The 57,671-nt window shown below is 74.6% G+C and carries 43 protein-coding genes, 1 tRNA gene and 1 pseudogene (2 of these 45 cut by a window edge); 29 read left to right on the top strand and 16 right to left on the bottom strand.

What is annotated here, in order from left to right; translation table 11 throughout:
* Nucleotides 1–508: the 5' portion of an ROK family protein gene (locus ACIRS1_RS13910; protein WP_402839196.1), read on the bottom strand. It extends 671 nt beyond the left edge of the window; the window shows 508 of its 1,179 coding nt (coding positions 1–508); the start codon lies at nt 506–508; the stop codon falls past the left edge of the window.
* A 422-nt stretch (nt 509–930) separates the two neighbouring features.
* Nucleotides 931–2,496: a hypothetical protein gene (locus ACIRS1_RS13905; protein WP_402839194.1), complete on the bottom strand. Its 1,566-nt coding sequence runs from the start codon at nt 2,494–2,496 to the stop codon at nt 931–933.
* Between the two features lie 271 nt (nt 2,497–2,767).
* Between ACIRS1_RS13905 and paaK the strand changes: the two genes are divergently transcribed.
* Nucleotides 2,768–4,102, top strand: coding sequence for a phenylacetate--CoA ligase PaaK (gene paaK / locus ACIRS1_RS13900; protein WP_387899627.1), 1,335 nt, complete (start codon nt 2,768–2,770; stop codon nt 4,100–4,102).
* 383 nt (nt 4,103–4,485) lie between these two features.
* On the opposite strand, the gene ACIRS1_RS13895 is transcribed toward paaK, so the two are convergent.
* Nucleotides 4,486–5,151 carry a hypothetical protein gene (locus ACIRS1_RS13895; protein WP_402839192.1) on the bottom strand — a complete coding sequence of 222 codons (666 nt, stop codon included), beginning with the start codon at nt 5,149–5,151 and terminating at the stop codon, nt 4,486–4,488.
* A 177-nt stretch (nt 5,152–5,328) separates the two neighbouring features.
* Here ACIRS1_RS13895 and ACIRS1_RS13890 point away from each other — a divergent pair, with 177 nt between their 5' ends.
* The 8 genes from ACIRS1_RS13890 to ACIRS1_RS13855 all read left to right on the top strand — a co-directional run bounded on the left by ACIRS1_RS13890 (nt 5,329) and on the right by ACIRS1_RS13855 (nt 12,823).
* A complete protein-coding gene (locus ACIRS1_RS13890; RefSeq protein ID WP_360219492.1) occupies nt 5,329–6,006 on the top strand; it encodes a response regulator transcription factor in 678 nt (225 codons plus the stop codon).
* Nucleotides 6,007–6,091: 85 nt separating this feature from the next.
* A complete protein-coding gene (locus ACIRS1_RS13885; protein WP_402839189.1) occupies nt 6,092–7,432 on the top strand; it encodes a sensor histidine kinase in 1,341 nt (446 codons plus the stop codon).
* A gap of 310 nt (nt 7,433–7,742) precedes the next feature.
* Complete coding sequence (locus ACIRS1_RS13880; protein ID WP_402839187.1) at nt 7,743–8,870, top strand: sugar ABC transporter substrate-binding protein; 1,128 nt, start codon at nt 7,743–7,745, stop codon at nt 8,868–8,870.
* A gap of 67 nt (nt 8,871–8,937) precedes the next feature.
* Nucleotides 8,938–9,717 carry an ATP-binding cassette domain-containing protein gene (locus ACIRS1_RS13875; protein ID WP_387899619.1) on the top strand — a complete coding sequence of 260 codons (780 nt, stop codon included), beginning with the start codon at nt 8,938–8,940 and terminating at the stop codon, nt 9,715–9,717.
* Nucleotides 9,718–9,776: 59 nt separating this feature from the next.
* Entirely contained in the window at nt 9,777–11,045 is a 1,269-nt protein-coding gene (locus ACIRS1_RS13870; protein ID WP_360219513.1) for an ABC transporter permease subunit, read from the top strand.
* A 29-nt stretch (nt 11,046–11,074) separates the two neighbouring features.
* Nucleotides 11,075–11,746: a class I SAM-dependent methyltransferase gene (locus ACIRS1_RS13865; protein ID WP_402839184.1), complete on the top strand. Its 672-nt coding sequence runs from the start codon at nt 11,075–11,077 to the stop codon at nt 11,744–11,746.
* Nucleotides 11,747–11,947: 201 nt separating this feature from the next.
* Complete coding sequence (locus ACIRS1_RS13860; protein ID WP_360219477.1) at nt 11,948–12,232, top strand: hypothetical protein; 285 nt, start codon at nt 11,948–11,950, stop codon at nt 12,230–12,232.
* Nucleotides 12,233–12,385: 153 nt separating this feature from the next.
* Nucleotides 12,386–12,823: a GNAT family N-acetyltransferase gene (locus ACIRS1_RS13855; protein ID WP_402839182.1), complete on the top strand. Its 438-nt coding sequence runs from the start codon at nt 12,386–12,388 to the stop codon at nt 12,821–12,823.
* A gap of 75 nt (nt 12,824–12,898) precedes the next feature.
* On the opposite strand, the gene ACIRS1_RS13850 is transcribed toward ACIRS1_RS13855, so the two are convergent.
* Nucleotides 12,899–14,335: an aminopeptidase P family protein gene (locus ACIRS1_RS13850; RefSeq protein WP_402839179.1), complete on the bottom strand. Its 1,437-nt coding sequence runs from the start codon at nt 14,333–14,335 to the stop codon at nt 12,899–12,901.
* Nucleotides 14,336–14,447: 112 nt separating this feature from the next.
* Between ACIRS1_RS13850 and ACIRS1_RS13845 the strand changes: the two genes are divergently transcribed.
* Complete coding sequence (locus ACIRS1_RS13845) at nt 14,448–15,137, top strand: helix-turn-helix domain-containing protein (RefSeq protein ID WP_402839177.1); 690 nt, start codon at nt 14,448–14,450, stop codon at nt 15,135–15,137.
* Between the two features lie 225 nt (nt 15,138–15,362).
* Nucleotides 15,363–16,358: a helix-turn-helix domain-containing protein gene (locus ACIRS1_RS13840; protein ID WP_402839175.1), complete on the top strand. Its 996-nt coding sequence runs from the start codon at nt 15,363–15,365 to the stop codon at nt 16,356–16,358.
* Nucleotides 16,359–16,437: 79 nt separating this feature from the next.
* On the opposite strand, the gene ACIRS1_RS13835 is transcribed toward ACIRS1_RS13840, so the two are convergent.
* The 4 genes from ACIRS1_RS13835 to bioB are packed head-to-tail and all read right to left on the bottom strand — an operon-like array spanning nt 16,438 to nt 20,285.
* Entirely contained in the window at nt 16,438–16,884 is a 447-nt protein-coding gene (locus tag ACIRS1_RS13835; RefSeq protein ID WP_402839173.1) for a hypothetical protein, read from the bottom strand.
* A gap of 53 nt (nt 16,885–16,937) precedes the next feature.
* Entirely contained in the window at nt 16,938–17,726 is a 789-nt protein-coding gene (gene bioD, locus ACIRS1_RS13830; protein WP_402839171.1) for a dethiobiotin synthase, read from the bottom strand.
* Complete coding sequence (locus ACIRS1_RS13825) at nt 17,723–19,027, bottom strand: adenosylmethionine--8-amino-7-oxononanoate transaminase (protein ID WP_402839169.1); 1,305 nt, start codon at nt 19,025–19,027, stop codon at nt 17,723–17,725. Before ACIRS1_RS13825 ends, bioD begins: the two co-directional genes overlap by 4 nt.
* 28 nt (nt 19,028–19,055) lie before the next feature.
* A complete protein-coding gene (gene bioB, locus ACIRS1_RS13820) occupies nt 19,056–20,285 on the bottom strand; it encodes a biotin synthase BioB (protein ID WP_402839167.1) in 1,230 nt (409 codons plus the stop codon).
* 270 nt (nt 20,286–20,555) lie between these two features.
* Between bioB and ACIRS1_RS13815 the strand changes: the two genes are divergently transcribed.
* A complete protein-coding gene (locus ACIRS1_RS13815) occupies nt 20,556–21,464 on the top strand; it encodes a hypothetical protein (RefSeq protein ID WP_402839165.1) in 909 nt (302 codons plus the stop codon).
* A 114-nt stretch (nt 21,465–21,578) separates the two neighbouring features.
* On the opposite strand, the gene ACIRS1_RS13810 is transcribed toward ACIRS1_RS13815, so the two are convergent.
* The gene (locus ACIRS1_RS13810; protein WP_402839289.1) at nt 21,579–24,071 is read right to left on the bottom strand and encodes a DEAD/DEAH box helicase; all 2,493 of its coding nucleotides are present in this window, start codon (nt 24,069–24,071) and stop codon (nt 21,579–21,581) included.
* A 201-nt stretch (nt 24,072–24,272) separates the two neighbouring features.
* Between ACIRS1_RS13810 and ACIRS1_RS13805 the strand changes: the two genes are divergently transcribed.
* Entirely contained in the window at nt 24,273–25,472 is a 1,200-nt protein-coding gene (locus ACIRS1_RS13805; RefSeq protein WP_402839163.1) for an 8-amino-7-oxononanoate synthase, read from the top strand.
* Between the two features lie 82 nt (nt 25,473–25,554).
* On the opposite strand, the gene ACIRS1_RS13800 is transcribed toward ACIRS1_RS13805, so the two are convergent.
* A tRNA-Met gene (locus ACIRS1_RS13800) sits at nt 25,555–25,631 on the bottom strand.
* Between the two features lie 228 nt (nt 25,632–25,859).
* Between ACIRS1_RS13800 and ACIRS1_RS13795 the strand changes: the two genes are divergently transcribed.
* The 3 genes from ACIRS1_RS13795 to ACIRS1_RS13785 all read left to right on the top strand — a co-directional run bounded on the left by ACIRS1_RS13795 (nt 25,860) and on the right by ACIRS1_RS13785 (nt 27,466).
* The gene (locus tag ACIRS1_RS13795; RefSeq protein WP_402839162.1) at nt 25,860–26,345 is read left to right on the top strand and encodes a rhodanese-like domain-containing protein; all 486 of its coding nucleotides are present in this window, start codon (nt 25,860–25,862) and stop codon (nt 26,343–26,345) included.
* A complete protein-coding gene (locus ACIRS1_RS13790) occupies nt 26,339–26,824 on the top strand; it encodes a GNAT family N-acetyltransferase (RefSeq protein WP_402839160.1) in 486 nt (161 codons plus the stop codon). Before ACIRS1_RS13795 ends, ACIRS1_RS13790 begins: the two co-directional genes overlap by 7 nt.
* Nucleotides 26,825–26,944: 120 nt before the next feature.
* Nucleotides 26,945–27,466 carry a hypothetical protein gene (locus ACIRS1_RS13785; protein ID WP_402839157.1) on the top strand — a complete coding sequence of 174 codons (522 nt, stop codon included), beginning with the start codon at nt 26,945–26,947 and terminating at the stop codon, nt 27,464–27,466.
* A gap of 49 nt (nt 27,467–27,515) precedes the next feature.
* Here ACIRS1_RS13785 and ACIRS1_RS13780 read toward each other — a convergent pair.
* A pseudogene (locus ACIRS1_RS13780) lies at nt 27,516–27,977 on the bottom strand (GNAT family N-acetyltransferase); the annotation flags it as partial.
* 60 nt (nt 27,978–28,037) lie between these two features.
* On the bottom strand, nt 28,038–29,045 hold the full coding sequence (gene ligD / locus ACIRS1_RS13775; RefSeq protein WP_402839154.1) for a non-homologous end-joining DNA ligase: 1,008 nt from the start codon (nt 29,043–29,045) through the stop codon (nt 28,038–28,040).
* A 137-nt stretch (nt 29,046–29,182) separates the two neighbouring features.
* On the opposite strand from ligD, the gene ACIRS1_RS13770 reads away from it, so the two are divergent.
* A complete protein-coding gene (locus tag ACIRS1_RS13770) occupies nt 29,183–30,244 on the top strand; it encodes an ATP-dependent DNA ligase (RefSeq protein ID WP_402839152.1) in 1,062 nt (353 codons plus the stop codon).
* Nucleotides 30,245–30,307: 63 nt separating this feature from the next.
* Here the strand turns inward: ACIRS1_RS13770 and ACIRS1_RS13765 are convergent, their stop codons facing one another.
* Nucleotides 30,308–31,696, bottom strand: coding sequence for a serine hydrolase domain-containing protein (locus ACIRS1_RS13765; RefSeq protein WP_402839150.1), 1,389 nt, complete (start codon nt 31,694–31,696; stop codon nt 30,308–30,310).
* Nucleotides 31,697–32,172: 476 nt separating this feature from the next.
* On the opposite strand from ACIRS1_RS13765, the gene tdh reads away from it, so the two are divergent.
* The gene (tdh, locus tag ACIRS1_RS13760) at nt 32,173–33,201 is read left to right on the top strand and encodes an L-threonine 3-dehydrogenase (RefSeq protein WP_360219421.1); all 1,029 of its coding nucleotides are present in this window, start codon (nt 32,173–32,175) and stop codon (nt 33,199–33,201) included.
* 30 nt (nt 33,202–33,231) lie between these two features.
* Nucleotides 33,232–34,425 (top strand): glycine C-acetyltransferase, encoded by a 1,194-nt coding sequence (locus tag ACIRS1_RS13755; protein WP_360219418.1) that lies wholly within the window; start codon nt 33,232–33,234, stop codon nt 34,423–34,425.
* Between the two features lie 233 nt (nt 34,426–34,658).
* On the opposite strand, the gene ACIRS1_RS13750 is transcribed toward ACIRS1_RS13755, so the two are convergent.
* Complete coding sequence (locus ACIRS1_RS13750) at nt 34,659–36,215, bottom strand: TolB family protein (RefSeq protein ID WP_402839147.1); 1,557 nt, start codon at nt 36,213–36,215, stop codon at nt 34,659–34,661.
* Between the two features lie 205 nt (nt 36,216–36,420).
* The gene (locus ACIRS1_RS13745; protein ID WP_402839145.1) at nt 36,421–37,812 is read right to left on the bottom strand and encodes a hypothetical protein; all 1,392 of its coding nucleotides are present in this window, start codon (nt 37,810–37,812) and stop codon (nt 36,421–36,423) included.
* A 220-nt stretch (nt 37,813–38,032) separates the two neighbouring features.
* On the opposite strand from ACIRS1_RS13745, the gene ACIRS1_RS13740 reads away from it, so the two are divergent.
* Nucleotides 38,033–38,944, top strand: a complete 912-nt coding sequence (locus ACIRS1_RS13740) for a LysR family transcriptional regulator (protein WP_360210220.1) — start codon at nt 38,033–38,035, stop codon at nt 38,942–38,944.
* A gap of 49 nt (nt 38,945–38,993) precedes the next feature.
* Here the strand turns inward: ACIRS1_RS13740 and ACIRS1_RS13735 are convergent, their stop codons facing one another.
* Nucleotides 38,994–39,569 (bottom strand): GNAT family N-acetyltransferase, encoded by a 576-nt coding sequence (locus ACIRS1_RS13735; RefSeq protein ID WP_402839142.1) that lies wholly within the window; start codon nt 39,567–39,569, stop codon nt 38,994–38,996.
* Nucleotides 39,570–40,029: 460 nt separating this feature from the next.
* Between ACIRS1_RS13735 and sbnA the strand changes: the two genes are divergently transcribed.
* The 9 genes from sbnA to ACIRS1_RS13690 all read left to right on the top strand — a co-directional run.
* Entirely contained in the window at nt 40,030–41,052 is a 1,023-nt protein-coding gene (sbnA, locus tag ACIRS1_RS13730; protein WP_402839140.1) for a 2,3-diaminopropionate biosynthesis protein SbnA, read from the top strand.
* Between the two features lie 21 nt (nt 41,053–41,073).
* The gene (locus ACIRS1_RS13725) at nt 41,074–44,190 is read left to right on the top strand and encodes an amino acid adenylation domain-containing protein (protein ID WP_402839138.1); all 3,117 of its coding nucleotides are present in this window, start codon (nt 41,074–41,076) and stop codon (nt 44,188–44,190) included.
* 15 nt (nt 44,191–44,205) lie between these two features.
* Complete coding sequence (locus tag ACIRS1_RS13720) at nt 44,206–44,523, top strand: AzlD domain-containing protein (protein WP_360210228.1); 318 nt, start codon at nt 44,206–44,208, stop codon at nt 44,521–44,523.
* A gap of 37 nt (nt 44,524–44,560) precedes the next feature.
* Nucleotides 44,561–45,367, top strand: coding sequence for an AzlC family ABC transporter permease (locus tag ACIRS1_RS13715; protein ID WP_360210230.1), 807 nt, complete (start codon nt 44,561–44,563; stop codon nt 45,365–45,367).
* A gap of 156 nt (nt 45,368–45,523) precedes the next feature.
* Nucleotides 45,524–52,060 (top strand): amino acid adenylation domain-containing protein, encoded by a 6,537-nt coding sequence (locus ACIRS1_RS13710; protein WP_402839136.1) that lies wholly within the window; start codon nt 45,524–45,526, stop codon nt 52,058–52,060.
* Between the two features lie 158 nt (nt 52,061–52,218).
* Nucleotides 52,219–53,754, top strand: coding sequence for an argininosuccinate lyase (locus ACIRS1_RS13705; RefSeq protein WP_402839134.1), 1,536 nt, complete (start codon nt 52,219–52,221; stop codon nt 53,752–53,754).
* A complete protein-coding gene (locus ACIRS1_RS13700; RefSeq protein ID WP_402839132.1) occupies nt 53,751–54,665 on the top strand; it encodes a kinase in 915 nt (304 codons plus the stop codon). Before ACIRS1_RS13705 ends, ACIRS1_RS13700 begins: the two co-directional genes overlap by 4 nt.
* Before the next feature lie 99 nt (nt 54,666–54,764).
* Nucleotides 54,765–57,023: a pyridoxal-phosphate dependent enzyme gene (locus tag ACIRS1_RS13695; protein ID WP_402839129.1), complete on the top strand. Its 2,259-nt coding sequence runs from the start codon at nt 54,765–54,767 to the stop codon at nt 57,021–57,023.
* A gap of 50 nt (nt 57,024–57,073) precedes the next feature.
* Nucleotides 57,074–57,671, top strand: the 5' portion of a protein-coding gene (locus ACIRS1_RS13690) for a hypothetical protein (protein ID WP_402839127.1). It continues 578 nt past the right edge of the window; 598 of the gene's 1,176 nt are visible here — the first part of the coding sequence; it begins with the start codon at nt 57,074–57,076; its stop codon lies beyond the right edge, outside the window.

Genomic DNA, 57,671 nt, shown 5'->3' with positions numbered 1-57,671 from the left:
CGGTGCCGTCGCGGTCGACGATGCCGGGGGTGCCGACGCCGACGGCCCACAGGTTGTCGCGGGAGATGCCGGCCTTGCGCAGCACCTCGGCGACGGCGGTGCGGACGGCGGCGAGGCGGTCCTCGGCCTCCAGGGTCTCGTCCACCGGCTTGAAGTGACTTCCCACCACCTCGCCGGTGAGGTCGGCGAGGACGACCCGGATGTCGTGCACCCCGATCTCGATGCCGAGGATGTGCCCGGCCTCGGCGCGGAACCGGAACCAGCGGGCCGGGCGGCCGCGGCGGCCGGCGCCGTTCTGCCCGTCGTCCTTGGGCTGCTCGACCTCGGCCACCAGGCCGGTCTCCACCAGGCCCTCGATGACGCCCTCGACGGTGGGGCGGGAGAGTCCGGTCTCGCCGACGAGCTGGGTGAGGGTCACGGAGTGGCCGGTCCGCAGCGCCCGAAGCGTGACCGCCGCGTTGATCCGCCGCAGCAGTGAGGAGTCTCCTCCGGTGAGCCGATCCGCCAATGCGATGCCCTTCGCCGTTCGCGCGACTGCCCTGGCGCGCGGTGTCGAGTGCGCGGTGCCCACCGAATGGCCCGCGGGGGTGTGCCGTCCGGTCACGGCGCGCCGGCAGGGGGCCGCCCGCGCCAGGGCCGGAGGACATGCGGGAGCCTACCCGGGGGCGGGCCCGGCGGGCGAGAATCCCCGCAGCTCATCCAGGCTTCGGTATCGAAATGGTACGCATCGGGTGGCGGTGCGTGACCCGGGCTTCACCGCTCGACCACGGACGGCCCGTGCCGGGGCTCCCGGAGCGGCCCGGAGGCGGGTACGGGCGGGGCGGCGCCCCGGCGCCGGGTACGGGCGGGAGCCGCGGTGCCACCGGGAGCTGACCGGGAGCTGCGGGAGCCGCGGTGCCGCCGGGGGCGGTCGGCGGTGGTGCCGCCGGGTCAGGGGGTCACGGCCGCGAACAGCCGCTGCCCGAGCAGGCCCATCGGGTGGCCGTCCTCGGGCAGCACCAGGACGGTCGGGCAGCCGGCGGCGGTGAGCGCGGCCCGCCAGTGCTCCGCGGGGCGGGCGGGGTCGTCCCCGGCCCGGCCGGTGATCAGCAGGTCCAGTTGTTCGTCGGTCGGGGCGAGGAGCAGCAGCAGGCCGCCGGGTACCAGCAGGTCGGTCAGTTCGGCGAGGCCGGGGCCGGCGGGGCCCGCGAGGCCACCGGCCCCGGCCGGGTCGCCGGCGTCGCCGACGGTGGCCACGAGGACGTCGTAGCGGTCGCCGTCGGGCTGCTGGTGGTGGTCGGCGGTGCGCCGGGGGCGGGCGGCGAGGGCCCGGGTGACGGCGGAGTCGGCTCCGTCCGGGCCGAGTTCGAGCACGCGCAGCGGGGCCGGCCCGTCGTGGGCCTCGGCGAGGCCGCGGACGAGTGCGCCGAGGGCGGCGCCGAGGTAGCCGCGGGAGGCGGCCCAGCGGACCGGGGTGGCGGCGGCCCGGGGTTCGTCCTGCCCGGTGATCAGGCGGGGCAGCCGCAGGGCGCCGCGCCGGACCCGGTCCAGGGCGGCGACCGGGCCCAGGCCGTCGGTCCAGGTCTCGACAGCGGGCCGCCAGGACTCCCGGGCCTCGGCCGGGGTGGGGGCGGAGCGGCCGTGCAGGGCGTCGCCGTGGCGGGCTATCAGGCCGTGCCGGTGGAGGGCGTCGAGCCAGCGGGTGACCCGGGGACGTTCGGCGGGGGTGGTGCCGGTGGCGGCGAGGATCTCGTCCTCGGTGTGTCCCCGCGCGGGGTCGGTGAGGACGTCGCTCTGCTGGAGGGTCAGCAGCAGGGCGGTGAGCACGGCGTGGTCGAGCTGGGCGCCGAAGGCCCGGACCTGCTCGGGGGTGATGCCGATGGTGTGCTTCCACGCGGCGGCCGAGGCGGTGGCGACGGCGCCGCGCAGGCGCCGGTCGGCGGCCTCGGCGGGACTGCGCGGGGCCCGGACGTGGGCGAGGACGGCGCCGAGCGCGTCGACGGCGGCGTACACGTCGTCCTGCCGGGGTTCGGGGCCGACGTGCAGGACGAGCCGCAGCGCGCCGAGGTCGTGGCCGGGGAGGCCGGGGTCGCGGCTGAGGCGCCAGAGCAGGGTGGAGGGCAGGCTGAGGTGGGTGGTGGCGCTGTCGGCGAGGGCGGTGAGCTGCTGGTCGGGCTCCTGGTCGAGGTCGCCGCAGTAGACGGTGCCGCCGGCGAGGAGGGTGGCCAGGGCGAGTTCGACGGCGAGGTCGGTGGCGGGGTGGAGGACGGTGTGCCGGATGGGCGGGGCCCCGAGGACGCCGGCCCAGTGCCGCAGCCGTTGTTCGGCGGTGCGGGCGGCGGAGGGGGCCAGCGCGGCGTGGGCGGCGACCCGCTCGGCGAGGGCCCGGGGCAGGCCGCCGGGCGGGGAGACTCCGAGCAGCAGGCCGATGCCGCTGATCGCGCGCCCGCCGGCGACGACGGCGGGCCGGTCGCCGAGTTCGCGCAGCGCGCTGACCAGGGCAGGGGTCGGGGGCACGGTGATCACTCCGGGGTGTGGGGGGAAGCCGCACTACTGAACCATGCGGCCGGGTCGGGCGCTGCCGTGCACGGGTCAAGATTCCGTAATGATTTTCATATCGGCCAGCCAAAGTGGTCGGACGATCTCCGCCCGAAGCGGATGGAACTCCGCATTCCGGAAGGGTGATCGACTCCTTGACAGGCGCTCCGGGCACTGGGTTACTTGGCCGTGGGAGCCTGACCGAACGATCGGTAGGCACCCGGATCGGCCGACCCGTGGAGGAGCGACGATGACCGGCACCCCGCCCGACCCGCACCGACGGCTCGGGGAGCCGATCCCGCCCGCCCTGCTGGACGACGGCGAACGGCTGGGCCTCGACGAACTGCGCGCCCTCCAGCTCGAGCGGCTCCGGGCCACCCTGCGCCACGCGTACGGGGAGGTCGAACTGTACCGCCGGAAGTTCGACGCGGCCGGCGTCCGCCCCGAGGACTGCCGCACCCTGGCCGACCTCGCCCGCTTCCCCTTCACCACCAAGGCCGACCTGCGCGAGGGCTACCCGTTCGGGATGTTCGCCGTCCCGATGGAGCGGGTCCGCCGGATCCACGCCTCCAGCGGCACGACCGGGCGCCCGACCGTCGTGGGCTACACCGAGGCCGACCTGTCGATGTGGGCCGACGTCGTCGCCCGCTCGATCCGCGCCGCCGGCGGCAGGCCCGGTCACAAGGTCCACATCGCCTACGGCTACGGGCTGTTCACCGGCGGCCTGGGCGCGCACTACGGCGCCGAGCGGGCCGGCTGCACCGTCATCCCGGCCTCCGGCGGCATGACGGCCCGGCAGGTGCAGATCATCCAGGACTTCCGCCCCGAGATCATCATGGTCACCCCCTCCTACCTGCTGACGCTCCTCGACGAGTTCGAGCGGCAGGGCGTCGACCCGCGCGACACCTCGCTGCGCATCGGCATCTTCGGGGCCGAGCCGTGGACCGAGGAGATGCGCCGGGAGATCGAGGACCGGCTCGACCTGCACGCCGTCGACATCTACGGCCTCTCCGAGGTGGTCGGTCCGGGCATCGCGCAGGAGTGCGTGGAGACCAAGGACGGGCTGCACATCTGGGAGGACCACTTCTACCCGGAGGTCGTCGACCCGTTCACCGACCGGGTGCTGCCCGGGGGCGAGGGCGGCGAGCTGGTCTTCACGTCGCTTACCAAGGAGGCGCTGCCCGTCGTCCGCTACCGCACCCGCGACCTCAGCCGGCTGCTGCCCGGCACCGCGCGGCCGGCCTTCCGGCGGATGGAGAAGGTGACCGGGCGCAGCGACGACATGATCATCCTGCGCGGGGTGAACCTCTTCCCGACCCAGGTCGAGGAGATCCTGCTCCGCACCCCGGGCGTCGCGCCGCACTTCCAGCTGCGGCTCTCCCGGCAGGGGCGGCTGGACGCGATGACCGTCCGGGTCGAGGCGCGCCCGGACGCGCCGGCCGAACGACGGGCGGCCGCGCGGGAGGAGATCGCCCGGGCGGTGAAGGACGGGGTGGGCGTCACCGTCGAGGTCGAGGTGGTGGACCCGTACACGCTGGAGCGGTCGGTGGGGAAGATCAAGCGGGTGGTCGACGAGCGCGGCTGACGGTGCGGGGCCGGGGCGCCGTTCGCGCCGCTCGCGGCGGTGCGGTGCGGTGCGGCGTGGTGTCGGCGCACGGCGCACGGCGCACGGTGCGCGGTGTGCGCGAGGAGGTCGGAGGCGCACGGCTGTCCGGGGGGTGATGCCGTACGCCTCCGACGTCTACAGAAATGTAGACGGCTGGTCCGGGTGCCGTCCAGCCACCGCGCGCCGTTCGTCCGCCGCGCGTCCGCTGCCACCGCGCGCCGGCAGGGGGCTCACCGGTCCCGTCCGTCCCGAAGCCGGGCCGTCCCGCAGCCGGTCCCGTTCCGGAGCCGGTCCCGGCTCACTCTCCCCGGGCACCCCGACCGTCCCCTCCCCGGCCGGGGCGTCCGGCGTGCCGGGTCGCCTCAGCGCCCGGAGCCGTCGACGACGGTGTTCCCGGTCAGCTCGCCGCTGGTGCCGTCCACCGTTACCCGGTGGCGCACCCCGTCCGGGCCCACGACCACGACGGCCCAGGCCGCCGAGCCGCCCTGCGCGGTGACCCGGTTCAGCGACTCGGCCCGCCCGCCGGGCACGGCGGCCTGCGCCTTGTCCAGCGCGGCGGAGGCGGCCAGCGAGGGCAACGGCGCCGGGGCCGGGCGGCCGGCGTCGGCACCCGGCCGGTCGCCGCGCCCCTCGCCCTGCCCGCCGCCGTGGTGCCGGCCGGCACCGGCCCGGTGCTCGTCGCCGCCCCGGTCGCCGTGGTCGTGCGAGCCGCCCTCGTCGCCCCGGCGGTTCTCGCCCCGGCCGTTCCCGCCCTGGCCGCCGTGCGACCAGGGGCCCTTCCCGACCGGACCGTCCCCGGCCCGGTCGAGCGCGCCGTGGTGCCCGCGCGCCATCCCCTCGTGCGCGACGGAGACCACCACCGCGCCCGCGCCGACCAGCGCGACCGCGGCGACCCCGGCGGCTATCCGCTTCTCCTGGCCGCTCGCCCAGCCGCGCAGCCGGGCCGCCCGGGAGCGCTTCGGCGCCGGTTCGGGCTGCCACTCCGGCCCCTCGGGCAGCGGGGTGGTGGAGGACGTGGCGTCGCTCATCGGGCGTTCTCCTTGCCTGGGCTGTTCATCGCGCCCGGAACCCCCGGGTCGCGCCCGGCGATCATGGCGGACCCTTCCTGAACCCCCGCTTAAGACCGGCCCGCCCCCCGCGGGACCCGCCCCCCGCGGGACCCGCCCGGCGGCGGGGCGCGCGGGGCCACCTGGCACCCTGAGCGGATGCACATACTCGTCGTCGAGGACGAACACCGGATGGCCACGGCGCTGCGCCGGGGCCTGGAGGCGGACGGCCACACCGTCGACACCGCCGCCAACGGGCCCGACGGCCTCGTCCTCGCCGGCCGCCACCCCTACGACGTGATCGTCCTCGACATCATGCTGCCCGGTCTGGACGGCTACCGGGTCTGCGCCAGGCTGCGCGCCGACGGCTGCCGGGCCGGGATCCTGATGCTCACCGCCAAGGACGGCGAGTGGGACGAGGCGGAGGCGCTGGACACCGGCGCCGACGACTACCTCTCCAAGCCGTTCTCCTTCGTCGTGCTGCTCGCCCGCCTGCGCGCCCTGCACCGCCGGGTCGACCTGCGGCGCCCGCGCCTGCACACCCTCGGCGACCTCGTCCTGGACGCCAACGCCCTCACCTGCACCCGGGCCGGCACGCCCGTCCACCTGACCGCCCGGGAGTTCGCGATCCTGGAGTGCCTGGCGGCGCGCGCCGGGACGGTGGTCTCCAAGCGGGAGATCCTCGACCAGGTCTGGGACGCCGACCACGACGCCGACCCGAGCGTCGTCGAGGTCCACGTCCACGCGCTGCGCCGTAAGATCGACGCCCCGTTCGGCCGGACCGCGCTGCAGACCATGCGCGGCGCCGGCTACCGGCTCGCCCCGGACGGCGGCTGAGGTGCACCCGCGCGTCCCCCGGCTCCCGAGCGCCCTCCGTGCCCCGCGGCTCCCGCGCCGGCTGCACCGGTTCGTCCCCCGGTCGGTGCGAGCCCGGGCCACCGCCGCCGCCGGGACGGTGCTCGCCGCGGCCCTCGCCCTGGCCGGCGCCGGACTGCTCGCCACCGTGCGCGCGGACCTGGTCGCCTCCGCCGCCTCGGCGACCCGCCAGCAGGCCGAGACCGTCGCCCAACTCGCCGTCCAGGGGCGGCTCACACCCGTGCTGCACGCCGGACACGGCACCGACTTCCTGCAGGCCGTCGACGCGCACGGCACCGTCCTCGCCGCCAGCCCGGACCTGAGCGGCCGGCCGGCCCTCACCGCCGCCCGCCGGGCCGGCTCGCACACCACCCACGACGTCGATCCGCTGCACGACCACCACCGCCAGCGGCTCACCGCCGTCACCACCGACACCCCGGACGGGCCGGTCACCGTCTACGCGGGCACCTCGCTGCGGGCGGCCGACGAGGCGCTCGACACCACCCGGGCCGCGCTCGCCGTCGGCTGCCCGCTGCTGCTGCTCACCGGGGTCGTCGTGACCTGGCGGGTGACCGGGCACGCGCTGCGGCCGGTGGAGGCGATCCGGGCCGAGGTCGACGCGATCACCGGGCAGGACCTGCACCGCCGGGTGCCCGAACCCGGCACCGCCGACGAGATCGCCCGGCTCGCCGCCACCATGAACGCCATGCTCGACCGGCTGGAGGACACCGGACGGCGCCAGCGCCGGTTCATCGCCGACGCCTCGCACGAACTGCGGAGCCCGCTGGCGGTGCTGCGCACGCAGCTGGAGGTCGCCGACACCCACCCCGACCCGGCGGTGCGGGCCGAGCTGGTGCACGGCGCGCTCCAGGACACCGACCGGCTGCAGGGCCTCGCCACCGACCTGCTGCTGCTCGCCCGGCTCGACGCGGGCGGCGGGGCCGAGGATCGGCCCCGGCAGCGGACCGACCTCACCGGGCTGGTCGCCGCGACCGTGCTGGGCCGCCCGGCCGGGGCGCACCGGCGCAGCACCGACCTCGCCCCGGGGGTGGCCGTCGACGGCGTCCCGCTCTGGCTCGGGCGGCTGCTCACCAACCTGCTCGACAACGCCGACCGGCACGCGGCCGGCGCCGTCCACGTGCGGTTGGCCGCCGACCCCGGCCGGGGCGTGGCCGTCCTGGACGTGGAGGACGACGGCCCGGGCATCCCGCCGGCCGACCACGAGCGGGTCTTCGAACGCTTCACCAGGCTGGACGACGCCCGTAGCCGGGACGAGGGCGGCAGCGGACTCGGCCTCTCGATCGCCCGGGACATCGCCCGCCACCACGGCGGCACCCTGGCCGTCGTACCGGCGCCGTCCGGCACCCGGCTGAGGGCGGAGCTCCCCATGGCGGCCCCGCACCGGTGACCGCGGGACGGTGACCGGGGGACCGGTGACCGCAGGACGGCGATCGCGGGACGGTGACCGCGGCGCGGTGAGCGCGGAGCGGGTGCTGACGGTCGGACACCGGACGCGCCGCCGGCGCCGACCGGCACGCGCCCGGCATCGTCGACGGCCGTCGACGGCCCTCGGCGGGCGCCGACGGGTGCGCCGCTCCCTCCGACGGCCGAGCCCGGACGCTCCCGGTGACCCGTTCGGCCCAGCCGGGATCGTGGTGACGGCCGGAGGTTCCCAGACTCGGAGGAGCGGGGGCGAACTCAACCGGAGAGGCTTCCTCATGAGCATCGGGCTTCGCCGCGTCCTCGCGGTGACCGCAGTGGTTTCCCTCGGCCTGGGCGCGGCGTCCTGCGGCAGTGCCAAGCAGTCCACCACCAGCAGTGGCGGCTCCTCGGGCAGCGCGGGCGGCGCGAGTGTGAGCGGCAGGGGAGCCGTGCGGATCGGCCTGCTGCTGCCGGAGAGCAAGACCACCCGCTACGAGCAGTTCGACCGGCCGCTGATCGAGCAGAAGATCAAGGAACTGGCCCCGGACGCGCAGATCGACTACTACAACGCCAACCAGGACGCGACGCTCCAGCAGACCCAGGTGGACACCGCCCTGACCAAGGGCGACCAGGTGCTGATCCTGGACGCGGTGGACTCCAAGTCGATCCAGTCCTCCGTCCAGAAGGCCCACGACGCGGGCGTGAAGGTGGTCGCCTACGACCGCCTCGCCCAGGGACCGGCGGACGCCTACGTGTCCTTCGACAACCACAAGGTCGGCCAACTGCAGGGCCAGGCCCTGGTGGCGGCGGTCGGGGACAAGGCGAACAGCGGCCAGATCATCATGATCAACGGCTCGCCCACCGACCCCAACGCGGCCGACTTCAAGGCCGGCGCGCACAGCGCCATCGACGGCAAGCTGAAGATCGGCAAGGAGTACGACACCCCGCAGTGGGACCCGAACACGGCCAACCAGGAGGCCGCCGCCGGCATCACCGCGATCGGCCCGAACAACGTGGTCGGCATCTACTCCGCCAACGACGGCATGGCCGCCGGTATCGCCACCGCGCAGAAGGCCGCCGGGATCAACACCCCGCTCACCGGGCAGGACGCCCAGCTCGACGCCATCCAGCGGATCCTGGTCGGCACCCAGACCATGACGATCTACAAGCCGTTCAAGCCGGAGACCGACGCCGCCGCGCAGATGGCCGTCACGCTGGCCCAGGGCCAGTCGCTGCCCTCCACCGTGGTGCCCACCTCGTCGACCAGCGGCAGCGGCAACAAGGTGCCGTCCAACCTCATCACGCCGATCGTGGTCAACAAGGACAACGTCAAGACCACCGTGGTCCAGGACGGCCTGTACACCGTCGCCCAGATCTGCACCCCGGAGTACGCCGCCGCCTGCACCGCGGCCGGCCTCCAGTAGTCCGCGGCGTCCCGTAACGAGCAGGCCCCGCCTCCACACCGGAGGCGGGGCAAGGGAGTTGGTCACTGTGGCAGGTGAGACCGTACTGGCCCTGCGCGGGGTCTCCAAACGGTTCGGCGCCGTCCAGGCGCTCACCGACATCGAACTGGAGGTGCACGCCGGAGAGGTGCTGGCCCTGGTCGGTGACAACGGCGCCGGCAAGTCCACCCTGGTGAAGTCGATCGCCGGCGTGCACCAGCCGGACGACGGGTCGATCGAGTGGCAGGGCCGCCGGGTGTCCATCCACCGGCCGCAGGACGCCCAGCACCTGGGCATCGCGACGGTCTACCAGGACCTCGCGCTCTGCGACAACCTCGACGTGGTCGGGAACCTCTTCCTCGGCCGCGAGATCCGGCGCTTCAGCATCCTCGACGAGGTCGCGATGGAGAAGCGCTCCCGGACGCTGCTGGACACCCTCTCCATCCGCATCCCGAGCGTGCGCATCCCCGTCGCCTCGCTCTCCGGCGGCCAGCGCCAGGTGGTCGCGATCGCCCGCGCGCTGATCGGCTCGCCCAAGGTCGTCATGCTGGACGAACCCACCGCCGCCCTCGGCGTCGAGCAGACCGCTCAGGTGCTCGACCTGGTCGAGCGGCTGCGCGAGCAGGGCCTCGGGGTGATCCTGATCAGCCACAACATGGCGGACGTGATGGCCGTCGCGGACACCGTCGCGGTGCTGCGCCTCGGCCGCAACAACGGCGTCTTCGACAAGCGCTACACCAACCAGGAACAGATCATCTCGGCCATCACCGGCGCCACGGACAACGCCGTGACCCGCCGGCAGGCCCGCGGCACGGAGGGCTCCCAGTGACCGAGAACTTCCCCGGGGGCGAGCCCGAGCGCCAGCACGTCCCGCTGCCCGAGGACAGCATGCCCAAGGGCGGCGTCAACGCGCCCGTCCCGGTCGCCCCCGAGGCGACCCCGGCCGTCGACCCGCGGCTGATCGTCCGCCAGGAGGGCGTCAAGGGCTACGTCGGCGAGTTCCGCCGCCGCCTCAGCAGCGGCGAACTCGGCTCGCTGCCGGTGGTGCTGGCCCTGATCGTGATCTGGGCCGTGTTCGGCAGCCTGAACAGCAGCTTCCTGTCCGCGCAGAACCTCTCCAACCTGTCCCAGCAGATCGTCGGGACCGGCATGATCGCGATCGGCGTGGTCTTCGTGCTGCTGCTCGGCGAGATCGACCTCTCGGTCGGCTCGGTCAGCGGCCTGTGCGCGGCGATCTACGCCGTCCTGCTGGTCACCCACGGCGTCAACCAGTGGGTGGCGCTGCTGGTCGCCCTCGCGGGCGGTGCCGTCGTCGGCCTCATCCAGGGCGTCTTCTTCGCCAAGGTCGGCGTCCCGGCGTTCGTCGTCACCCTCGCCGGCAACCTGGGCTGGAACGGCCTGATGCTCCAGGTGCTCGGTGCGACCGGCACCGTCAACCTCCCCGGCACCGACATCGTCTCCCGGCTCTACAGCACCATCTACGGGCAGCAGGCCGCCGCCTACGGGGCGGCGGTGGTGGGCGTCGCGCTGTTCGTCCTCGCCTCGCTGCTGGACGCCCGGCGGCGCCGCGCCGCCGGGGTGCCGTACCGGCCGGTGGCCGACGTCGTGCTGCGCACCGTCCTGTTGGCGATCATCGCCTTCCTGGCCGCCTACACGCTCAACCAGTACAAGGGGTTGCCGCTGGCCCTGCTGATCTTCCTGGTCTTCATCGTGGTGCTGGACTTCGTGCTGCGCCGCACCGCCTACGGCCGCCAGGTGTTCGCGCTCGGCGGCAACATCGAGGGCGCCCGCCGGGCCGGCATCAACGTGTCCTGGATCCGGATCAGCGTCTTCACCATCTGCTCCACCATGGCGGCGGTCGGCGGTCTCTTCCTCGCCGCGCAGATCCAGTCCGCCAGCCAGACCTCCGGCGGCGGGAACCTGCTGATGAACGCCATCGCGGCGGCCGTCATCGGCGGCACCAGCCTGTTCGGCGGCCGCGGCAAGACCTGGTCGGCGCTGCTCGGCGCCCTGGTGATCGGCTCGATCCAGTCCGGCATGAACATCCAGGGCCTGAGCAACGCCATCCAGTTCATGATCACCGGTCTGGTGCTGCTGGCCGCCGTCGTGGTCGACTCGCTGGCCCGGCGCACCCAGAAGGCGGCCGGCCGGGCGTGAGCACCCGGCGCGGGCCCTATGCTGCCGACATGCCGAGTGAGCTGCGCACTCTTCAGCCGGAGCCCGACCTCGCCTTCGTGCGGAGCGCGACCGAGCTGAAGCCCGTCCCGTTCGTCCCCGAGGTCCGGCTGCACATGGCCGAGGACGCCATCGCCCTGTGGGAGACCACCGAGCGGGCCCGCGGCGAGGTGGGGCTGCCGCCGCCGTTCTGGGCCTTCGCCTGGGCCGGCGGGGTGGCCGTCAGCCGCCACCTGCTGGACCACCCCGAGCTCGTCGCCGGGCGGACGGTGCTCGACGTGGCGGCCGGGTCCGGGGTGGTCGGGGTCGCCGCCGCCCTGTGCGGGGCGCGGTCGGTGTACGCCGCCGAGATCGACGCCTACGCGGTGGCCGCGATCGGTCTGAACGCTCGGGCCAACGGCGTGCGGGTGGAGGCCGCCCTGGTGGACCTGGTCGACGGCGACGGCGCCCCGGCTGACGTGGTGCTCGCGGGGGACGTCTTCTACGAGCGGGAGATGGCCGCCCGCTTCCTGCCCTTCCTGGAGCGGGCCGCCGCCCGCGGCGCGACCGTCGTCGTCGGCGACCCCGGGCGGGCCTACCTGCCCCGGGACCGGTTCACCGCGCTCGCCGACTACCGGGTGCCGGTGGTCGCCGACCTGGAGGACACCGCCGTCAAGACCACCACGGTGTGGCGGCTCGGCTGACGGGTGCTCACCCGGTGCCGGAGCGACGGGCTTTCGGTGCGAGGGGTTTCGGAGCGATGGGGTTTCGGTGCGGGTGTGGTGCGGGTGTGGTGCCCGGGCACCGGTGGTGCCATCGGTGACGCACGGTCATGCCACCATGGTTACCGGCCGGTAATCAGATGGTTTCCGGCCCGTGAAACCGCACCACCGTAAGGAGTCACCATGCGTCGACGCATCTCGGCCCTCGTTCTGACCGCAGCCCTGGCCGGGGGCGCCCTGGCGACGGTCGCCCAGGTCGCCGCCGCCCAGCCCGCGGCGGCCGCCTCCGTCACCGTTGACCTCAACAAGATGCGCCAGCAGGTCCAGGACCTCCGCCAGAAGGCCAACCGCCTGGACCACGAGGGCGAGCGGGACGCCGCCCGCAAGGCCCGCGCCCAGGCCGACCAGCTGCAGCGCCGGATCGACCAGATCGAGAAGTCCGAGCGGGAGTCCGGCCGCCACTTCTGACGGCCGCCACTTCTGACGGTCGTCGCGTTCGCGCCGCCGCCCGCCCCGCCCGTCGACCGGGCCGGGGCGGGCGGCGCCGTCGTCCCCGCCGAAGGCCGTCCGCGGAGCGGAATTCCCGGCGGCGGCCCGGGGCCCGCTGCTAGACAGGCCCGCATGACCGAACAGATCGCCCTGCGCACCGCCACCCCCGACGAGATCCCCGCCCTGCTGGCCCTCTGGGCCAGGGCGGCCAAGGGCGCCAGCATCACGGACGACCCGGCGGGCGTGGCCGCGCTGCTCGCCCGTGACCCCGAGTGCCTGATCGTCGCCACCCGGGCCGGCGACCCGGCGACCGTCCTCGGCACCGTCATCGCCGGGTGGGACGGCTGGCGCTGCCACCTCTACCGGCTCGCCGTCGACCCCGACCACCGTCGGTGCGGCATCGGCGCCGCCCTGCTGGCCGCCGCGGAGCGGCGCTTCGCCGCGCTGGGCGGCCGCCGTGCCGACGCCATGGTGCTCGACGACAACGCCCTGGGCCACCGCACCTGGCAGGCCGCCGGGTACCGGCCGGAGCCGCAGTGGAGCCGCTGGGTCAAGCCGCTGCCGGCCTGATCCGCCCCCGGCCCGGTCCGCCCCGGCCGCCGCCCGCCCCGCCCGTCGACCGGGCCGGGGCGGGCGGCGCCTCCGTCAGCCGCGCAGGGCGGCCAGCCAGGCCTCGACCTCGTCGGAGCGGCGGGGGAGGGCTGCGGAGAGGTTCTCGTTGCCGTCCTCGGTGACCAGGATGTCGTCCTCGATCCGGACGCCGATGCCTCGGTACTCGGCCGGCACCGTCAGGTCGTCCTGCTGGAAGTAGATCCCCGGCTCCACGGTGAGCACCATGCCCGGGCGCAGCGGGCCGTCGACGTGGATCTCGGTGCGGGAGTGGGCGCAGTCGTGGACGTCGATGCCGAGCATGTGGCCGGTGCCGGCCAGGGTGAACCGGCGGTGCAGGCCCAGCTCGTAGACCTTGTCGGCGGTGAGGTCGCCGAACAGGCCCCAGGAGGTGAGGTGTTCGGCGAGCTCGCGCTGCGCGGCGCGGTGGAAGTCGCGGAAGTCGGCGCCGGGCCGCACCGCGGCGATGCCCGCCTCCTGCGCCGCGTACACGGCGTCGTAGACCTTGCGCTGGAGGTCGCTGAACCGGCCGTCGACGGGCAGCGTGCGGGTGATGTCGGCGGTGTAGAGGTGGTGCGTCTCCACGCCTGCGTCGAGCAGCAGCAGCTCGCCCGGCTTCGCGCGGCCGTCGTTGCGGACCCAGTGCATGGTGGTGGCGTGCGCGCCGGCCGCCGCGATCGTGCCGTAGCCGACGTCGTTGCCCTCGACCCGGGCGCGGACGAAGAAGGTGCCCTCGATCAGCCGCTCCGCCGTCTCGGTGTCGGCGCCGAGCACCCGCACGACGTCCTCGAAGCCGCGGGCGGTGGCCTCGCAGGCGAAGCGCAGCTCGGCGATCTCGAACGCGTCCTTGACCAGGCGCTGGCCGGACAGGAAGACCCGGAACTCCTCGTCCCGCTCGGCGGTGGCCCGCTCGTGCAGGGTCTCGTCGACGCCCGCGTCGTGGCCGCGCAGCACCCGCACCGGCGCGGTGGCGGCCCGCAGGTCCGCCCGGACGCCGCGGACGTCCCGGCAGGGCAGGCCGAGCAGGCGCTCGTTCTCGGTCAGGCTGTTGCGGCGGCCGTCCCACAGCTCGCCGTGGGTGTCGAGCCAGAACTCGCCGTTCTCCCGGTCGGAGCGGTTGCGCAGGTAGACGGCGGCGCGGTGGCCGGTGTCGCCGGTGGGCTCCAGGACCAGCACCGCGTCCTCGGAGCGGTCGCCGGTGAGGTAGGCGTAGTCGGAGGTCGGGCGGAACGGGTAGTCGGTGTCGTTGGCCCGTACCTTGGGGTTGCCGGCCGGGACCACCAGGAGCTCGCCGGGGAAGGCGGCGGACAGCTCGGCGCGGCGGCGGGCGGTGTGCCCGGCCTGCGGGAGCGGCGCGAGGTCCGACCGTTCGGTGTCGGCCCAGCCGTGCTTCATGCTCTCGGCGAGCTCTTCGGTCACCCCGCGGGTCAGGCCGTTCTTCCGGTACGTGATGGTGTCGGCGGACTCGGTCACTGCGGTCTCCTGGTGAGGGTGGTGGACGTGGGGTGTCTCGCTACGCTGACCCGTCCGTCGGCATGCGTCCCGTACGGTATATCGAACAGAGTCCGAAGAGAAGAGGTCGAGCGTGAGCGACTCCGAGGGATCCGTCCGGGGCGTCCTCGCCGCCAACCTGAAGCGTGTCCGGGCCCAGCAGGGGCTGTCGCTCTCCGAGGTGTCCCGGCGGGCCGGGATCGGCAAGGCGACCCTCTCCCAGCTGGAGTCCGGCACCGGCAACCCGACCCTGGAGACGGTGTTCGGGCTCTCCCGGGTGCTCGGCGTGCCGATCTCCGACCTGGTGGAGGGGCGGCCCGCCGAGGAGGTCACGGTGGTGCGGGCGGCCGACGCCGAGGTGCTGAGCGGGCGCGGCGTCGACCTGCGCCCGCTGCGCCGGATCGAGGCGGAGGGCGTGGTGTTCGAGGTCTACGACCAGCAGGTTCGCACCGACGGCACGCAGATCTCCGCCGGCCACACCGGCACCGAGCACACCGTCGTGCAGTCCGGCCGACTGCGGGTCAGGGCGGGCCGCCGCGAGTTGGAGCTCGGCCCCGGTGACTACGTCGGCTTCGACGCCTCGCTGCCGCACTCCTACACCGCCGTCGGCGGCGAGCCGGTCCGTTCGGTGCTGCTGCTGCAGTACCGGGCGGAGCAGCGGCTGCACCTCGCGGACGGCGGAGCGGGGCCGGGCGGGGCGGCGGCGGACGGGGCGGCGGGGAGGGCGGCGCTGGAGCCCGCGGCCCGACCGGCCCTGGGGCCGTCGCCAGGGGGCGCGCACTGACCGGTGCGGTTCGCCAGGGCCGCCGTTCGTTCGCTGAACCGAACGGGCGGCCGGGGATGCTCCGGCCCCCACTCCCCTCGCGGTGGGGGCCGGAGCGGGTCCCCGTCGCGCCGACGGGACGAGCATGCCAAGGGCGGCCGCCGGACGGCCATGCATTAGCCTCTGGGCCTAATAGTCAAGATCGCGCCAGGTCAGGGGTGGCTGCGGGGAGCCGGAGGAAGGTTCGTGATCGCACTGAGGTTCGGGGTCGCGGACCTCGCGAGGACCCGCTTCGTCATATCGCCGCTCGACCACCTGATGGCCGGCTCGGCCCGGCAGGGCGTGCACCAGGGCACCGGCTCGCGCAGCGAACGCTGGTGGCGGGACGCCCGCCGCCACGTGCCCGACCGGGCCAGGCGCTTCCTCGACGTGGTCAACGCCAGTGCGATCGGCGTCCCCGACTTCATGGTGGCGGACCTCGACGCCGTCCGCCGGCAGCTGGACGACGAACTCGACGCCCTCCTCGCCGTCCCCCAACAGGCCGTCGAGGAGGGCGTCGCGATGTTCGGCAGCGGGGCCGGCCTCCCGACCGCCCTCGCCCGGCTGCGCGACGACGGCGCCCGGGGCCTGCGCGAGGTCGGCGACGGCGCCTGGGCGCTGTTCCGTTCCTGCCTCGCCCCGGACTGGCCCGACATCCGCCGCGCCCTGGAGGCCGACATCGCGGTGCGGGCCAGCACCGCAGCCCGCTCCGGGATCGGCGCGATGCTCGACTCGCTCCACCCCAACGCGGTCTGGCGGGACGAGGGCGTGCTGGAGTGCACCCTCGGCGAGCTGGAGGGCTCCTTCGACCTGGCCGGCCGGGGCCTGGAGCTGCGGCCCAACTACTTCGTCCAGCAGAGCATCGGCCTCCTGGCCGGACCGGACCGCCAGAGCCTGCTGCTGCACCCGCTCGGCGCCCCGGCCGCCGAGCCCGCGCCCCGGCCGCAGGCCGCCGACGGACTCGCCGCCGCCCTCGGCCCCGCCCGGGCCCGGGTCCTGCGCGCCGTCGCCGGGGGCTGCTCCACCACCGAACTCGCCCGGCGCCTCGGCGTCACCCCGCCCTCGGCCTCCGCCCACGCCGCCGCGCTGCGCGCGGCCGGCCTGATCGGCACCCGGCGCGAGGGCAAGCAGGTCCGCCACACCGTCACCGAGGTCGGCCACGACCTCCTGCGCGACAACCCGCCGCCCCGGGTGCCGGCCTGACCGCAGGACAGGGCAGGCAGGACAGGCGGGGCAGGGCAGGCCTGTGGCGAGGCCCGTGGCCGACCCACCTGGCCGGTGCTCAGGGGTTGGCGAGGGCGTAGCTGCGGAAGGTGGCGAGCAGCGGCAGGACCTCGGTCCGGCTCGGGTCCTCCGTGACGGCGCGCATGGCGTCGATCACGGCGTGGGCGATGGCCCTGGTCGCCGTGAGGTCGTCCCGGTCGGCGAGCTCGCCCCAGGTCTTGAGGGCCCGGGTGAGCAGGGTGCTCATCCGGGCGCCGACGGTGGAGCCGACGGCGTCGGAGAGCTCCGCGATCTCCTCGTCGCTCATGCTGGAGCGCAACCCGAACGCCAGCGCCATCAGGGTGTCCATCGCGTGCTCGCCGTACGCGGCGACCAGCGCCGGGAGCGCGCGCTCGTCGGCGCCGCCCGCGGCCAGGGCGGCCAGCGCCTCGTCGTCGTCCTTCCACGCCGCCTCCAGGGCGGCCAGCGCCCGCAGCGACTCGTCCACCGTCATCCCGTCCGTCATGCGAGCACGGTAGTGAGCCGCCGCCCGTCCGGTCCCCGGTTCGGGGCGGGGCGTCACCCCTTCGAGCGAAGCGGCGGCGGTTCGGGCCGGTGGGCGTCGGCGAACTGCTGGGCGTCCCAGGTGCCGCCCAGTCCGGGGGCCAGCGAGGTGAGCGCGAGGGCCGGGAAGTCGCTGGCGGCGCCGGCCCGTTCGGGCAGTGCGCCGAGCAGCGGGGCGCCGGCCGAGCGCGGCAGGTCGGCGAGGTTGCACCGCTCGGCGAGGCCCGGCCGCTCCGGCCAGGAGCCGACCAGGACGCCCGCGAGCGGGAGCCGGCGGGCGGCCAGGGCCTCGGCCGTGAGCGAGACGATGTTCAGCGTGCCCAGCGCGGCGGCGGCCACCAGCAGCACCTCGGCCGCCAGCCCGGCGTCCAGGACGGCCCGGGCCTGGTCGGCGAGGGTGCGGCCGTCGTCGTCGTAGCGGACCAGCAGCCCGCCGGCACCCTCGACCAGGACCAGGTCGTGGGTGGCGGCCAGCTCGGCGACGGCCCCGGCCACGTCGGCGGGGGAGAGGAAGGGCAGCCCGGCCCGCCGGGCGGCGGTGTCCGGCGCCAACGGCTCCGGGTAGCGGGCCAGTTCGGTGGTGGTCAGCGCACCGGTCGCCAGCTCGCCGGTCGCCGGTGCGCCGGCGAGCCGCCGGACCTCGGCGGCGTCGCCGGGCTCGTCCGGGGTGACGCCGGTCTGCCCGGGCTTGAGGACGGCGACCCGCAGGCCGCCCTGCAGCGCCGCCGAGGCGACGGCGGCGGTCGCGACGGTCTTGCCGACGTCCGTGTTGGTGCCCGTGACGAACAGGACGCGCGAGCTCACCCCGCCACCGCCGCGGCGGTCACGGCGGCCGCGATGCGGGCCACGTCCTCGTCCTGCGACACGTAGGGGGGCATGGTGTAGATCAGGTCCCGGAAGGGGCGCAGCCACACGCCCTCGCGGGCGGCGGCCCCGGTGGCGGCGGCGACGTCCACCGGGTGGTCCAGCTGCACCACGCCGATGGCCCCGCGGACCCGCACGTCCCGCACGCCCGGCAGTCCGGCCGCCCCGGCGAGGCCGGCCCGCAGCCCGGTCTCGATCCGCTTCACCTCGACGGCCCAGTCCTGGCCGAGCAGGAGGTCCAGCGAGGCGTTGGCGGCCGCGCAGGCCAGCGGGTTGCCCATGAACGTCGGGCCGTGCGCGAGCACCGGCACCTCGCCGCGGCTGATGCCGTCGGCGATCTCGCCGGTGCACAGGGTGGCGGCCAGCGTCAGGTACCCGCCGGTGAGCGCCTTGCCCAGGCACATCACGTCCGGGGAGACGCCCGCGTGGTCGGCGGCGAACAGCGCGCCGCTGCGGCCGAAACCGGTGGCGATCTCGTCGAAGACGAGCAGCACCCCGTAGCGGTCGCAGAGTTCGCGCAGCATCCGCAGGTAGGCGGGGGAGTGGAACTGCATCCCGCCGGCGCCCTGGACGACCGGCTCGACGATCACGGCGGCCAGCTCGTCCGCGTGGCGCGCCATCAGCTCCTCGAAGGACGCGGCGTACCCGGCGTCGAACGGCGCGTCGAAGCCGGCCGGCGGCTGCGGCGCGAAGAGCTGCCCGGGCAGCACCCCGCCCCACAGGTGGTGCATGCCGCCGTCCGGGTCGCAGACGGACATCGGGTGGAAGGTGTCGCCGTGGTAGCCGCCGCGCCAGGTGAGCAGCCGGTGCTTCTGCGGACGCCCGGTGGACCGCCAGTACTGCAGGCACATCTTCATCGCGACCTCGACGGACACCGAGCCCGAGTCGGCGAGGAAGACGTGCTGCAGCGGCTCCGGGGTGATCTCGACGAGCCTCGCCGCGAGCCGCACGGCGGGCTCGTGGGTGAGCCCGCCGAACATCACGTGGCTCATCCGCCCCAGCTGCTCGCGCACGGCCTCGTCCAGCACCGGGTGCCGGTAGCCGTGGATGGCCGCCCACCAGGACGACATCCCGTCGACCAGCTCGCGGTGCCCGCCCGGGACCGGCTCGGCCAGGCGCAGCCGGACGCCGGACGCGGACTCGACCACGTACGGGGTGGCGGTGCCGGGCATCGGTCCGTACGGGTGCCAGACGTGGGCGCGGTCGAGGGCGAGCAGCGAGTCCGCGGGGAGCGGGGGCATGGTGGGCGACTCCAGGGTGGTGGAACGGTCAGGAGTTGGGCGCGAGTTCGGTGCCGGCGCCGCGACGGCGGACCTTGACGAGGTCGTCGCGCAGCTCGTCGACCGGCTCCGAGGCCGGGGCGTCCGCGGCCGGCTCGGCGTGGCCGTGGCCGCCGCACGGCCCGCAGCCGCCGCCGCTGCCGCAGGCGGACGCGGCGGTGCCGCAGGGGGAGGAGGCGGTCGTCCCGCAGCCGGAGGCCGCCGCCGCGACGTCGGCGCGGTGGCGCGGCAGGGTGGCCTCGCCGGCGCCCTCGACCTCGAAGCCGGCGTCCTTGATCATGTCGAGGTCGGCCTGCCCGGCCTGGCCCTCGCTGGTCAGGTAGTCGCCGAGGAAGATCGAGTTGGCGACGTGCAGGCCGAGCGGCTGCATCGAGCGCAGGTGCACCTCGCGCCCGCCGGCGATCCGCACCTCGGTGTCCGGGTTGACGAAGCGGACCATCGCCAGGATGCGCAGGCAGCGCTGCGGGGTGAGGTTCCATTCCTTGGCGAGCGGGGTGCCCTCGAAGGGGATGAGGAAGTTGACGGGGACGGAGTCCGAGCCGAGCTCGCGCAGCGCGAACACCACGTCGACCAGGTCCTCGTCGCTCTCGCCCATGCCCGCGATCAGGCCGGAGCAGGCCGACAGGCCCGCGCCGTGCGCCTTCTGCACGGTGTCCACCCGGTCCGCGTAGGTGTGGGTGGTGGTGATGTCGCCGTAGGTGGCCTCGGAGGTGTTGAGGTTGTGGTTGTAGGCGTCCGCGCCGGCCGCCTTCAGCCGCTCCGCCTGGTTGTCGGAGAGCAGGCCCAGGCAGACGCAGATCTCGACCGCCGGGTCAGCCTCCTTGATGGCGGCCATGGTGTCGGTGACCCGGTCGATGTCACGGTCCGTCGGGCCGCGGCCGCTGGCGACCAGGCAGACCCGCTTGGCGCCGCCGGCCACACCGGCGCGGGCGGCGTCGGCGGCCTGGTCCGGCTTGAGCCAGGTGTACTTGAGGATCTCGGCCTTGGAGCCCAGCCGCTGCGAGCAGTAGTTGCAGTCCTCCGGGCAGAGCCCGCTCTTCAGGTTCACCAGGTAGTTGAGCTTGACGCGGCGGCCGAACCAGCGGCGGCGCACCTTGCCGGCCGCGGCGACCACGTCCAGCAGCTCGTCGTCGGTGGTGGCGAGGACGGCCAGCGCCTCCTCGCGGGTCGGGACTTCGCCGCGCAGGCCCTTGGCGGTGAGGGTATCGAGCAGATCCATGGGGCGATCCTGCCTGGTGCCGCTCGAATGACGCCAGAGGAAACCCGCCAGAAGATCCGTGGAAGGATGTGCCACTTGCCACAGTGTCGAAGCTCACGGCGTCGCCCCTGGTCACGCGCTTGACGCCGGCGCGGAGCCGGGGCTACCGGCGGGTAGTCCGCGCGGGCCGGCAGTGACGGCGGGCGGCCCGGCCCGGGGCTCCGCGGACGATGATCGACAACCGCCCACCCCGTGACCTGGGCCACCCGGCGGTTGCTTAGAATCTGCGCCATGACCACGCAGGGGGAGCGCACCCCGACTCCGGGAGAGGGCCTGAACGGCCAGGCAGGGCGGCGGACCGGCGGGGCCGCCGGCGCGGGCGCGGAGCTTGCGGGCGGGGATGCCGCCGGCACGGAGCAGGACCTCACCGGCGGCCGGTCACCCGGCCGGACCGGCGGCCGCAACCGGCGCCTGACGGCCCGCCGGGCGGTCGGCTGGGTCGTGGTGGTCGGCGTGGTCGCCGCCGGCGGATGGATCATCACCCGCCCGATGCCCGGCGACTACATACCGGGGCTCGGCCCCTCCAGCAAGGACGCGTCCAGGACCCCGCCGGTGGTCGGCGCCCCGCCGCCGCGCACCGACCCGGAGGGCCTCGTCGCGGACGCCTACTTCCCGCCCCAGCGCCCGATCGAGGCGGGCGCGTACAAGGCCCGGCGCAACGGCATCCGGCAGGGCGAGAACTGCACCGAGGTGCTGCAGGACCGCACCCAGGAGCTGCTCAGGGACAGCGGCTGCCAGGCCTACCTGACCCTCAGCTTCACCGGCCAGGACCGCCCGGTGCTCAGCAGCGTGACCGTGCTGCGCTTCGGCGACCAGGCCGCCGCCGTCAAGGCGGCGGAGACCCTGCGGGGCAAGCCCGGGGCGCTCGCCTTCATCCTCCCCGACGCCTCCGCCGCGCCCGTGGCGCCGTCCGGTGCGCCCAAGGCGGCCGTGGAGCCGCGGGTCGCGGCCGTCGGGCACTACGTGACGGTGACCAACTCGCGGCTGAGCGACGCCCGGACGCCCGGCGCCGGCGCCTCGCCCGTCCCGAGCGCTCCGGTCGCGGTGCCGTCGGGGCCGGCGCCCAGCAACGAGCAGATCCTGGACGAGGCCAACCGGGCGCTCTCCTACGCCGCGGGCGCGCCGTTCGTCTGGATGTGACGGCGGGCCGGGCGGGACGAGAGCCCGCACGTGACGAACGGCCGGGGCCCGGAGGGGACGCACCCCCTCCGGGCCCCGGCCGTTCCACGAGCGGTCGGCCGGGGCGGCGGCCGGTCAGCCGCCGAGCCGGTCCACCGCGGTGACCCGCAGCACCGCGCGGCCCTCCTCGTCCGAGCCGAACAGGTCGACCTCGGCGCTGATGCCCCAGTCGTGGTCGCCCTCCGGGTCGTCGAAGATCTGCCGGACCCGCCAGGCGGAGTCCTCCTCCTCGATGAGCAGCATCTTCGGGCCGCGCGCGTCCGGGCCGGTGCCCAGGTCGTCGTACTCGTCCCAGTAGCCGTCCATGGCGTCCGCCCAGCGGTCCGCGTCCCAGCCGTAGGAGCCGTCCAGCTCGGCGAGCTCCTCGTAGTGCTCCAGCGCGCACAGCTCCACGCGGCGGAACATCTCGTTGCGCACCAGCACCCGGAACGCCCGCGCGTTGGCGGTGACCGGCGCCGGCCGGTCGTCCAGGGCCACCTCGGGGGCCTGCGGGTCGGTCGGGTTGGCCAGCTGCTCCCACTCGTCCAGCAGGCTGGAGTCGACCTGGCGGACCAGCTCGCCGAGCCAGGCGATGACGTCCTTCAGGTCGTCGGTCTTCACGTCCTCGGGGACGGTCTGCTCCAGCGCCTTGTAGGCGCCCGCCAGGTAGCGGAGCACGATGCCCTCGGTGCGCGCCAGCTCGTAGAAGCCGACGTAGTCCGAGAAGGTCATCGCCCGCTCGTACAGGTCGCGGACCACGGACTTGGGCGCCAGCTGGTGGTCGCCGATCCACGGGTGCGCCCGGCGGTACACCTCGTAGGCGTGGGTGAGCAGTTCCTCCAGCGGCTTCGGGTAGGTGATCTCCTGCAGCCGCTCCATCCGCTCCTCGTACTCGACGCCGTCACGCTTCATCTCGCCGACGGCCTCGCCGCGGGCCTTGTTCTGCTGCGAGGCGAGGATCTGCCGCGGGTCGTCGAGGGTGGCCTCGACCACCGAGACGACGTCCATCGCGTACGAGGGCGAGGTCGGGTCGAGGAGCTCGAAGGAGGCCAGCGCGAAGGTGGAGAGCGGCTGGTTGAGCGCGAAGTTCTCCTGCAGGTCCAGGGTGAGGCGGACGATCCGGCCCTCGGAGTCCGGCTCCGGCAGCCGCTCGACCACGCCGCCGACCAGCAGGGAGCGGTAGATCGCGATCGCGGTGCGGATGTGCCGGCGCTGCGCCGGCCGGTCCTCGTGGTTGTCGGTGAGGAGCTTGCGCATCGCCTCGAAGGCGTTGCCCGGGCGGCCGATCACCGACAGCAGCATCGCGTGGCTCACCTTGAACCGGGAGACCAGCGGCTCCGGGTCGGCCGCGATGAGCCGGTCGAAGGTCTCCTCCGTCCAGCCGACGAAGCCCTCCGGGGCCTTCTTCCGCACCACCTTGCGCTTCTTCTTCGGGTCGTCGCCGGCCTTCGCGATCGCCTTGTCGTTCTCGATCACGTGCTCCGGCGCCTGCGCCACCACCTGGCCGACGGTGTCGAAGCCGGCCCGGCCGGCCCGGCCGGCGATCTGGTGGAACTCGCGGGCGCGCAGGATCCGCACCCGGTTGCCGTCGTACTTGGACAGCGCCGTGAACAGCACCGTGCGGATCGGCACGTTCACGCCGACGCCCAGGGTGTCCGTCCCGCAGATCACCTTCAGCAGGCCGGCCTGGGCGAGGCGCTCGACCAGCCGGCGGTACTTCGGCAGCATGCCCGCGTGGTGCACGCCGATGCCGTGCCGCACGTAACGGGACAGGTTGCGGCCGAACTTGGTGGTGAAGCGGAAGTTGCCGATCAGGTCGGCGATGGCCTCCTTCTCCGCCTTCGAGCACATGTTGATGCTCATCAGCGACTGCGCCCGCTCCACCGCCTCCTTCTGCGTGAAGTGCACGACGTAGACCGGCGCCTGGCCGGTCTGCAGCAGCTCCTCCAGGGTGTCGTGCAGGGTGGTGCGGCGGTACTCGTAGAACAGCGGCACCGGACGGGTCGCGTTGCGCACCACCGTCGTCGGCCGGCCGGTGCGGCGCGTCAGGTCCTCCTCGAACCGGCGGACGTCGCCCAGCGTCGCGGACATCAGCAGGAACTGCGCCTGCGGCAGCTCCAGCAGCGGGATCTGCCAGGCCCAGCCGCGGTCCGGCTCGGCATAGAAGTGGAACTCGTCCATCACGACCTGGCCGATGTCCGCCCGGGAGCCGTCCCGCAGCGCGATCTGCGCCAGCACCTCGGCCGTGCAGCAGATGATCGGCGCGGTCGGGTTCACGCTCGCGTCGCCGGTCATCATGCCGACCTGCTCGGTGCCGAAGATCTTGACCAGGTCGAAGAACTTCTCCGACACCAGCGCCTTGATCGGCGCCGTGTAGAAGGTCCGCTGGCCCTCCGCCAGGGCCGCGAAGTGCGCCCCCGCCGCCACCAGGCTCTTCCCCGACCCGGTCGGCGTGGCCAGGATGACGTTGTTCCCCGACACCAGCTCGATCAGCGCCTCCTCCTGCGCCGGGTAGAGCGTGATCCCGCGCTCCTCCGTCCACGCGGCGAACGTCTCGTACAGCGCATCGGGCGTGGCGGGCTTCGGCATCAGATCAAGGAGGGTCACCCGGCTATCTTGCCTGCTGGCCGCCACCGCGGGCAAAGCCCGGCCCGGGCACGACCGGGGCACGACCGGGGCGCGACCGGGCCGCGGGCCGGGGCGGGCGCCGCGCGGCCCCGGACGGGCGGTGCGCGGGCTGTGCGGAGGCGCACATTGATCGGGGGTGCCGGGCGTGCCAGAGTGCCGGGCATGGTCCACCCGCTCGCGTCCCCGACGCACACCACTGACCTGGCCCCGGAGGCCGTGTTCGACTGGCTGGACGAGGCCGCCGGGCTGCGCGCCGACGCCGGGCTGACGCGCACCCTGCGCAGCCGGTCGGCCGAGGACGCGGTGCTCGACCTGGCGGGCAACGACTACCTGGGGCTGACCCGGCACCCGGCGGTCACGGCCGCGGCGGCCGCTGCGGCCCTGCGCTGGGGCGGCGGGTCGACCGGATCGCGGCTGGTGACCGGCACGACGGCCCTGCACACCGAACTGGAGCAGGAGCTGGCGGACTTCTACGGGGTGGAGGCCGCGCTGGTGTTCTCCTCCGGGTACACCGCCAACCTCGCCGCGCTGACCGCGCTCACCGACCCGGACACCCTGATCGTGTCGGACGCCTACAACCACGCCTCGCTGATCGACGGCTGCCGGCTCGCCCGCGCGGACGTCCACCGGGCCCCGCACAGCGACCCGGACGCCGTCCGGGAGGTGCTCGCCGGCCGCACCCGGCGGCGGGCGCTGGTGGTCAGCGACTCGGTGTTCTCGGTGGACGGCGACGCCGCGCCGCTGGCCGGGCTGTCCGCCGCGGTCCGCGCGCACGGCGCGGCGCTGCTGGTCGACGACGCGCACGGCCTGGGCGTCCTCGGCCCCGGCGGCAGCGGGGCCCTGGCGGCCGCCGGGCTCGCCGGGCAGCCGGACACCGTCGCCACCGTCACCCTCTCCAAGTCGCTCGGCTCGCAGGGCGGCGCCGTGCTCGGGCCGCACCGGGTGATCCGCCACCTCACCGAGACCGCCCGCACCTTCATCTTCGACACCGGCCTCGCCCCGGCCGCCGCCGGCGCCGCGCTCGCCGCGCTGCGCCTGCTGCGCGCCGAGCCGCACCGGGCCGAGCGCACCCGCGAAGTGGCGCGCGCCCTGGCCGCCCGGCTCACCGCCGCCGGGCTGCGGGCCTGCGAGCCGGACGCGGCCGTGGTGTCGGTCCGGGCCCCGGGGCCGGAGGCCGCCGTGGCCTGGGCCGCCGACTGCCGCCGGGCCGGCCTGGCCGTGGGCTGCTTCCGCCCGCCGTCCGTCCCGGACGGGGTGTCCCGGCTGCGGCTGACGGCGCGCGGCGACCTGACGGACGCCCAGGTCGCCGACGCGGTGCGGATCATCGCGGAGCTGGCCCCGGCGGGCGCCCGGGAGCACTGACCGGGGCGGCCCCGGCGCCCCGCGGGGCGCCGGAACGCCGAAGGGGCGGACACGCAACGCGTGTCCGCCCCTTCGGGCTACGTGGTAGCGGGGACAGGATTTGAACCTGCGACCTCTGGGTTATGAGCCCAGCGAGCTACCGAGCTGCTCCACCCCGCGTCGGTGAGACCGACTGTACGGCACCGGGCGGAGATCACCAACCCGGTTCCCGGCCGGCGCCCCCGGCGGCACGCCGGGCCCGGGGCTGGCGGGATCTTCACGACCTCAGGCGTTCACGCCACTCGTGGGGGCGGGGCCCGGGGTCGGAGGATGGAGCCGTCGCCGACCGGGAAACCCGGAACGGCCCGGCGAAACCCGCCCTGACCAGCGAGAACACGAGGTGCCCGGATGTCTTCGACCGCTTCCGCCGAGATCGCCAGTGCCGTCATGAGCGTGCCCGCCGCCGCCCCGGCCGAGGCCGCCGCCCACTATGCCGCCCGGCTCGCCTTCGAGGCCGACGTCTCCGACGTGCACGCCGACCTGCTGGCCGGCGTTCCCGGGGTTGTGGTGGTCGACACCCGCAGCGAGGCCGGCTGGAACCAGGGCCGCATCCCCGGCTCCCTGCACATCCCCACCGCCCGGATCGCCGAACTCGCGCCGCAGCTGATCGACCCGGCCCGGACCGTGGTCACCTACTGCTGGGGCCCCGGCTGCAACGGCGCGACCCGCGCGGCGCTGGCCTTCGCCCGCCTCGGCTACCAGGTCAAGGAGATGCTCGGGGGCTTCGAGTACTGGGTGCGCGAGGGCTTCGCCTACGACAGTGCCACCGGGACGGAGCGGCGCCCCGTGGACGACCTGACCGCCCCGCGCTCGGGCATCTCCTGCGCATGCTGACGGACACCGCGCGGCCGGGCGGTGTGATCCGCCCGGCCACCGCCGCCGACCTGCCCGCCCTGGCCCGCCTGTGCGCCGCCCACGCCGCCCACGAGCAGGCCGGACCGGTGCCCGCCGACCTCGCCGCCCGCCTGGCGCCCGCCCTGTTCGCGGCGCGCCCGAGAGCCTGGTGCCTCGTCGTCGACCACGGCGGCGAACCGGTCGGCTACGCCACCTGGTCCCTGGAGTTCTCCACCTGGCAGGCGGCCGACCACGCCCACCTGGACTGCCTGTTCGTCACCGAGCCGCACCGGGGAGCGGGCTGGGGCCGCGCCCTGCTCGACGCCGTGCGGGACGCGGCGGCCGCCCGCGGCGCGGGGGAGCTGCAGTGGCAGACACCCGACTGGAACGCCGACGCCATCCGCTTCTACCGCCGCGCGGGGGCCCTGGCCCGGCCCAAGGTCAGGTTCTCGCTGCCCGTCCGCCCGGCGGGCGGCTGATCCCGACGCCTGCGGGCGGTCACCCCGTCGGCTCGGCGGTGCCGTTCCCGCCCGGCCGGTGCAACCGTCCGGGCGTCCGCGGCGTCACACGCACGGGGTGGGCGGACCGGGGGGTGGCGGATGGCGGTGACGGCTCGGCGCTGGGGGCCGGTGGTGGCCGGGGTGGCGCTGGTGTGGCTGGCCGTGTGGCTCGCGGGCGGCCCGGTGCGCCAGTTCGAGCAGGCGGCCGGCTGGGTCGGCGCGCCCGGGGTGTTCCGGGCGGAGCGGTGCCTGATCCCGGCCTACGAGGACGGGCCGCCGCCCTCGGACTGCCGGGGGGTGTTCCACCCGGACGACGGCGGACCGGCGCTGGAGCAGGCACGGGTGTTCGCCGGGGCGACGGTCGGCTCGGACGTCCGGGTGGGCTGCCGGGGCGACGACTGCCACGTGGTCTCGGACGCCGAGGTGGCCCGCACGCTGACGCTGCTGGCGCTGGCCCTGGTGCCCGCCGTGGCCGGGGTGCTCGCCGCCGGCGCCGGGCTGTACGCGTGGCCGGTCGGGCGGGGGCTGGTGCTGTCCGGGGTGGTGGCGGGCGTCCTGCTGGCGACCCTGGTGGCGCTGGGGGGCGTCTTCTGGTTCGCGCTGACCATGACCGGTCAGTGAGGCCCGCCGGGCCGGGCCGGGGCGGCGCCGGGGTCGGCGGCCGGGTGCGTCACGGGTCCACCACCAGCAGCGTCTCGGCGCCGACGGGCCGGTCGCCGGCGGCCTGGAAGGCCCGGACGCTGGTGGCGTTGCCGGGCGCCTGCTGCGCCCAGACGACGTCGCCCTCGGGCAGCAGGTGCCGGGCGCCGGTGGCCAGGGCCCGGCCGAGGCCGCGCCCGCGCGCCTGCGGGTCGCTCGACCGCGCATTCCCAGCGTCCGGCGACGCCGCGGCCCAGGACCAGCACGCCGCCGTCGGCGGTGTACACCCGGACGTCGTCGCGGTAGCGCAGCGCCCGGACGACGCGCGGGTGCTCCCGGTCCTCGGCCGGGGTCAGCGGCGGCGGGCCGGGCAGCCGGGGGGCCACGGTCAGCAGGTCGATGTGTTGTTGACGATCCGGCCGGTGCGCCGGGCGAGGGCGGTGAGGAAGGGCGGGCAGAGCGGCGCCGCCAGTCGGTCGCCGGGGGTGGCCGCCCGGCCGTCCCCCCCCCGGGGCGGCGTCAGCCTAGCCGATCACTCGGTGGCCGCGGCCGGTCACTGCTTCCTGGCACGGCTGGGCTGGACCCTGGTCGGTTCGCCGGCGGCCTTGGGGTGGTCGGGCGGGTAGGGCAGCTCACCGAGGCCCTCGTCGTGGAGCTGCTTGTCGTAGAGCTCCAGCAGACCCTCCAGCCGGAACGCCTGGCCGTCCATCTCCGCGTTCAGGTCGCCGAGTTCGGCGAAGCGGGCGGGGACGGTGCGCAGGTCGAAGTCCTCGGGGGAGGCGTCGTCGAGCTCCTCCCAGCGCAGCGGGGTGGAGGCGGTGGCCCGGGGGCGGGCGCGCAGCGAGTAGGCGGAGGCGATGGTGCGGTCGCGGGCCATCTGGTTGTAGTCGACGAAGATCCGCTCGCCGCGCTCCTCCTTCCACCAGGCGGTGGTGACCCGGCCGGGCATTCGCTGTTCCAGGACGCGGCCGAGCGCGATCACGGCGTGCCGCCCATCGGTGAAGGTCCATTCGGGTGCGAGCGGCACGTAGACGTGCAGGCCGCGGCCGCCGGACGACTTGGGCCAGCCGCGCAGTCCGAACTCGCCGAGCAGGGAACGCAGTTCGTGGGCTGCGCGGACGGCGTCACGGAAGTCGGTGCCGGGCTGCGGGTCGAGGTCGACGCGAAGTTCGTCGATGTGCTCGGTGTCGGTGCGGCGGACCGGCCAGGGGTGGAAGGTGAGGCAGCCGAGGTTGGCGGCCCACAGGACGGCGGCCGGTTCGGTCGGGCAGATCTCGTCGGCGGAGCGGCCGCTGGGGAAGCTGATCCGGGCGGTGGGCAGCCACTCCGGCAGGCCCTTGGGGGCGCGCTTCTGGTAGAAGAACTCGCCCTCCACGCCGTCCGGGAAGCGCTGCAGCGTGGTGGGCCGGTCGCGCAGCCCGCGCAGGACCCCGTCGGCGACGGCCAGGTAGTACTGCGCGACGTCCAGCTTGGTGAAGCCGCGCTCCGGGTAGTACACCTTGTCCGGGTTCGACAGCCGGACGGTGCGCCCGGCGGCATCCAGTTCGACGGCTGAGCCCATGCCTCTCACGCTAAGGGCGCCGCGCCCGGCGCGCGCCTTTTCGCCCACCGCCCGCAGCCCGCCGCCGCCAGGTGCCCACCGCCCGCCGCCTGCCGCCCGGCGCGCGGCTTCGCACCGGGCGCGCGAGGATCGGAGCCATGGACCTGCCCGTGATGCCGCCGGTGGCACCCATGCTCGCCAAGTCGGTGGCCAGGATCCCGCCCGGGATGCAGTACGAGGCCAAGTGGGACGGCTTCCGCACGATCGTGTTCCGCGACGGCGACGAGGTGGAGCTCGGCAGCCGCACCGGCAAGCCGTTGACCAGGTACTTCCCCGAACTGGTCGACGCGCTGAAGCGCGAGCTGCCGCCCCGCTGCGTGCTGGACGGCGAGGTGGTGATCGCCCGGGACGGCCGGCTGCGCTTCGAGGAGCTGCTGGAGCGGATCCACCCGGCGGCGAGCCGGGTGCGGCTGCTGGCGGAGCGGACACCGGCCTCCTTCGTCGCCTTCGACCTGCTCGCGCTCGGGGACGTCCCGTTCCTGGACGAGCCGCTGTCGGTGCGCCGGGAGGCGCTGGAGGCGTCGCTCGGCGGGGCGGCGGACCCGGTGTTCACCGCCCCGGCCTCCACCGACCGCGACGTGGCGCAGACCTGGTTCGCCGAGTACGAGGGCGCCGGGCTGGACGGCGTGGTGGCCAAGCCGCTGGACCAGCCCTACCGGCCGGGCGAGCGGACCATGTTCAAGATCAAGCACGAGCGCACCGCCGACTGCGTGGTGGCCGGCTACCGCGAGCACAAGAGCGGCCCGGTGGTCGGCTCGCTGCTGCTCGGCATCAACGACGCCGAGGGGCGGCTGCAGCACGTCGGCGTCTGCGCGGCCTTCTCGATGGCCCGGCGCCGCGAACTGGCCGAGGAGCTGGCCCCGTTGCGGATGGCCGAGCTCTCCGGGCACCCCTGGGGGGCCTGGGCGGACGAGGCCGCCCACGCCGAGGGGCGGCTGCCCGGCGCGGTCAGCCGGTGGACCGGCGGCAAGGACCTCTCGTGGATCGCGCTGCGCCCCGAGCGGGTGGTCGAGGTGGCCTACGACCACCTGGAGGGCACCCGCTTCCGGCACACCGCGCAGTTCCGCCGCTGGCGGCCGGACCGCACGCCGGAGAGCTGCACCTACGCGCAGCTGGAGGAGCCGGTCTCGTACGACCTGGCGCGCGTGCTGGGGATCTGACGCCGCGGCGCCCGGCCCCTCCACCGGGAGGGGCCGGGCGCCGCGCCGACTGCCGCCGGGCCGTCAGGTCCGCACGGTGGAGGGGGATCCGGTGCCGGTCGGCGTGCCGGAGCCCGAGCCGGTGCCCGAACCCGAACCCGACCCGGAGGCCGGCGGGGACGGGGCGGCGGTCGCCGGCGGGATCGAGTAGGGGTTCCTCGGCGAGATGATCTTCGTGATCTCGTTCGCGAACAGCGAGGACGGCTCCGAACCCTGGTACAGCACGTCGGTGTTGAGCAGGATCGTCAGCGTGCTCTGCGCCTGCGGCAGGTAGACCGCCACGCTCTCGTAGCCGGGCAGCGAGCCGTTGTGCCCGATCCACCCGTTGTTGTCGAAGATCCCGAAGCCGTAGCCGACCCCGGGGTCGCCGGTCGGCAGGGTCTTCAACCGTTCGGCCTGGGTGGCCGGCTTGAGGAGGGTCCCGGTGGCCGCGGTCTTGGCCCAGCTCTGCAGGTCGGCGAGGGTGGAGATGATCGCCCCGGCGGTCCAGGCCCAGGACGGGTCCCAGTCGGTGGCGTCCTGGATCGACCCGTCGGGCGTCTGGTCGGTGTAGCCGTGGGCGTGCGGGTCGGGGAACTCCGCGCCCACCGGGAAGAGCGTCTGGCCGAGCCCGGCGGGCGTGATCACCTGGTCCTTGATGAACGGCCCGGCCGCCTGCCCGCCGACCTTCTCCAGCAGCTTGCCGAGGATGATGTAGTTGCTGTTGTTGTACTGGAACTGCTCGCCCGGCGAGAACAGGGCCTGGTGGTTGTACCCGTACTTGAGCAGCTGGTCCGGTGTGAACACCCGGTTCGGGTCGCTGATCAGGGTGTTCACGAAGTCCGGGTCGGAGGAGTACGGGAACAGCCCGCTGCGCATCTCGCCGAGCTGGCGCACGGTGATGCCGTCGCCGCCGGGCACGTCGTCCACGTACTTGGAGATCGGGTCGTCCAGGCGGACCTTGCCCTGGTCCACCAGCCGTAGGACGGCCGTCGCCGTGAAGGTCTTGGTCTCGCTGCCGATCCGCATCCGCAGCCCCGGGTCCATCGGCGTCTCGGAGACCTTGTCGGCGACGCCGAAGGACTTCACGTAGGTGCCGGTGGGGGTGGTGATCCCGACGCTGACGCCGGGGACGGCGGCCTGGCTCATCACCCGGGTGATCGCGGCGTCCAACTGCTTGGCGACGTCGGCCGTCAGCGGCACCACGGCGCCGGAGGAGCCCGCGGCGGACGGGGCCGGCGAGCCGGGGGTGCCGGCGGACGGGCTGACCGCGACGGGCTCGGCGGTCACGGCCGGCTCGCCGGACTGCCGGGCGGTGGTCGACCCGCCGGAGCAGGCCGCGGCGGCGAGCAGCCCGGTCAGGGCCAGCGCGGCGGCGCTCACGCGGCCGGTGGTGCGGGGTGCGGCCGGACGCGGCCGTCGGGTGTCGGTCATCTGCGCGGGCGCCTCTCTGCGGCCGGGAGCCCCGGAGCGCTGCGCCACGGGGCCGTGGGGGAGCCCCGCCACGGTAAGCACCGCCGGCGGGCGCCCGCGCGCCGGCGGCGGCGGCGCTGGCCCGAACGGCTGCCCCGGTCAGCCGGGTGTCCCAACCGGACGGCGGCCCGGCACCCGGCCGGGCCGCCGTCCGGGTGCAGGGCACCGGGCCCGCCGGGCGGTCGGTGTCGCGGGTGGCGCCCCGCGCTCGGCCGGACGGGTGAGCACCGGCACGCCGCACCGGCCCCCGTCCCCAGCTCGGGCACGATCGTTTAGCCCAGCTGTGGCCGCCCTTAAGAATTCCTCGATGGACCGCACCCCCTCCCACCAGGCAGATTGCTGCCTGCCCGGAGGACGTCCGCGAGGACGGCCGCACCGGCGCCCTCCGGCCTGCCCACCCCGAAGGCCGTCCACTCGCACGTCAGGAGCCGTCGCCCGTGAAGGCACTCGTCAAGCAGCAGGCCGAGCCCGGCCTCTGGCTGGTGGACGTCCCGAAGCCCGAGATCGGTCCCGGCGAGGTGCTGATCAAGGTGCTGCGGACCGGCATCTGCGGCACCGACCTGCACATCCGCAAGTGGGACGGCTGGGCGCAGCAGACCATCAGGACCCCGCTCGTCCTCGGCCACGAGTTCGTCGGCGAGGTCGCCGAGCTCGGCGCCGGCGTCGCGGACATCTCGGTCGGCGACCTGGTCAGCGGCGAGGGCCACCTGGTCTGCGGCAAGTGCCGCAACTGCCTGGCCGGCCGCCGCCACCTGTGCCGCAACACGGTCGGTCTGGGCGTCAACCGCGACGGCGCCTTCGCCGAGTACGTGGCGCTGCCCGCGTCCAACGTCTGGGTGCACCGGGTGCCGGTCGACCTGGACGTCGCCGCGATCTTCGACCCCTTCGGCAACGCCGTGCACACCGCGCTGTCCTTTCCGCTGGTCGGCGAGGACGTGCTGGTGACCGGCGCCGGTCCGATCGGCATCATGGCCGCCGCCGTCGCCAAGCACGCCGGCGCCCGCAACGTGATGATCACCGACGTCTCCCCGTACCGCCTGGACCTGGCCCGCGAGGTCGGCGTCACGCTGGCGCTGAACGTCGCGGAGCACACCATCGAGGAGGGCCAGCAGAAGCTCGGCCTGCGCGAGGGCTTCGACGTCGGTCTGGAGATGTCCGGCCGCCCCGAGGCGATGCAGTCGATGATCGCCAACATGACGCACGGCGGCAAGATCGCCATGCTGGGCCTGCCCGCCGAGCAGTTCCCGGTCGACTGGGCCTCGATCGTCACCTCGATGATCACCATCAAGGGCATCTACGGCCGCGAGATGTTCGAGACCTGGTACGCGATGTCGGTGCTGCTGGAGGGCGGCCTGGACCTCAGCCCGGTGATCACCGGCCGGTACGCCGCCACCGACTTCGAGGCCGCGTTCGACGACGCCGCCAGTGGCAACTGCGGCAAGATCATCCTCGACTGGACCGCCTGAGCCACCCCGCCGACTTGTGAGGAGTCCGCAGTGTTCGACAACGTGCGCGCCGACATCGCCACCACCATCGACGAGATCCGCGAGGCGGGCCTGTTCAAGCCCGAGCGCGTCATCGGCACCCCGCAGAGCGCCGCGGTCACCGTCACCGGCGGCGGCCGCCCCGGCGAGGTGCTGAACTTCTGCGCCAACAACTACCTCGGCCTGGCCGACCACCCCGAGGTGCTGGCCGCGGCCAAGGACGCGCTGGACCGCTGGGGCTACGGCATGGCCTCGGTGCGCTTCATCTGCGGCACCCAGGACGTCCACAAGGAGCTCGAGGACCGCCTGTCGGCCTTCCTCGGCCAGGAGGACACCATCCTGTACTCCTCCTGCTTCGACGCCAACGGCGGCGTCTTCGAGACCCTGCTCGACGACCGCGACGCCGTCATCTCCGACGCGCTCAACCACGCCAGCATCATCGACGGCATCCGCCTCAGCAAGGCCCGCCGCCACCGCTACGCCAACCGCGACATGGCCGACCTGGAGAAGCAGCTCCAGGACAGCCAGGACGCCCGCCGCCGCCTGATCGTCACCGACGGCGTCTTCTCGATGGACGGCTACGTCGCCCCGCTGCAGGAGATCTGCGACCTCGCCGACCGCTACGACGCGATGGTCATGGTCGACGACTCGCACGCCGTCGGCTTCGTCGGCGCGGGCGGCCGCGGCACCCCCGAACTGCACGGCGTGATGGACCGCGTGGACATCATCACCGGCACCCTCGGCAAGGCGCTCGGCGGCGCCTCCGGCGGCTACGTGGCCGCCCGCAGGGAGATCGTCGCCCTGCTGCGCCAGCGCTCCCGCCCGTACCTGTTCTCCAACTCGCTCGCCCCGGTGATCGCGGCGGCCTCGCTGAAGGTGCTCGACCTGGTCGAGAACTCCAACGAGCTGCGCGAGCGGCTGGCGGCCAACACCGCGCTGTTCCGCTCGAAGATGACCGAGGCCGGCTTCGAGATCCTTCCGGGCGACCACCCGATCGCCCCGGTGATGATCGGCGACGCGGCCCGCGCCGGCCGGCTCGCCGAACTGCTCCTGGAGCGCGGGGTGTACGTGATCGGGTTCTCCTACCCGGTCGTCCCGCACGGCCAGGCCCGGATCCGGGTGCAGCTGTCCGCCGCGCACTCCACCGAGGACGTCGAGCGCGCCGTCGCCGCCTTCGTGGACGCGCGCGCCGCACTGGGCGAGTAACGCCCCACCGGGCCCGGCAGGGGCCCGCACGGACGCCCGCGGGCCGGTCCGCTCGGAACCGGACCGGCCCGCGGGCCCACCACCACGAACCACCTGCCCCACCCTCCCGCCGCGGGGGCGGGACGCCGGCCCGGCCGACGTCCCGCCCCCGTCGCGGTTCCCCGGGAGCCGTTCCCCGGGGCCGTCCTTCCGGCGCGGTCCGCGCGGAGGGCGCCGCCGCGGGGCGGGGCCGGTCAGTCGTCCTCGTCCTGGCCCTGGTCGTCGCCGTCGCCGTGCTGCCCGGCGGTGCGGGCGAAGACCTGGTAGCCGGTGCTCACCGGGCCGCCCGCGCCGGCGGTCAGGTTCCCGCTGGTCGAGCCGAAGACCACGGTGTCCCCGTCGGCGTCCACGAAGGGGTCGACCGAGGAGCCGTTGCCCAGGGAGCCGTCCGGGGCGGTGGAGACCCGCTCGGTGCGGCCGGTGCGCAGGTCGTGGCGGTACACGTCCCACCCCGCGTGCTGCGGGCCGGCCACCAGGTTGTCGGCGGCGGAGGAGAAGTACACCCAGCGGTTGTCGGCGGTGATCCGGCCGTGGTCGGAGGTGCCGACCGAGCTGGTGCCGGGCAGCCCGCCGCTGACCTTCGTCACGGTGCCCGTCCTGAGGTCCCGGACGTACAGCACGAGGTGGTACCGGTGGCCGTTGGTCGACCCGCCGGGCTCGGGGAGGGCGTAGACCGCGCGCCGCCCGTCCGGGCTGATCGTCGCGTCGAAGCTCGCGAAGCCGAGCTTGCCGTCCTGGTCGAGGCTGGCGGCGGAGATCCGGCCGGAGGCCACGTCGTAGGTGTAGTAGGCGCCGGTCGTCGGCCGGGCGAGGTTCGGCCGCGCCACGCCCTCGCGGGCGCCGCGGGGCAGGGCGGGGGCGGTGCCCGGGGCCGGCTCGACGTCGGCGGCGCCGCCGGCCGCGGCGCTCGCGGCGGCCGGGGCGGCGAGGGCCGGGGTCTGCCCGGCCGGCAGCAGGTTGCCAGCGAACGAGGTGAAGCCGACGGTGCGGCCGTCCGCGCTGATCGTCGGGTTGAGGGACATGCCGTCGCCCGGCTTGCCGTCCGTGCCGAGGGTGACCAGGCGGGTCCGCCCCGTCCAGCGGTCGGTGACGTAGACGTTGTAGTCCCAGGTGTACGGCCGGGCGAGCGAGGGGTCGCCGCCCCCGGGCTCGGGCACGAGGTCGGTCCGGCTGGACACGAAGGCCACGTAGCGGCCGTTCGCGCTGATCGACGGCGCGTACGAGGCGTGGAACCTGTCGCCGTCGGTGCTGGTGAGCCCGCCGCTGACCAGCTCGGTGCGGCCGGTCCTGCGGTCGCGGACGTACACCTCGGAGCGGCCCTGCAGCTGCATGCCGGGCAGGACGTTCTGGGCGTCGCTCGCGAAGGCGACGTAGCGGCCGTCGGCGTTGATCGCGACGTAGTCGGTGAAGCCGTCCAGCGCCGAGCCGTCGTCGGCCAGGTTGACCCGCTCGGTGCGGCCGGTGCGAAGGTCCCGGACGTAGGCGTCCCGCCCGCTCTTGGCCGGCTGGGACACCAGGTTCTTGGCCCAGGAGGTGAACAGGGCGTAGTGGCCGTCGGCGCTGACGCCCTGGCCCCACGACTGGTCGTCGGGCGCGGTGCCGTTCACGCCGACACTGACCTGGACGGTGCCGCGCGGCGCCGGGGCGGCCTGGGCGGGGGCGGCGGTCGCGGCGAGCACGGCGACGGCCGCCAGGACGCTTCCGCCGCCGGCCAGCCACCGGTTGCGGGTGGTACGGGTGCTGCGTGCCATGTGGTCGGTCCTCCCCTTCGATCGCCCGGCCGGGCTCCCTCCCGGCGGCGGGCTCGGGGAGAGCCAATCGCCGGGAGGCGCGGGTGGTCAACGGCTATCGGTGATCCCGGCGGAAAATACGTCAACAAACGTATTCCGCCGGGGAGTCGGGCCGGGGACCGGGCCGGGGCGGGGCGGGGCGGGGCGGGGCGGGTCGGCCGGGCAATCAGAGGAGGCGCCGGAAGATGTCCGTGACGTTGTTGGTGTCGCCCGGGACGAGGTCGCCGTCGGTGGCGTCGAAGACCACGGTGTCGCCCAGCGCGTCCACGTACGGGGTGAACGACGAGGCGGTGCTCTGCGCGCCGTCCCGGGTGAGGCTCACCCGCTCGGTGCGGCCGGTCCACAGGTCGCGGCGGAAGACGTCCGACTGCTGGTTGGTGTCGTCGGGCACGAGCGTCTCGACGTCGGAGGTGAAGTACACCCAGCGGCTGTCCAGGGTCATGACGCCCTCGTAGGAGGACAGGTCGGTGCTGGTGCCGGGCAGCGGGGTGCTGACCTGGGTGACCTTGCCGGTCGCCAGCTCGCGGGCGTAGACGACCAGGTGGATCCCGTGCGAGCCGGGCCGCCCGCCTGGCTGCGGGACGCTGTAGACCGCGAAGCGGCCGTCGGGGCTGATCCGGCCGTCCTGGCCGGTGGCCCGGAACGCCCCGGTCTCGTCGTAGCTGGCGCCGCTGATCCTTCCGGTGCCGGCGTTCCAGACGTAGAACGGGTAGAACCGGGGCACCGCCAGCCGGGGTCCGGCGCCCGGGGCGGGGTCGGCCGGAGCAGGGTCGGCGGGGGTCTCCTCGGGCGGGCGCAGGTTGCTCGCCCGCGAGGTGAAGCCGACGGTGCGGCCGTCCGCGCTCAGGGTCGGTTCGAAGGAGTTCTGGTCGGCCGGCGAGCCGTCGGCGCCCACCGTGACCAGCCGGGTGGTGCCGGTCCAGCGGTCGGTGACGTACACGTTCTGCCGGCCGCGCCGGACGTTCCCCCCGAGGTCGGTGCGGTCGGAGGCGAAGGCGACGTAGCGGCCGTCCCAGCTCAGGCTCGGGTTGACGGCCATCCGGATGCTCTGGTCGTCGGTCGTCGCGCCGGTACCGGCGGAGACCAGCTCGGTGCGCCCGGTCCACAGGTCGCGGACGAAGACGTCGTAGGCGTGCTTCTGCTGCCCGGGCAGCACGTTGGTGGCGGCGGTGCTGAACGCGACGTAGTGGCCGTCGGCGCTGATCGTGGCGTCGTAGACGTCAGCGTTCAGCCGGGACCCGTCGCCGGCCAGGCCGACCTCGGCGACGTGGCCGTTGCGGAGGTCCTTGACGTAGAGGCCCTCGCTGCCGTCGGCGTGGCTGGGGGCGAGGCCGGTCGCCGTGGAGCGGAACAGCACCGTGCGGCCGTCCGCGGTCACCCCGAGCGGGTACGAGTCGCCGTTCAGCTGCTCGCCCTTCGGGCCCTCGCTCACCCGGGCGGTGTCGCCCTTGGGCGGGCGGGCCTGGGCCGCGGGCAGCGCGGCGCCGGCCGCGACGGCGGCCGTGACCAGGACGCAGGCGGTGCGCGCCAGCCGGCGGCGGGAACGTGCGGTGGTCATGGATCATCCTCCCCTGATGACGGCGCCGGGCCGCCGGATCCCCCGGGCCCGGCTCGGGAACGAGCCAATCGCCGCCCGGCCGGAGCGGTCAACCGGGCGAAGGGATCTCGTCCGGAAATACGCCAGGGGTCGTACCGCCGGTGGCGTCCGGGCACCACCCGGGCCGCCGCCCGCGCCCGCACCCGCCCGGACGGCCCCCGCACGCTGGCAGAATTGGCCTGTGATCGACGCAAGACGGCTGCGGACCCTGCGGGCCGTGGCGGACCACCGCACCGTGACCGCCGCGGCGGCCGCCCTCTACCTGACCCCGTCCGCGGTCTCCCAGCAGCTGGCCGCCCTGGAACAGGAGACCGGCCACCACCTGCTCGCCCGCGAGGGCCGAGGGGTGCGGCTGACCGCTGCCGGGGAGATCCTGCTCGGCCACGCCGACGTGGTGCTCGCCCAGCTGGAGCGCGCCGAGGCCGACCTCGCCGCCTACAGCGCGGGCGTCTCCGGAGAGGTCACCGTGGCCTCCTTCGCCACCGGCATCGCGCTCGTCCTCGCCCCGGCGATCGGCCTGCTGGCCGGGCGGGCGCCCGGCGTCCGGCTCAAGGTGCTGGACGCGGAGGGCGACGCCAGCCTGCCGATGGTCCTGGACGGCCGGGCCGACCTCGCCGTGGCCGTCGAGTACCGGGGCGCCCCGCGGGCCGACGACGCCCGACTCACCCGCGTCCCGCTGTACGCCGAGCCGTTCGAGGCGGTGCTGCCGCTCGGCCACCCGCTGGCGGCCGAGGAGGGCGCGCTCGCCGTCGCCGCCCTCGCCGACGAACCGTGGATCGGGCCCTACCCGGGCAACCCGTGCCACGACGTGGTGCTGCTGGCCTGCGAGCACGCCGGGTTCCAGCCGCGCCTGGTGCACTCCTCCGACGACTTCCGGGCCGTGGTCGCCCTCGCCTCGGCCGGTGCCGGGGTCGCCCTGGTGCCGAGCTCGGCGCTGCGAGGCGTCGAGCTCGGGCAGGTCGCCGTCCGGCGGGTGGACAGCGAGCTCGCCACCCGCCGGGTGTTCGCGGCCGTCCGGGCCGGGGCCGACGGGCACCCGCTGATCCGGCCGGTGCTGGACGCGCTCGCCGAGGCCGCGGTGGCGGAGGCCTGACGGCGCCCCGCCCGGGGCGGGGCGAGGGGCGGCGCCGCCTGGCGGGCGGTCAACTCCGGCGCAGGTCCAGCATGGCGAACACCTTGTCGTAGCGGCGTTCGCCGACGGCGACGTAGTCCGGCAGCCGCCCGTACTCGGTGAAGCCGAGGGAGGCGTAGAGGCGCAGGGCGTCGGCGTTGTCGCCGCGGGCGTCCAGGGTGAGCACCTCGATGCCGGCCACCCGTGCGTCCGCGATCAGCGCCGCGGTGAGCGCCCGCCCGATGCCGCGCCCCTGGGCGGCGGAGGAGACCGCGAGCTTCTCCAGGTCCGCGTGCGGGCGGTGGGTCGGGCGCCGGTGGCGCAGCCAGTAGCCGAATCCGGCCGGCCGCCCGCCCAGGTAGGCCGCCCGCAGGGCGCCGTCCCCGGCCCGGGAGCGGGTCAGCACCTCCTCGACCAGGTCCGCGACCTCCGCCGCCGACGGCGGCTCCAGCCACCCCAGCGCGGCGCCCGCCGCCACCAGCTCCGCCAGGATCCGGTGCGCTCCGGCCGCGAACTCGCCGTCCGCCCCGGCCCGTTCGGCCACCTCCGCGGTGTCGAGGATGACGAGGTCCGCCGAGGTCGCCGCAGGCGTCGTGTTCCGGGTCATGCCCGGCAGCCTAACGGCGCGGGCCCCGCCCGCCGGCCGGGTCCGCGCGTGGGCGGTGTGCCGGGGCGTGGCGTGCCGCGTGGCTGGGGGCGGAGTGGATCCCGGAGTTCTAAATTCCGGTCGGCCGGTTTTCCGTGGCACTCTGTCCGAATCGATTCGGTGCGTCGTGAAACGCCTGGTCGGGGATTTGGTCAACAATTCGTTGAGCCGCCCGCCGGCCATCTCAAATTCAGCTGTGATGCCCGTCACTCTACGCGAGTCGCGACAGTTTGCATGTACGGATCAGTCGGCATGTACGGTGCAAACCGGACAAAGCTCACCTTGATCAACCGTCATCACATGCGGAAGGATGCGTTCAGGCGTTGCGCCGGTATTCCAACAGGAAACACATTCTGCGACCCATCACGGGACCACCGTCCACGGATGTCGCGGCGGCCGATTTTGGGGAGGAATTAGCCGCATGGCTTCGCATGGGCCTAGTGAAACGATCAGGGTCGGGGCGCCGCACGACGTCGTCTTCGACCAGGTCTTCGTCGACCTCTCTCCGATGCTCGGGCAGGCCCTCTCGCTGAAGTGCGAGGGCTTCAACTTCGCCGGATCCGTCAAGGTCAAGGCCGCCGCCGGAATGGTGCGGGCGGCCGAGGAGGCGGGGCGCCTCCACCCGGGGTCGACGATCATCGAGTCGTCGTCGGGGAGCCTCGGGATCGCCCTGGCGTCGATCGCCGCGCACAGCGGCTACCGGTTCGTGTGCGTCACGGACGTGCGCTGCAACGAGCGGAACATCCTCCTCATGGAGTCCCTGGGCGCCGAGGTGGTGGTCATCTCGGAGCCCGACGAGAACGGCGGGTTCCTCGGGAGCCGGATCCGCCACGTCAAGGAGGCGTGCGCGGCCGACCCGTCGCTGCTCTGGCTGAACCAGTACGCCAACGAGGGCAACTGGCGGGCCCACTACCAGGCCACCGCGCCGTCGATCGTCCGGAGCTTCCCCGATCTCGAATTCCTCTTCGTCGGCGCCGGGACGACCGGCACGCTGACCGGCTGCGGGCGATTCCTGAAGGAGATCGGCCACCCGGCCAAGGTGGTGGCCGTGGACGCCGTCGGATCCATCACCTTCGGCGGCCCGTCCGGCCGGCGGCTCATTCCCGGGCTCGGGTCCAGCCACCGCCCGGACATCGTCGACGAAAGCGTGGTCGACGAGGTCGTGCTGGTCGAGGAAATCGACACCATTCGTACGTGCAGATATCTCGCCGGGCGTGGATTCCTTTTCGGCGGATCGACCGGCACGGTGGTTTCCGGGGCTTTCCGGAGATTGCGCGAGGAGCGCCCCGGGGCCTGTGCCGTGGCGATTTCCCCGGATTTCGGGGAGCGTTATCTCGACACCGTCTACAGTGACCACTGGGTCCGGGAGCACTTCGGCGACATCGGCCGGTTCGACCCGTTCGAGGAGCCGATCACCCCGGCCGTCGAGCTCGCCCGCGGATAAGAAGCTGATCAGGAAGCGACCATGTCCCACACCCAGCCCACCACCGCCCGGCTCGACGACCTCTTCGCGGCCCAGGCCCGGCGCACGCCGGACGCCCTCGCCCTGGTGCACGGGGACGAGCGCCTGACCTACCGTCAGCTGCACGAGCGCGCCGCCGCCGTCGCCGAGCGGCTCACCGCGCTCGGCGCGCGCGACGAAACGCTCGTCACGCTGGCGTTCCACCGCTCCGCCGAGGCCGTCGTCGCCATCCTCGGTACGGTGCTCGCCGGCGCCGCCTACCTGCCGGTCAGCCCCGCCTACCCGGCCGAACGCATCGCCGGCATCCTGGACGACTCGCGCTCGCCGCTGGTGCTGTGCGGAAGCGGACTGAAGGACGCCGTCGCCGACGCCGTGCCGGCCGGCGTCGAGCTGCTCGAACTCGGTGCCCTGCTCGCCGCGGAGCCGCACCTGCCGCCGCGCCCGGCCCTGGCCGCGGGGCCGGCCGACGAGGCCCCCGCCTCGCCGCTGGCGTACGTGATGTACACCTCCGGCAGCACCGGCCGCCCCAAGGGCGTGATGGTCGAGCACGCGGGCGTGGTCCGACTCGTCCGGGACGCCGACTACTTCGACTTCTCGGCCGACGAGCGCTTCCTGCAGACCGGCGCCCTGGAGTTCGACGCCGCGACCTTCGAGATCTGGGGGGCGCTGCTCAACGGCGCCACCCTGCACCTCGTCGACCAGGAGACGCTGCTCACCCCGGCCCTGCTGAAGCGGGCGCTGCACACCGCCGACGTCACCGTGCTCTGGCTGACCTCGCCGCTGTTCAACCAGCTGGCCGACGAGGACGTCAGCCTCTTCGCGGGGCTGCGCACCCTCATCGTCGGTGGGGACGTGCTGTCCTGCCGGCACGTCAACACCGTCCGCGAGGCCTGCCCCGGCCTGCGGGTGCTCAACGGCTACGGCCCGACCGAGAACACCACCTTCACCACGATCTTCCCGATCGAGCGGCGCCACGAGTCCGCCGTCCCGATCGGCCGGCCGATCCGCGGCACCTCCGTCGCGGTGCTCGACGCCGAGCAGCGGCCCGTCCCGGTCGGCGGGATCGGCGAGCTGTACACCAGCGGGGCGGGCCTGGCCCGCGGCTACCTGAACAACCCGGCCCTGACGGCCGAGAAGTTCGTCCTGGTCGACGGCGTGCGCCACTACCGGACGGGCGACCTGGTCAGCAGCGACGCGGACGGGCTGCTCGCCTTCCACGGCCGGGCCGACAACCAGGTGAAGATCCGCGGTCACCGGATCGAGCTCGGCGAGATCGACAACGCCCTGCTGGAGATCCCCGGCACGGTCGACAGCCACACCCACGCGCGCGGCGGGCCCGGCGGCGTCAAGCAGCTGGTCACCCACGCGGTGCTCGGAGCGGGCCTGACCGTCGAGGACGTCCTGGCGGAGCTCCGGCGCCGGCTGCCCGCCTACATGTGCCCCGACGTGCTGGTCCCGGTGGACCGGCTGCCGCTGAACGCCAACGGCAAGGTGGACCGGGCCCGGCTGCCCGAGCCCGCCCCGCGCCGCGGCGCCGGCGGGGCGCCGGCCACCCCGGCGGAGCTGCGGCTGGCCGCCCTGTGGGCCGACGTCCTGCACGTGGACGCCGAGGGCCTGGGGCTGGACGACGACTTCTTCCTGCTCGGCGGCAGCTCCATCACCGCCGGGGTGCTGATCGGCCGGCTCGCCCGCGACGCCGGCGCCGCCCTCGGGTTCGGCGAGCTCTTCGCGGCGCGCACCCTCGGCGCGATGGCCAAGGCCGTCGAGACCGCGCCGACCGCCCCGCTGGCACCCGTCCCGGAGCCCACCGGCAGCGGTGTCCTGCACCCGCAGCAGCGGGCGCTGTTCGCGCTCTGGCAGATGGACCCGAACAGCCTGGTCTACAACATCCCGGTGCGTCTGGAGGTGAGCGGCCCCCTCGACCCGGAGCGGCTGCGCGCGGCCCTCGCGGCGATGACCGCCCGGCACGACGCGCTGCGGACGCGCTTCGTCACCGCGGACGGCGAGGTGCGCCGGGTGGTCGACCGGGTGGCGTCCGTCGAGCTGCGGGTGCTGGAGGCCGACGACGGACCGCGGGACGGGCGCCCGCTCGCCCTCGCCCCGTTCGACCTGGCGGCGGCGCCGCTGATGCGCGCCGTGCTGGTCCGCCGGGGGCCCGGCGGGGACGTCCTGCACCTGGACTTCCACCACATCGTCTTCGACGGCATCTCGCTGCGCGTCTTCGTCGACGAGCTGTTCGAGTACTACGCGGGTCAGGAGCCCCGGACGGCGCCGGTCGGCTACGCGGCCGCCGCCGAGTGGGCGGACGGCCGGCTGACGGGTGCGGAGCAGGAGCGCTCCGAGCGGTACTGGCTGGCGAAGTTCGCCGAGCCCGCGCCCGCCCTCGCCCTGCCCACCGACCGGCCGCGGCCGGCCCTGCGGGGCACGGCCGGCGACGTCGCGGTCCGCGAGCTGTCCCCGGCGGACGCCGAGCTGGTCCGGGTGATCGCGGACCGGGAGGGCTCGACCCCCTTCGTGGTGCTGCTGACCGCCTGGACGGCGACGCTGGCCCGGCTCTGCGGCCAGTCGGACGTCACCGTCGGCAGCCCGATGGGCGGCCGCCCGCACCCCGACCTCGAGGCCGTGGTGGGGATGTTCGTCAACACCGTGGTGCTGCGGGCCCGGCTGCGGCCGGAGGCGGACCTCGGGGAGCTGCTGGTGGCGCTCGGCGCGGAGCACCGCGACGCCCTCGACCACCAGGAGTACCCGTTCGCCTCGCTGGTCCAGCGGCTCGACGTGCCCCGGGACCTGAGCCGCAACGCGCTGTTCGACGCCTTCTTCGCCCTGCAGGACATCGACTTCCACAGCTTCCGCAAGGACGGCCGGCGGATCACCCTGACGCTCCCGCACGCGGGCACCTGCCGGTTCGACCTCAACCTGCAGGCCTTCCGGAAGCCGTCCGGGTACGCGCTGGAGCTGGAGTACTCGACCGCGCTGTTCGAGCGGGCCTCCGCGGACTTCCTGCTGGACCGCGTCGTCGAGACCCTGCACGAGCTGGACCGCGCTCCGGGGGGCAGGGTCCTGCCGGAGCCCGAGGACGAGCCCGGCGGGCCCGTCGAGGCCGCCGACTTCTCCTTCTGACCTGGGACGGGACCGATGACCACACTGACGATCATCCTGTGCGGGGCGGTGACCTTCGCGGTCCGCTACGCGCTGTTCGGGCCGATCGGGCCGGAGCACCTGCCCGCGCGGATCCGCAGCACCCTGCCGTACGTCATGCCCGCGGTGCTGATGGCGATCATCGTGCCCTCGGTGCTGCTGCCCGGTGACGGCGGCGGCGACCTGCGGACCCTCGCGCCGTACGTGGGCGGGGCCGTGTGCGGCTTCGCGATGGGTGCCGTCAAGCGGGACGCCTTCTTCCTCGTGTTCCTGGTCGCCATGGCCGGATACGTGCTCACCAAGTTCGCGCTCTGAGCGCCGCCCGCCCCTGCCCAGGAAAGAGGTTGGATTGATGTTGCCCCGACACAGCCGTGGCGCGGAGGCCGCGCAGGGTGTCCTGTCGGTCGTCCCGGTCGTGCTCGGCGCGGTGCCGTTCGGGCTGCTGTTCGGCGCGCTCGCCCAGGAGCGCGGCCTCGGGCTCGGCAAGGCCATGCTGATGAGTCTGCTGATCAACGCGGGCTCCGCCCAGATCGTCAGCCTCGGCATGATCACCGCCGGGGCGGCCTGGCCGCTGACCGTGGTGACCGTGCTGCTCATCAACCTGCGGCACGTCTTCTACTCGGCCGCGCTGGCGCCGTACGTCCGGCCGATGGGCTTCTGGTGGCGGTTCGGGATCGCCTGGGGGATGACCGACGCCGTGTACGCGCTGGCCGCCAAGCGCTTCGGCGAGCCGGCGCCCGAGGAGGACAACCGGCGCTGGTACGTCCTGAGCGGTTCGGCCGTGATCTACGCCGCCTGGGCGCTCAGCACGCTCTGCGGCTGGGTCTTCGGGGCCAGCCTGTCGGGGCTGGGCGAGTGGGGGCTCGACTTCGCCGTCTACGCCACCTACATCGGACTGGTCGTCTCCACCTTCACCTCGCGGCGCGCCCTGGCCGTCGGCCTGGTCGCCGGCGTGGGGGCCCTGCTGCTGCACCACCTGCCCTACCAGAGCGGCCTGTTCGTGGGCACGCTGGCGGGCACCGCGCTGGCCGCGTTCCTGGAGAGCCGCGAACGCGTGGCCGCCACGCCCGTGCCGGCGGAGGGGGAGGCCGCCGCGGCGGTCCCGGAGCGGCGCGCCGCGCCCGACCCGGCCGAGGCCCCGGCCGACACCGCCTCCTAGGCAGGCCCACGCCTCCCAGGCAGGCCCACGGCGGCCGGGCCCACCCCGGCCGCCGTCCACACGCACACACCGGACCCGCCGGTCCGCCCAGGGGGCGGCCGCCGGCCGATCGGTCCGTCCACGATCCGACTCACACGCACCGGGGGTGGCCTCGCCATGTCTCAAACCGCTAGCGGAACCTCGACGATCAGCACGCTCCAGCTCCAGCAAGCCCTCAACGCCCATCCGGCGCAGGCGCAGTTCTGGGACACCCGCAAGCCCTACTGGGCCGAGCCCACGGTGGTCACCCGCGACCACGTCCGCCAGCAGGAGCCCGCCGCCCGGGTCAGCGCGGCGCTGGCCGCGGGGACCGCCCCGGCCGTCCGCCGGATCTCCAACGGCGACTCCTTCCTGACCACCGTCGTCGGCGCGACGGCGCTCGCCCTGCTGGCGGCGCGCGCCGCCGACCTGGCCGCCGTCACCCTCTTCGTCCCCGCGCCGCGCGGCACCGACCGGGCCGTCCCGGTCACCGTCGAGCTCACCGGGCAGGAGTCCGGCCGCGAGCTGCTGACCGCCGTCCGGGCCGCCTGCCTGGAGGTCTCGGCCCACCTGGACGTGCCGGTCCGCGCCCTGCTCGACCGGCTCGGCGTCCGGCCCGGCGACCTGATGCTCTCCGTGGACGGCGCGCTGAGCGCCGAGGACGCCCGGGCCGCCGGGTGCCCCCTCCTGTTCGACCTGCACCTCGCGGGCGACGACGACACCAGGATCGAACTGGAGTACGACGCCGGCCTGTTCACCGCCGCCACCGCAGAGCGGCTGACGACCACCCTCGCCCGGCTGCTGGACACCCTGGTCGCGGACCCGGCGGCGGCCCTCGCCCCGCTGCTCGGCCCCGACGACGAGGAGGCGGCCCTGCTCACCGGCGCCTTCAACGACACGGCGGCGCCCTTCCCGCAGGAGCGCCTGCTGCACGGCTTCCTGGAGGAGCGGGCCGCAGCCGAGCCGGACCGGGTCGCCGTCGTCGACGACGGCACCACCTACGGCGAGCTGAACGCCGCCGCGAACCGGCTGGCCCGCACCCTGCGCGAGGCCGGCGTCACCCCCGGCGAGCCGGTCGCCGTCTGCGTGCCCCGCTCCGCCGACCTGCTGGTGGCCATCTACGGCGTGCTCAAGGCCGGCGGCGCCTACCTGCCGATCGACCCGACCCTGCCGCGCAACCGGATCGAGTACCTGCTCGACCACAGCCGCGCCCGCCTGGTGGTGGCCACCGCCGGCACCGCCGCCGTCGCCGACGGCCACCGGGTGCTGCTGCTCGACGACCCGGCCGTCGCCGCCCAGCCCGCCGGCGACCTGGAGCCCGTCACCGGCCCCGACGACCTCGCGTACGTCATCTACACCTCCGGCTCCACCGGCCGCCCCAAGGGCGTGATGATCGAGCACCGGGCCATCGTCAACCGGCTCTGGTGGATGCAGAGCGCCTACCCGCTCGGCGCCGACGACGTGATCCTGCACAAGACGCCGTTCACCTTCGACGTGTCCGTCTGGGAGATCTTCTGGTGGTCGATCGCCGGCGCCGCCGTCGCCACCCTGCCGAACGGTGACGAGCGCGACCCGGAGCGGATCATCGCCCGGATCGAGCAGAGCCGCGCCACCACGCTGCACTTCGTGCCGTCGATGCTGCACGCCTTCCTCGGCTTCGTCGAGGCCACCGGCGAGCGCGAGCGGCTCGGCTCGATCCGCCGGGTCTTCGCCAGCGGCGAGGCCCTCGCCGTCGACCAGGTGCGGCTGTTCGGGGAGCTCCTCGGCGACGCCCGCGAGCTGGTCAACCTGTACGGCCCGACCGAGGCCGCCGTCGACGTCACCCACCAGCCGTGCACCGGGGTGGACGTCACCCGGTCGGTGCCGATCGGCCGGCCCATCAGCAACATCCGGCTCAGCGTGCGGACCCGCTCCGGCGCGCTCGCCCCGATCGGCACCCCGGGCGAGCTCTGCATCGCCGGCACCGGCCTGGCCCGCGGCTACCTGCACGCGCCGGAGCTGACCGCGGAGCGCTTCGTCACCGGCGAGGACGGCGAACGCCGCTACCGCACCGGCGACCTGGCGCGCTGGCTGCCGGACGGCACCGTCGAGTACCTGGGCCGACTGGACACCCAGGTCAAGATCCGCGGCTACCGGATCGAGCTCGGCGAGATCGAGCACGTCGCGCAGCAGGTCGCCGGCGTGCGCCAGTGCGCCGTCGTGGCCCGGCCCGGCGAGTCCGGCGACAGCATGCTGGTCGCCTACCTGGTCGCCGGCGAGGGCTACCGGGAGACCGCCCTGCGCGCGGCCCTGGAGGGCGAACTGCCCTCCTACATGGTCCCGCAGCACTACGTCGAGGTCCCCGCCATCCCGACCAACCACAACGGCAAGCGCGACGTGTCGGGCCTGCCGCTGCCGCTCCAGGAGGCCCCGGCGGCCACCGCCGCCCACCGGGCCCCGAGCGGCCCCGTCGAGGAGCAGCTGGCCGCGATCTGGGCCGCGGTGCTCGGCGTCGAGCCGATCGGCGCGGACGACAACTTCTTCTCGCTCGGCGGCGACTCGATCAAGTTCATCACCGTGCTGGCCCGCGCCCGCGCCGCCGGCCTCGACTTCAGCTTCCAGGAGCTGTTCGGCCACCCGACCATCGCCGGGCTCGCCGGGTACCTCGCCGAACGCGAGCAGGGCCCGGCCGCACCGGCGGCCGAGGTCTCCACCGAGCCGTTCGCCCTGATCGGCGAGGAGGACCGGGCGCAGCTGCCGACCGGCCTCGTCGACGCCTACCCGATGTCCCAGCTGCAGATCGGCCTCATCTACGAGGCCCTGCGCGGCGGCACCGAGGGCATGTACCACGACATCCTCAGCTACCGCATCCACGGCACCGTCGACCCGGAACTGTTCGAGCGGGCGGTCGACTCGGTCGTGCGCCGGCACGCCCTGCTGCGCACCTCCTTCCACCTCAAGGGCTTCAGCGAGCCGCTCCAGCTGGTGCACGGGAGCGCGCCCTCCCCGCTGCGGGTGTTCGACCTGCGCGGCCGGTCGCCGCAGGAGCAGGAGGAGGACCTGCGCCAGTTCGCCGAGCTGGAGCTGCGCGGCGGCTTCCGGTACGGCAGCACCGACCTCGTCCGGGTCTACCTGCACCTGCTCGCCGACGACGAGTACCAGTACTCGCTGAGCTACCACGACGCGGCCCTGGACGGCTGGAGCGTCAACACGATCCACCGCGACGTGTTCTCCGCCTACTTCTCCGTCCTGGACGGCGAGGAACCGCACGGCGGCGCCGGGCTCGCCATGTCCCACCGGCAGTACGTGGAGCTGGAGCGCGCCGCCGTCGCCTCCGCCTCGCAGCGCGCCTTCTGGCTCGACGTCATGGACGGCGCGGAGAGCACCCGGGTCGTCCCCGACACCGACCCCGACCCGGAGTTCGCCGGCGTCGGCATCCACGACGTGCTCTTCCCCGCCGGCCTGTCGGCGGGCATCCTCGCGACCGCCCGCAAGCTCCAGGTGCCGGTCAAGGCCGTCCTGCTGGCCGCCCACGTCGCCGTGCTCGGCTTCGTCGCCGACACCACGGACGTCGTCACCGGCTACGAGCACTCCGGCCGCCCGGAGGTCGAGGGCGGCCAGGACATCGCCGGGCTCTTCCTCAACTCCCTGCCGTTCCGGGTCCGCGACCTGGGCCGCAGCTGGGAGGACACGGTCCGCGCGGTGTACGCCGCGGAGGCGCAGCTGCTGCCGCACCGGCGCTTCCCGATGGCGGAGATCAAGCGGGCCGTCGGCAGCCGGGACACCCTGTTCGAGACGGTCTTCAACTTCACCCACTTCCACGTGCTGAAGAGCCTGGCCGAGCGGGACGGCTTCGAGCTGGTCCGTTCGATCGTCAACGTGCAGAGCGAGTTCCCGCTGCGGGCCGAGTTCTCGCAGGACGCCGTCAGCGACGAGGTGATGCTCAGCCTGCACTTCCACCGCAACGTCTACTCCGAGGCGCAGACCGAGCGGGTCGGCGGCTACTACCTGCGGGCCCTGCAGGCGCTGGCCGAGGACCCGTCGGCCGACCGGTCCGCGGGCACGCTGATCGGCGAGCGGGAGCGGGCCGCGCTCCAGGCGATGTCCGCCGGCCCCGCGCACCCGCTGCCGGAGGGCACCTTCCTGGACCTCCTCGCCGAGCAGGTGCGCCGCACGCCAGAGGCCGTCGCGCTGGTCCACGGCGACGAGCGGCTCTCCTACGCGGCCCTCGACCGGGCCTCCGACCGCTACGCGGCGCAGCTGCTGGCGGCCGGCGTCACCCCCGGCGACGTGGTCACCACCGTGCTGCCGCGCGGCGTCCGCTGGGCGCTCACCATGCTCGCCCTGCTGAAGATCGGCGCCGTCTACCTGCCGCAGGACCGGGCCTTCCCGGTGGACCGGATCGCCTCCGTGCTGCGCCGCAGCGACTGCCGCCACCTGGTGGCCGAGGCGGCGGACGCGGAGCCGGTCGGCGGCGCGCTGCGCGAGCGGGTCCCCGGACTGTCCGTCCTGGTCCTCGACGACCCGGGCGCGGCCGACGCCGCGCAGGTCGAGCCGCCCGCGCGCCCCGCGCCGGCGGACACCGCGTACATCATCTTCACCTCCGGGTCCACCGGCGAGCCGAAGGGCGCCACCGTGCGCCACTCGGGGATGCTCAACCACCTGCTCTCCAAGGTCGTCGACCTGAAGCTGACCGACGCCGACGCCGTCGCCCAGATCAGCACCCAGTGCTTCGACATCTCGGTCTGGCAGCTGCTGGTGGCCTGGCTGGCCGGCGGACGGACCGTCATCTACGACCACGACACCGTGGTGGACCTGCCGGCGTTCCTCACCGCGCTGGTCGACGACGGCATCACCATCCTGGAGACGGTGCCCTCCTACACCGACGCGCTGCTCACCGAGGTCGAGCAGCGGCCGCGCCCGCTGCCCGAGCTGCGCTACAACATCATCAACGGCGAGGCGCTGCCGCCGGCGCTGACCCGGCGCTGGTTCGCGACCTACGACATCCCGGCGGTCAACGCCTACGGGCCCACCGAGTGCTCCGACGACGTCACGCACTTCTTCATGACGGAGGGCCAGGACGTCAGCCGGGTGTCGATCGGCCGCCCGATCATCAACACCAGCCTCCACGTGGTCGGTTCCGACGGGCGGCCGCGCCCGATCGGCAGCTACGGCGAGATCTGCGTGACCGGCGCCGGCGTGGGCCTCGGCTACATCAACGACGCCGAGCGGACCGCAGCCGCCTTCGCGCCGAACACCCTCGACGACCGCTCCGAACTGCTCTACCGCACCGGCGACATCGGCCGCTGGCTGCCCGACGGCCTGCTCGACTGCGCCGGCCGCCGGGACGGCCAGGTCAAGATCCGCGGCTACCGGATCGAGCTGTCGGAGGTGGACGGTGCGCTGGACCGGCTGCCCGGGGTGGAGACCGCGGTGACGCTGGCGCGCGACGTGGCCGGCGAGAAGCGGCTGGTGACCTTCTACACCGGCGCCGCCGAGCCGGACCGCACCGAGTTCAAGCGCCGGCTCGCCGAGCTGATCCCGGACTACATGCACCCGGAGATCCTGGTCCGGCTGGAGGCCTTCCCGCTCAACTCCAACGGCAAGATCGACCGCAAGGTGCTGGCGGCCCGGCCGATCGGCCTGGACGCCGACACCCACCGGGAGCCGCCGGCCACCGCGGACGAGGAGTTCGTCCGTGACCTGTTCGCCTCGGTGCTCGGGGTGCCGCCGGTCGAGGTCGGCGTCACCGACAACTTCTTCGAGATCGGCGGGCACTCGATCGCCGCGATGAAGGTCGCGGCGACCTCGCAGGGCCGGATCGCCCTGCGCGACCTGCTGGTGCGGCCCACGGCCCGGCTGATCGCCGCGGCCTTCGGCGAGCGCGACGGCGCCCGCCGCGACCTGCTGGTCGACCTCACCGCCTCCTCCGGCGCACGGCTGGAGACGGCCGAGGCCGTCCTGGTCTGCATCCCCTTCGCGGGCGGCGGCGCGGTCAGTTACGTCCCGCTGGCCCGGCAGCTCGCCGACGCCGGCGCGACCGTCCGGGTCCTGGGGGCCGAGCTCCCGGGCCGCACCCTGGCCGACGACCGCCCGATGGTCGCGGTGGACGTGCTCGCCGAGCAGCTCGCCGACGAGGTGGTGCGGGAGGCCGGCGACCGTCCGGTGCTGGTGCTCGGCCACTGCGCCGGCTCCTCGCTGGGCCTGCACCTGGTCCGCACGCTCGAGCGGCGGGGCCGGGACGTGCGCCGCCTGATGATCGTGGCCAAGCTGCTCCGGTCGGTGGACCCGGCCGACCACGCCGCCAACGAGGTGGTGCACATGAACGAGCAGCAGATCATGGACTGGATGGCCGACAACACCGGCCTGGAGGAGGTCCACGCGCTGTCCGCGGCCGAACGTGCCGACCTGGCACGGGCGTTCCGATACGACACGGTCGAGGCCACGCACGGCTTCCACCTCGCGCTCGGCGACACCGGGCGGGCCGCCCTGCAGTGCCCGGCCACCGTGGTGTTCGCCGAGGACGACCTGCTGATGGCGGACCACGCGACGGCCCTGGCCAACTGGGAGCTGTTCGTCCCGGCGAGCCGCACGGTCGTCAGCCCCGACGGCGGGCACTACCTCAACACCACCCGGCCGGAGCTGCTGGCCGGGGTCGTCCTCGACGACCTCGGCTCCCCCTCGCACTCCGGCTGATCCCCGCGGTGGGGGGCCCCCGGCCCCCCCGGGCCGCCCCCCCCCCCCCCCCCCCCCCCCCCCCCCCCCCCCCCCCCGGGCGGGCCCCCCCCCGCCCCCCCGCCCCCCCCCCCCCCGCCCCTCCCCGCCCCCGGCACCCCCGACCCACCGGAGCCAGCATGAGTGCCCCCCACGAACCCGAGCCCGGCCCGGCCGCCGCCCGACTGACCGGCAGAATCCGGAGCACGCCCAGCGCACTCCTCCACGAGGAGGTCCTGGAACCGCAGTTCACCTACGAGGCGGAGCACCTGCTGCCCTGGTACGCGGCGGTGGAGAAGGTCCTCGCGCTGGAGTACCGCCGCATGGGCCTGGTCTCGCCCGCCGAGGCCGCCGAGATCGGCCGCGTCCTGCACGGGCTGACCCGCGACGGGATCGCGGCCGACCCGGCCGGCAACATGTCGGACCTCGCCTTCGCCCTCGAACAGCACGTCGAGCGCGGCCTCGGCCACCCCGTCACCGCCTGGCACGTCGACCGCAGCCGCAACGACCTCCAGGCCACCGCCCAACTGCTGTTCGGCCGCGGGCTGCTCCTCGACGCCGCCGCCGCCCTGCTGGACTTCGGCCTGGCCGTCCACCGGCTGGCCGAGCGCGGCGCCGACCTGCCGATGGTCGGCCAGACCCACCTCCAGGCCGCCCAGACCATGACCCCGGGGTTCTACTTCGCGGCCGTCTCCGAGCAGGTCCAGCACACCCTGCGGAGGCTGCTGGCGACCTACGACGGGATCAACCTCAGCCCGCTCGGCTCCGGCGCCATGACCGGTCAGGAACTGGACTGGGACCGTGTCCTGATGGCCGAGCTGCTCGGGTTCGCGGCCCCCGGCCGGCACGCGCTGGCCGGGGTGGCCTCCCGCGCCTGGGTGCTGGAACTGGCCTCCGAGGTCTCCCTGTTCGGCTCCGCGCTGAGCCGCTTCACCAGTGACCTGATGGACTGGGGCAGCGGCCCGTACGGCTTCATCGAGCTGCCCGACGAGCTGTCCGGCATCTCCTCGGCGATGCCGCAGAAGAAGAACTACCCGATCCTGGAACGCATCCGGGGCAAGTCGGCGCACCTGAGCGCCTACTACTTCGACATGCTGCTGGCCCAGCGGGCCACCCCGTTCAGCAACATGGTCGAGGTGTCGAAGGAGGCTGGCGCCAACCTGCGGCCGATGTTCGCGACCCTCGGCACCACGCTGCGGCTGTTCACCGTCGTGGTCGAGCGGATGGGCTTCGCCGAGGAGCGGATGCGCGAGGCGGCCGAGCGGGAGTTCCTCGGCGGCCTCACCCTCGCCAACGAGCTCACCCTGCGGGAGTCGGTGCCGTGGCGCCGGGCCCAGGTCATCGCCGGCCGGTACGTGCTGGCCGCGCACGCCGCCGGACTGCGCCCCCGGCAGACCTCCCCGGACCTGCTGAGCGCGGCGGCCGGCGAACAGGGCGTCACCCTGCGGGCTCCGGCGGAGCTGCTGGCCGCGGCCTTCGGCGGTGCCGGCGAGCTGTACCGCAAGACCACCGCCGGGTCGGCGAACCCCGAATCCGTCCGGGCCCTGCTCGCCGAGCAGGACACCGAGTACGAGCGGCTCGCCGGGGCCTGGACCGGGCACCGCGCGCGGGTCGACGCGGGGCTGGCCCGCATCGACGACCTGCTGGGCCTCTCCGCTCCGGGGAGCCCCGCGTGACCCGTGCCGACGCGGCCGCCGGTACCGCGACGGCGGCCGTCCTGCACGGCACGGGCAGCGCCCCGGGCACCTTCGGCGAACTGCTCCAGGGCGTCACGGCCGAGGACCGGCTCGACTTCCTGGTGACCCTGCCGATCGACGCCGGGGCGACCGCGACCTTCACCGCCGAACCCGGTGCCGGCACCGTCACCGTGCACCCGCCGCACAAGCACCGCGCCGCGCGGCTGGTGCGGCTGATGCTGGACGCGTACGGGTTCGCCGGCGGCGGGCGGCTGCGGCTGAGCGGCGGACTCCCGGAGGGCCGGGGCCTGGCCAGTTCCTCCGCCGACCTGGTCGCCACCGCCCGCGCGGTGGGGGAGGCCCTCGGGGTGCCGGTCGGCCCCGCCGTGATCGAGGACTTCCTGCGCCGGATCGAACCGACCGACGGAGTGATGTACGACGGGGTGGTCTCCTTCTACCACCGGCAGGTGCGGCTGCGGGAGCTCCTCGGACCGCTCTCCCCGATGGTGATCGTCGGGGTCGAGGAGGGCGGCGCGATCGACACCCTCGGGTTCAACCGGCGGCCCAAGCCCTTCACTCGCGCCCACCGGCTGGAGTACGACGAGCTGCTGGAACGCGTCTCGGAGGCCGTCCGCACCGACGACCTGCCCACCGTCGGACGGGTCGCCACCCGCAGTGCGCTGCTGAACGAGCACCTCCAGCCCAAGCGGCTGCTGCACCGGATGATCGGCCTCTCCGAGGAGTTCGACGCCCTCGGGGTGGCCGTCGCGCACAGCGGCACCGCCCTCGGGGTGCTGGTCGCCGAGTCCGACCCCGAGTGCGCGCGCAAGGTCGCCGAACTGCGGACGCGGGCGGCCGCGCTGGCCGGCCGCACCACGCTCTACCGCTCCTGGCGCGGTCCGGGCCGCTGAGGCCCCGCGGCCGCCGTGCGGCCCCACCGGCCACCCCGCTGCGGCGGCCCCCTCGCCGCCACCTCTCTCCGCCCACCCCTCTCCGAACCGGATGTGATCATGCGTTACGAGAGCGTCGTCGACGCCATCGGACACACCCCGCTGGTCAGACTCGCCCTGGACCCCGCCGCCCCGGTCGAGGTCTACGGGAAGCTGGAGCTGCAGAACCTCTACGGGATGAAGGACCGGGTCGCCCGGCAGGCCGTCCTGGAGGCCCGCCGCACCGGCGCGCTGGCCGAGGGGGCGCCCATCATCGAGAGCTCCTCCGGCACGATGGCCCTCGGCCTCGCCCTGGTCGGCGCGCACCTGGGCCACCCCGTGCACATCGTCACCGACCCGCGGATCGACCCGATCACCCTCGCCAAGCTCCGCGGCCTGGGGTGCCGGGTGCACGTCGTGGAGGCGATGAGCGGCGCGGGCTGGCAGAGCGCCCGGCTGGAACGGCTCGCCGAGCTGATCCGCGACCTCCCGGGCGCCTTCTGGCCGCGCCAGTACAGCAACCCGGACAATCCCGCCGCCTACCGCGCGCTCGCCGACGAACTGCTGGCCGACCTCGGCCACATCGACGTCCTGGTGGCCGCCGTCGGCAGCGGGGGATCGCTGTCCGGGACGGCCCGGATGCTCCGCCGCGCGCTCCCGGACCTGCGGGTCGTCGGCGTGGACTGCGTGGGTAGCGTGCTCTTCGACCAGCCGGACCGCCCGACCAGGCTCCAGGGCGGGCTGGGCAACAGCCTCGTCCCGGCGAACCTGGACCGCACCCTGATCGACGAGGTGCACTGGCTCAACGACCGCGAGGCCTTCCAGTCGACCCGTGAACTCGCCCTGGAGCAGGGGCTGTTCGCCGGGAACACGGCCGGCTCGGTGTACCGGGTGCTCAAGGACGTCGCCCGCCGCGCCGCCCCGGGCGCCCGGATCGTCGGCATCTTCCCCGACCGCGGGGACCGCTACGCGGACAACGTCTACGACGACGGGTACTGGGAGCGGCACGCACTCGGCACGATGCCCGCCGCGGACACCCCGGCCGAGGTCGCCGCCGGCACCGAGGTCGCCACCTGGTCCTACGCCGCGCAGCACGGCGCGGTCCGGCCCCCGCGCCGGCTGCTCTTCGTGGAGGCGAACACCTCGGGCACCGGCGTGCTCGCCCTCGACCTGACCCGCCGGCTCGGCCTGGAACCCGTCCTGCTGACGGACACCCCGGAGCGCTACGCCGGGGCCGAGGAGAGCGGCTGCGAGATCGTGGTGTGCGACACCTCGACCGAGCGCGCCCTGCGCGAGGTGATCGGCGAGCGGTTCGCCCGCCAGGAGCTCGCGGGGATCACCACCACCAGCGACTTCTACGTCCCCGTGGTCGCCCGGCTGGCCGACTGGCTGGGGCTGCCGGGCAACCCCGTCCAGGCGATGGCCGACACCCGGAACAAGGCCCGGGTGCGCGAGCTCCTGGACGCCGCCGGCGTGGACCAGCCGCGGTTCGCGGCCGTCCGGACGGTGGCGCAGGCCGACGCGGCGGTGGAGCGGATCGGGCTGCCCTGCGTGGTCAAGCCGGCCGACGACTCCGGCTCCAACGACGTCCTGCTCTGCCACACCCGGGAGCAGGTCCTGGCCCACGTCGAGCACGTGCTCTCCGTGGAGCTGAACGTGCGGGGCCTGCCCACCGCGCGCACCGCCCTGCTGGAGGAGTTCGTCGAGGGGCCCGAGTACAGCGTCGAGATGTTCGGCGAGGGCGGCCGGCAGGTCTGCGTCGGCATCACCGCCAAGACCGTCTCGGACGGGCCGTACTTCGTCGAGCGCCGGCACCTCTTCCCGGCCCCGCTCGCCGACGCGGACGCGGCGGCGCTGCGCGGGACGGTCGGCACCGCGCTGACCGCGCTGGGCGTCGAACTCGGCGCCACCCACACGGAGGTGCGGCTCTCCGCCCGCGGTCCGCTGATCGTCGAGGTCAACGCCCGGCTGGCCGGCGGCATGATCCCCGAACTGATCCGGCTCGCCACCGGCGTCGACCTGCTGGAGCAGCAGCTGCGCGCCGCCTGTGGCCGGCCCGTCGAACTCGCCGGCGAGCGGGAGGGCTTCGCCGGCATCCGGTTCCTGGCCGCGGACCGCGAGGGCGTCCTCACCGGGATCGGCGGCGTCGCGGAGGGCGAGCGGGTCCCCGGCGTCCGCCGGGTCGTGCTCACCGCCGCCCCCGGGCGGGCCGTCCGCCCCCCGCGCAACGCCTACGACCGGCTGGGCTACGTGATCGCCGAGGGCGCCACCCCGGAGGCCGTCGTGAAGAGCCTGGACGAGGCCGAGCGGGCCCTGACCGTCGAACTCGGCCCCGCATGACCGCGCCGACGGACCCCGACCACCACCGCCCGAGAGAGAGGAGGAGCGCCATGCCGCCGCAGTCCCCGTCCCCCCGCACCGTCTCGGCCTCCATGGAGCAGATCCGCCAGGACTACGCGGAGCGGTTCCCCGGCTGGACCCAGCAGCTCATCACCCTGTTCTCCGGCAAGGCCGCGGCCGGGCAGCGGCCGCCGTGGTGGGTCACCCCGCCGATCGTCAACTGGTTCCTGACGCTCCTCCAGCTGGCCCTCGCCGTCCTCGGCAGCGCGTACGCGGTGCGGCTGCTCGGCTGGGCCTCCCTCGCCGTGCTGCCGCTCACCTGGCTGACGACCGTCAACGCCGTGCGCAAGCTCCAGATCACCTGGAGCCACCACGCGGTGCACAAGGAGGTCTCGGGCAACCGGCACGTGGACAAGGTGGTCCAGGTGGTCTCCAGCGCCGTCGCGCTGACCTCCAACTACGAGGACATCTTCGAGGACCACGTCCGCAAGCACCACAGCCGCAAGGTCTTCACCACGCTCACCGACCCCGACGCCGGCTACCTCGTCTACCTGGGTTTCCGCCCCGGCACCCCGGTCGAGGAGATGCGCGCGCGGCTGCGCTGGATGCCGCTGTCGCCCCGGCTCCACCTGCCCTCGCTGCTCTACC

The organism is Kitasatospora sp. NPDC101176 (assembly GCF_044768035.1).
GTDB lineage: Bacteria > Actinomycetota > Actinomycetes > Streptomycetales > Streptomycetaceae > Kitasatospora.
Note: the sequence above shows the minus strand (reverse complement) of the source record. Positions and strands in the feature narration are given on the sequence as shown.

What these genes read in the sequence shown, in the direction of transcription:
- ACIRS1_RS13815 (WP_402839165.1), top strand. Translation starts at nt 20,556, where the DNA reads ATGACCACGCAGGGGGAGCGCACCCCGACTCCGGGAGAGGGCCTGAAC.
- ACIRS1_RS13860 (WP_360219477.1), top strand. Translation starts at nt 11,948, where the DNA reads ATGCGTCGACGCATCTCGGCCCTCGTTCTGACCGCAGCCCTGGCCGGG.
- ACIRS1_RS13770 (WP_402839152.1), top strand. Translation starts at nt 29,183, where the DNA reads ATGGACCTGCCCGTGATGCCGCCGGTGGCACCCATGCTCGCCAAGTCG.
- ACIRS1_RS13715 (WP_360210230.1), top strand. Translation starts at nt 44,561, where the DNA reads ATGTTGCCCCGACACAGCCGTGGCGCGGAGGCCGCGCAGGGTGTCCTG.
- ACIRS1_RS13695 (WP_402839129.1), top strand. Translation starts at nt 54,765, where the DNA reads ATGCGTTACGAGAGCGTCGTCGACGCCATCGGACACACCCCGCTGGTC.
- ACIRS1_RS13720 (WP_360210228.1), top strand. Translation starts at nt 44,206, where the DNA reads ATGACCACACTGACGATCATCCTGTGCGGGGCGGTGACCTTCGCGGTC.
- ACIRS1_RS13745 (WP_402839145.1), bottom strand. Translation starts at nt 37,812, where the DNA reads ATGACCACCGCACGTTCCCGCCGCCGGCTGGCGCGCACCGCCTGCGTC.
- ligD (WP_402839154.1), bottom strand. Translation starts at nt 29,045, where the DNA reads ATGGGCTCAGCCGTCGAACTGGATGCCGCCGGGCGCACCGTCCGGCTG.
- ACIRS1_RS13825 (WP_402839169.1), bottom strand. Translation starts at nt 19,027, where the DNA reads ATGCCCCCGCTCCCCGCGGACTCGCTGCTCGCCCTCGACCGCGCCCAC.
- ACIRS1_RS13870 (WP_360219513.1), top strand. Translation starts at nt 9,777, where the DNA reads ATGCCCAAGGGCGGCGTCAACGCGCCCGTCCCGGTCGCCCCCGAGGCG.
- ACIRS1_RS13835 (WP_402839173.1), bottom strand. Translation starts at nt 16,884, where the DNA reads ATGACGGACGGGATGACGGTGGACGAGTCGCTGCGGGCGCTGGCCGCC.
- ACIRS1_RS13890 (WP_360219492.1), top strand. Translation starts at nt 5,329, where the DNA reads ATGCACATACTCGTCGTCGAGGACGAACACCGGATGGCCACGGCGCTG.
- ACIRS1_RS13855 (WP_402839182.1), top strand. Translation starts at nt 12,386, where the DNA reads ATGACCGAACAGATCGCCCTGCGCACCGCCACCCCCGACGAGATCCCC.
- ACIRS1_RS13765 (WP_402839150.1), bottom strand. Translation starts at nt 31,696, where the DNA reads ATGACCGACACCCGACGGCCGCGTCCGGCCGCACCCCGCACCACCGGC.
- bioB (WP_402839167.1), bottom strand. Translation starts at nt 20,285, where the DNA reads ATGGATCTGCTCGATACCCTCACCGCCAAGGGCCTGCGCGGCGAAGTC.
- ACIRS1_RS13795 (WP_402839162.1), top strand. Translation starts at nt 25,860, where the DNA reads ATGTCTTCGACCGCTTCCGCCGAGATCGCCAGTGCCGTCATGAGCGTG.
- ACIRS1_RS13735 (WP_402839142.1), bottom strand. Translation starts at nt 39,569, where the DNA reads ATGACCCGGAACACGACGCCTGCGGCGACCTCGGCGGACCTCGTCATC.
- ACIRS1_RS13790 (WP_402839160.1), top strand. Translation starts at nt 26,339, where the DNA reads ATGCTGACGGACACCGCGCGGCCGGGCGGTGTGATCCGCCCGGCCACC.
- ACIRS1_RS13880 (WP_402839187.1), top strand. Translation starts at nt 7,743, where the DNA reads ATGAGCATCGGGCTTCGCCGCGTCCTCGCGGTGACCGCAGTGGTTTCC.
- ACIRS1_RS13710 (WP_402839136.1), top strand. Translation starts at nt 45,524, where the DNA reads ATGTCTCAAACCGCTAGCGGAACCTCGACGATCAGCACGCTCCAGCTC.
- ACIRS1_RS13725 (WP_402839138.1), top strand. Translation starts at nt 41,074, where the DNA reads ATGTCCCACACCCAGCCCACCACCGCCCGGCTCGACGACCTCTTCGCG.
- ACIRS1_RS13705 (WP_402839134.1), top strand. Translation starts at nt 52,219, where the DNA reads ATGAGTGCCCCCCACGAACCCGAGCCCGGCCCGGCCGCCGCCCGACTG.
- ACIRS1_RS13785 (WP_402839157.1), top strand. Translation starts at nt 26,945, where the DNA reads ATGGCGGTGACGGCTCGGCGCTGGGGGCCGGTGGTGGCCGGGGTGGCG.
- ACIRS1_RS13865 (WP_402839184.1), top strand. Translation starts at nt 11,075, where the DNA reads ATGCCGAGTGAGCTGCGCACTCTTCAGCCGGAGCCCGACCTCGCCTTC.
- ACIRS1_RS13810 (WP_402839289.1), bottom strand. Translation starts at nt 24,071, where the DNA reads ATGCCGAAGCCCGCCACGCCCGATGCGCTGTACGAGACGTTCGCCGCG.
- paaK (WP_387899627.1), top strand. Translation starts at nt 2,768, where the DNA reads ATGACCGGCACCCCGCCCGACCCGCACCGACGGCTCGGGGAGCCGATC.
- ACIRS1_RS13750 (WP_402839147.1), bottom strand. Translation starts at nt 36,215, where the DNA reads ATGGCACGCAGCACCCGTACCACCCGCAACCGGTGGCTGGCCGGCGGC.
- sbnA (WP_402839140.1), top strand. Translation starts at nt 40,030, where the DNA reads ATGGCTTCGCATGGGCCTAGTGAAACGATCAGGGTCGGGGCGCCGCAC.
- ACIRS1_RS13895 (WP_402839192.1), bottom strand. Translation starts at nt 5,151, where the DNA reads ATGAGCGACGCCACGTCCTCCACCACCCCGCTGCCCGAGGGGCCGGAG.
- ACIRS1_RS13805 (WP_402839163.1), top strand. Translation starts at nt 24,273, where the DNA reads ATGGTCCACCCGCTCGCGTCCCCGACGCACACCACTGACCTGGCCCCG.